General features: G+C 74.7%; 57 protein-coding genes and 2 pseudogenes (1 of these 59 only partly in view). 18 read left to right on the top strand and 41 right to left on the bottom strand.

The genetic code is table 11. The annotated features are described in order from the left end of the window. Positions 1–944, bottom strand: partial view of an ROK family protein gene (locus ACIA8O_RS35450; RefSeq protein ID WP_396298265.1) — the 5' portion only. Its footprint begins 295 nt before the window's first position; 944 of the gene's 1239 nt are visible here — the first part of the coding sequence; the start codon lies at positions 942–944; its stop codon lies beyond the left edge, outside the window. Positions 945–1105: 161 nt separating this feature from the next. Here ACIA8O_RS35450 and ACIA8O_RS35445 point away from each other — a divergent pair, with 161 nt between their 5' ends. Next, on the top strand, positions 1106–2332 hold the full coding sequence (locus tag ACIA8O_RS35445) for an MFS transporter (RefSeq protein WP_396298152.1): 1227 nt from the start codon (positions 1106–1108) through the stop codon (positions 2330–2332). Positions 2333–2708: 376 nt separating this feature from the next. Here ACIA8O_RS35445 and ACIA8O_RS35440 read toward each other — a convergent pair whose 3' ends face one another. Both ACIA8O_RS35440 and ACIA8O_RS35435 read right to left on the bottom strand, forming a co-directional pair. Beyond that, a complete protein-coding gene (locus tag ACIA8O_RS35440) occupies positions 2709–3221 on the bottom strand; it encodes a GNAT family N-acetyltransferase (RefSeq protein WP_396298264.1) in 513 nt (170 codons plus the stop codon). Positions 3222–3263: 42 nt separating this feature from the next. After that, positions 3264–4121 carry an alpha/beta fold hydrolase gene (locus ACIA8O_RS35435; protein ID WP_396298151.1) on the bottom strand — a complete coding sequence of 286 codons (858 nt, stop codon included), beginning with the start codon at positions 4119–4121 and terminating at the stop codon, positions 3264–3266. Positions 4122–4282: 161 nt separating this feature from the next. On the opposite strand from ACIA8O_RS35435, the gene ACIA8O_RS35430 reads away from it, so the two are divergent. The 4 genes from ACIA8O_RS35430 to ACIA8O_RS35415 all read left to right on the top strand — a co-directional run bounded on the left by ACIA8O_RS35430 (position 4283) and on the right by ACIA8O_RS35415 (position 7728). Further along, a complete protein-coding gene (locus ACIA8O_RS35430) occupies positions 4283–4852 on the top strand; it encodes a HutD family protein (RefSeq protein ID WP_396298150.1) in 570 nt (189 codons plus the stop codon). A gap of 62 nt (positions 4853–4914) precedes the next feature. After that, entirely contained in the window at positions 4915–5847 is a 933-nt protein-coding gene (locus ACIA8O_RS35425) for an AraC family transcriptional regulator (RefSeq protein WP_396298149.1), read from the top strand. 79 nt (positions 5848–5926) lie between these two features. Further along, positions 5927–6811 carry a carbohydrate-binding protein gene (locus ACIA8O_RS35420; RefSeq protein WP_396298148.1) on the top strand — a complete coding sequence of 295 codons (885 nt, stop codon included), beginning with the start codon at positions 5927–5929 and terminating at the stop codon, positions 6809–6811. Positions 6812–6960: 149 nt separating this feature from the next. After that, complete coding sequence (locus ACIA8O_RS35415) at positions 6961–7728, top strand: class I SAM-dependent methyltransferase (protein WP_396298147.1); 768 nt, start codon at positions 6961–6963, stop codon at positions 7726–7728. A 24-nt stretch (positions 7729–7752) separates the two neighbouring features. On the opposite strand, the gene ACIA8O_RS35410 is transcribed toward ACIA8O_RS35415, so the two are convergent. After that, a complete protein-coding gene (locus ACIA8O_RS35410; protein WP_396298146.1) occupies positions 7753–8514 on the bottom strand; it encodes an acyltransferase in 762 nt (253 codons plus the stop codon). Positions 8515–8567: 53 nt separating this feature from the next. Further along, the gene (locus ACIA8O_RS35405; protein ID WP_396298145.1) at positions 8568–8765 is read right to left on the bottom strand and encodes a hypothetical protein; all 198 of its coding nucleotides are present in this window, start codon (positions 8763–8765) and stop codon (positions 8568–8570) included. Positions 8766–8845: 80 nt separating this feature from the next. Here ACIA8O_RS35405 and ACIA8O_RS35400 point away from each other — a divergent pair, with 80 nt between their 5' ends. The 3 genes from ACIA8O_RS35400 (at position 8846) to ACIA8O_RS35390 (ending at position 10889) form a co-directional block, all read left to right on the top strand. Next, positions 8846–9229: a hypothetical protein gene (locus ACIA8O_RS35400; protein WP_396298144.1), complete on the top strand. Its 384-nt coding sequence runs from the start codon at positions 8846–8848 to the stop codon at positions 9227–9229. 284 nt (positions 9230–9513) lie between these two features. Then, positions 9514–10416 carry a SigB/SigF/SigG family RNA polymerase sigma factor gene (locus tag ACIA8O_RS35395; protein WP_396298143.1) on the top strand — a complete coding sequence of 301 codons (903 nt, stop codon included), beginning with the start codon at positions 9514–9516 and terminating at the stop codon, positions 10414–10416. Further along, complete coding sequence (locus tag ACIA8O_RS35390; RefSeq protein ID WP_396298142.1) at positions 10413–10889, top strand: DUF6328 family protein; 477 nt, start codon at positions 10413–10415, stop codon at positions 10887–10889. The genes ACIA8O_RS35395 and ACIA8O_RS35390 overlap by 4 nt, the downstream gene beginning before the upstream one ends. Positions 10890–11005: 116 nt before the next feature. On the opposite strand, the gene ACIA8O_RS35385 is transcribed toward ACIA8O_RS35390, so the two are convergent. Together ACIA8O_RS35385 and ACIA8O_RS35380 are read right to left on the bottom strand one after the other, a co-directional pair. After that, entirely contained in the window at positions 11006–11770 is a 765-nt protein-coding gene (locus ACIA8O_RS35385; protein ID WP_396298141.1) for an enoyl-CoA hydratase family protein, read from the bottom strand. Positions 11771–11924: 154 nt separating this feature from the next. After that, entirely contained in the window at positions 11925–13178 is a 1254-nt protein-coding gene (locus tag ACIA8O_RS35380) for an MFS transporter (RefSeq protein ID WP_396298140.1), read from the bottom strand. Between the two features lie 103 nt (positions 13179–13281). Here ACIA8O_RS35380 and ACIA8O_RS35375 point away from each other — a divergent pair, with 103 nt between their 5' ends. Beyond that, a complete protein-coding gene (locus ACIA8O_RS35375; protein ID WP_396298139.1) occupies positions 13282–14268 on the top strand; it encodes a MarR family transcriptional regulator in 987 nt (328 codons plus the stop codon). A gap of 190 nt (positions 14269–14458) precedes the next feature. Here ACIA8O_RS35375 and ACIA8O_RS35370 read toward each other — a convergent pair whose 3' ends face one another. Beyond that, positions 14459–15760 carry a geranylgeranyl reductase family protein gene (locus ACIA8O_RS35370; RefSeq protein WP_396298138.1) on the bottom strand — a complete coding sequence of 434 codons (1302 nt, stop codon included), beginning with the start codon at positions 15758–15760 and terminating at the stop codon, positions 14459–14461. A gap of 125 nt (positions 15761–15885) precedes the next feature. Here ACIA8O_RS35370 and ACIA8O_RS35365 point away from each other — a divergent pair, with 125 nt between their 5' ends. After that, positions 15886–17250 carry a dipeptidase gene (locus ACIA8O_RS35365; RefSeq protein ID WP_396298137.1) on the top strand — a complete coding sequence of 455 codons (1365 nt, stop codon included), beginning with the start codon at positions 15886–15888 and terminating at the stop codon, positions 17248–17250. 31 nt (positions 17251–17281) lie between these two features. Here the strand turns inward: ACIA8O_RS35365 and ACIA8O_RS35360 are convergent, their stop codons facing one another. The 12 genes from ACIA8O_RS35360 to ACIA8O_RS35305 all read right to left on the bottom strand — a co-directional run bounded on the left by ACIA8O_RS35360 (position 17282) and on the right by ACIA8O_RS35305 (position 28638). Then, positions 17282–18007, bottom strand: a complete 726-nt coding sequence (locus ACIA8O_RS35360) for a hypothetical protein (RefSeq protein ID WP_396298136.1) — start codon at positions 18005–18007, stop codon at positions 17282–17284. A gap of 69 nt (positions 18008–18076) precedes the next feature. Further along, a complete protein-coding gene (locus tag ACIA8O_RS35355) occupies positions 18077–18712 on the bottom strand; it encodes a DUF4184 family protein (protein ID WP_396298135.1) in 636 nt (211 codons plus the stop codon). 10 nt (positions 18713–18722) lie between these two features. After that, positions 18723–19229, bottom strand: a complete 507-nt coding sequence (locus ACIA8O_RS35350; RefSeq protein WP_396298134.1) for a hypothetical protein — start codon at positions 19227–19229, stop codon at positions 18723–18725. Beyond that, positions 19226–19705, bottom strand: coding sequence for a diadenosine tetraphosphate hydrolase (locus ACIA8O_RS35345; protein ID WP_396298263.1), 480 nt, complete (start codon positions 19703–19705; stop codon positions 19226–19228). Before ACIA8O_RS35345 ends, ACIA8O_RS35350 begins: the two co-directional genes overlap by 4 nt. Positions 19706–19728: 23 nt before the next feature. Continuing rightward, on the bottom strand, positions 19729–20781 hold the full coding sequence (locus tag ACIA8O_RS35340) for an NUDIX domain-containing protein (RefSeq protein ID WP_396298133.1): 1053 nt from the start codon (positions 20779–20781) through the stop codon (positions 19729–19731). A 183-nt stretch (positions 20782–20964) separates the two neighbouring features. Further along, complete coding sequence (locus ACIA8O_RS35335; protein ID WP_396298132.1) at positions 20965–22371, bottom strand: acyl-CoA synthetase; 1407 nt, start codon at positions 22369–22371, stop codon at positions 20965–20967. Positions 22372–22617: 246 nt separating this feature from the next. Further along, entirely contained in the window at positions 22618–22812 is a 195-nt protein-coding gene (locus ACIA8O_RS35330) for a hypothetical protein (RefSeq protein ID WP_396298131.1), read from the bottom strand. 172 nt (positions 22813–22984) lie between these two features. Then, positions 22985–24148, bottom strand: coding sequence for a hypothetical protein (locus tag ACIA8O_RS35325; protein WP_396298130.1), 1164 nt, complete (start codon positions 24146–24148; stop codon positions 22985–22987). A gap of 321 nt (positions 24149–24469) precedes the next feature. After that, complete coding sequence (locus tag ACIA8O_RS35320) at positions 24470–25795, bottom strand: hypothetical protein (RefSeq protein ID WP_396298129.1); 1326 nt, start codon at positions 25793–25795, stop codon at positions 24470–24472. Positions 25796–26038: 243 nt separating this feature from the next. Then, positions 26039–27001 (bottom strand): electron transfer flavoprotein subunit alpha/FixB family protein, encoded by a 963-nt coding sequence (locus ACIA8O_RS35315; protein WP_396298128.1) that lies wholly within the window; start codon positions 26999–27001, stop codon positions 26039–26041. A 41-nt stretch (positions 27002–27042) separates the two neighbouring features. Next, positions 27043–27828 carry an electron transfer flavoprotein subunit beta/FixA family protein gene (locus ACIA8O_RS35310; protein WP_396298127.1) on the bottom strand — a complete coding sequence of 262 codons (786 nt, stop codon included), beginning with the start codon at positions 27826–27828 and terminating at the stop codon, positions 27043–27045. A 396-nt stretch (positions 27829–28224) separates the two neighbouring features. Continuing rightward, on the bottom strand, positions 28225–28638 hold the full coding sequence (locus tag ACIA8O_RS35305) for a thioredoxin family protein (RefSeq protein ID WP_396298126.1): 414 nt from the start codon (positions 28636–28638) through the stop codon (positions 28225–28227). A 221-nt stretch (positions 28639–28859) separates the two neighbouring features. Here ACIA8O_RS35305 and ACIA8O_RS35300 point away from each other — a divergent pair, with 221 nt between their 5' ends. Both ACIA8O_RS35300 and ACIA8O_RS35295 read left to right on the top strand, forming a co-directional pair. After that, a complete protein-coding gene (locus ACIA8O_RS35300) occupies positions 28860–29270 on the top strand; it encodes a DUF4395 domain-containing protein (RefSeq protein WP_396298125.1) in 411 nt (136 codons plus the stop codon). A gap of 185 nt (positions 29271–29455) precedes the next feature. Next, complete coding sequence (locus ACIA8O_RS35295) at positions 29456–30223, top strand: lysophospholipid acyltransferase family protein (protein ID WP_396298124.1); 768 nt, start codon at positions 29456–29458, stop codon at positions 30221–30223. Between the two features lie 43 nt (positions 30224–30266). On the opposite strand, the gene ACIA8O_RS35290 is transcribed toward ACIA8O_RS35295, so the two are convergent. Further along, on the bottom strand, positions 30267–30401 hold the full coding sequence (locus ACIA8O_RS35290; protein ID WP_396298123.1) for a hypothetical protein: 135 nt from the start codon (positions 30399–30401) through the stop codon (positions 30267–30269). A 196-nt stretch (positions 30402–30597) separates the two neighbouring features. Here ACIA8O_RS35290 and ACIA8O_RS35285 point away from each other — a divergent pair, with 196 nt between their 5' ends. The 3 genes from ACIA8O_RS35285 to ACIA8O_RS35275 are packed head-to-tail and all read left to right on the top strand — an operon-like array spanning position 30598 to position 33631. Then, positions 30598–30984 (top strand): hypothetical protein, encoded by a 387-nt coding sequence (locus ACIA8O_RS35285; protein WP_396298122.1) that lies wholly within the window; start codon positions 30598–30600, stop codon positions 30982–30984. Continuing rightward, entirely contained in the window at positions 30981–32825 is a 1845-nt protein-coding gene (locus ACIA8O_RS35280; RefSeq protein WP_396298121.1) for a GMC family oxidoreductase, read from the top strand. The genes ACIA8O_RS35285 and ACIA8O_RS35280 overlap by 4 nt, the downstream gene beginning before the upstream one ends. Further along, positions 32822–33631: a hypothetical protein gene (locus ACIA8O_RS35275; RefSeq protein ID WP_396298120.1), complete on the top strand. Its 810-nt coding sequence runs from the start codon at positions 32822–32824 to the stop codon at positions 33629–33631. Before ACIA8O_RS35280 ends, ACIA8O_RS35275 begins: the two co-directional genes overlap by 4 nt. A 7-nt stretch (positions 33632–33638) precedes the next feature. On the opposite strand, the gene ACIA8O_RS35270 is transcribed toward ACIA8O_RS35275, so the two are convergent. From ACIA8O_RS35270 to ACIA8O_RS35190, 17 genes and pseudogenes are all read right to left on the bottom strand, one after another. After that, on the bottom strand, positions 33639–34643 hold the full coding sequence (locus tag ACIA8O_RS35270; protein WP_396298119.1) for a DUF4190 domain-containing protein: 1005 nt from the start codon (positions 34641–34643) through the stop codon (positions 33639–33641). Between the two features lie 44 nt (positions 34644–34687). After that, the gene (locus ACIA8O_RS35265; protein ID WP_396298118.1) at positions 34688–35629 is read right to left on the bottom strand and encodes a DUF4190 domain-containing protein; all 942 of its coding nucleotides are present in this window, start codon (positions 35627–35629) and stop codon (positions 34688–34690) included. Positions 35630–35756: 127 nt separating this feature from the next. Further along, the gene (locus ACIA8O_RS35260; protein WP_396298117.1) at positions 35757–36386 is read right to left on the bottom strand and encodes a hypothetical protein; all 630 of its coding nucleotides are present in this window, start codon (positions 36384–36386) and stop codon (positions 35757–35759) included. A 9-nt stretch (positions 36387–36395) separates the two neighbouring features. After that, positions 36396–36920 (bottom strand): hypothetical protein, encoded by a 525-nt coding sequence (locus ACIA8O_RS35255; protein WP_396298116.1) that lies wholly within the window; start codon positions 36918–36920, stop codon positions 36396–36398. 56 nt (positions 36921–36976) lie between these two features. Continuing rightward, on the bottom strand, positions 36977–37447 hold the full coding sequence (locus tag ACIA8O_RS35250; protein WP_396298115.1) for a hypothetical protein: 471 nt from the start codon (positions 37445–37447) through the stop codon (positions 36977–36979). Positions 37448–37617: 170 nt separating this feature from the next. Then, on the bottom strand, positions 37618–38043 hold the full coding sequence (locus ACIA8O_RS35245) for a hypothetical protein (RefSeq protein WP_396298114.1): 426 nt from the start codon (positions 38041–38043) through the stop codon (positions 37618–37620). A 26-nt stretch (positions 38044–38069) separates the two neighbouring features. Next, a complete protein-coding gene (locus tag ACIA8O_RS35240) occupies positions 38070–39224 on the bottom strand; it encodes an MlaD family protein (RefSeq protein ID WP_396298113.1) in 1155 nt (384 codons plus the stop codon). Next, positions 39224–40435 carry an MCE family protein gene (locus tag ACIA8O_RS35235; RefSeq protein ID WP_396298112.1) on the bottom strand — a complete coding sequence of 404 codons (1212 nt, stop codon included), beginning with the start codon at positions 40433–40435 and terminating at the stop codon, positions 39224–39226. Before ACIA8O_RS35235 ends, ACIA8O_RS35240 begins: the two co-directional genes overlap by 1 nt. Beyond that, a complete protein-coding gene (locus tag ACIA8O_RS35230; protein ID WP_396298111.1) occupies positions 40432–41421 on the bottom strand; it encodes an MCE family protein in 990 nt (329 codons plus the stop codon). Before ACIA8O_RS35230 ends, ACIA8O_RS35235 begins: the two co-directional genes overlap by 4 nt. Then, positions 41418–42476, bottom strand: coding sequence for an MCE family protein (locus ACIA8O_RS35225; protein WP_396298110.1), 1059 nt, complete (start codon positions 42474–42476; stop codon positions 41418–41420). The genes ACIA8O_RS35230 and ACIA8O_RS35225 overlap by 4 nt, the downstream gene beginning before the upstream one ends. Further along, positions 42473–43504 carry an MCE family protein gene (locus ACIA8O_RS35220; protein WP_396298109.1) on the bottom strand — a complete coding sequence of 344 codons (1032 nt, stop codon included), beginning with the start codon at positions 43502–43504 and terminating at the stop codon, positions 42473–42475. The genes ACIA8O_RS35225 and ACIA8O_RS35220 overlap by 4 nt, the downstream gene beginning before the upstream one ends. Continuing rightward, positions 43501–44757 (bottom strand): annotated as a pseudogene (locus ACIA8O_RS35215) (MCE family protein). Before ACIA8O_RS35215 ends, ACIA8O_RS35220 begins: the two are co-directional and overlap by 4 nt. After that, positions 44754–45581 (bottom strand): MlaE family ABC transporter permease, encoded by an 828-nt coding sequence (locus tag ACIA8O_RS35210; RefSeq protein ID WP_396298108.1) that lies wholly within the window; start codon positions 45579–45581, stop codon positions 44754–44756. Before ACIA8O_RS35210 ends, ACIA8O_RS35215 begins: the two are co-directional and overlap by 4 nt. Before the next feature lies 1 nt (position 45582). After that, on the bottom strand, positions 45583–46362 hold the full coding sequence (locus ACIA8O_RS35205) for an MlaE family ABC transporter permease (protein WP_396298107.1): 780 nt from the start codon (positions 46360–46362) through the stop codon (positions 45583–45585). Continuing rightward, a pseudogene (locus ACIA8O_RS35200) lies at positions 46362–47237 on the bottom strand (ABC transporter ATP-binding protein); the annotation flags it as partial. The pseudogene ACIA8O_RS35200 and the gene ACIA8O_RS35205, both read right to left, overlap by 1 nt. Before the next feature lie 8 nt (positions 47238–47245). Further along, positions 47246–48235, bottom strand: coding sequence for a hypothetical protein (locus ACIA8O_RS35195; protein WP_396298106.1), 990 nt, complete (start codon positions 48233–48235; stop codon positions 47246–47248). 204 nt (positions 48236–48439) lie between these two features. Continuing rightward, on the bottom strand, positions 48440–49093 hold the full coding sequence (locus ACIA8O_RS35190; RefSeq protein ID WP_396298105.1) for a hypothetical protein: 654 nt from the start codon (positions 49091–49093) through the stop codon (positions 48440–48442). 413 nt (positions 49094–49506) lie between these two features. Between ACIA8O_RS35190 and ACIA8O_RS35185 the strand changes: the two genes are divergently transcribed. Together ACIA8O_RS35185 and ACIA8O_RS35180 are read left to right on the top strand one after the other, a co-directional pair. Continuing rightward, entirely contained in the window at positions 49507–50700 is a 1194-nt protein-coding gene (locus ACIA8O_RS35185) for a helix-turn-helix domain-containing protein (RefSeq protein WP_396298104.1), read from the top strand. 60 nt (positions 50701–50760) lie between these two features. Beyond that, the gene (locus tag ACIA8O_RS35180; protein WP_396298103.1) at positions 50761–51723 is read left to right on the top strand and encodes an alpha/beta fold hydrolase; all 963 of its coding nucleotides are present in this window, start codon (positions 50761–50763) and stop codon (positions 51721–51723) included. A 56-nt stretch (positions 51724–51779) separates the two neighbouring features. Here ACIA8O_RS35180 and ACIA8O_RS35175 read toward each other — a convergent pair whose 3' ends face one another. After that, complete coding sequence (locus tag ACIA8O_RS35175; protein WP_396298102.1) at positions 51780–52544, bottom strand: glucose 1-dehydrogenase; 765 nt, start codon at positions 52542–52544, stop codon at positions 51780–51782. 92 nt (positions 52545–52636) lie between these two features. Then, positions 52637–53302: a TetR/AcrR family transcriptional regulator gene (locus ACIA8O_RS35170; RefSeq protein ID WP_396298101.1), complete on the bottom strand. Its 666-nt coding sequence runs from the start codon at positions 53300–53302 to the stop codon at positions 52637–52639. Positions 53303–53414: 112 nt separating this feature from the next. On the opposite strand from ACIA8O_RS35170, the gene ACIA8O_RS35165 reads away from it, so the two are divergent. Further along, positions 53415–54164 carry a class I SAM-dependent DNA methyltransferase gene (locus ACIA8O_RS35165; protein ID WP_396298262.1) on the top strand — a complete coding sequence of 250 codons (750 nt, stop codon included), beginning with the start codon at positions 53415–53417 and terminating at the stop codon, positions 54162–54164. A gap of 3 nt (positions 54165–54167) precedes the next feature. Here ACIA8O_RS35165 and ACIA8O_RS35160 read toward each other — a convergent pair whose 3' ends face one another. Next, complete coding sequence (locus ACIA8O_RS35160) at positions 54168–54602, bottom strand: VOC family protein (protein ID WP_396298100.1); 435 nt, start codon at positions 54600–54602, stop codon at positions 54168–54170. Positions 54603–54750 lie beyond the last annotated feature (148 nt).

Raw genomic sequence — 54750 nt, 5'->3', positions numbered from 1 at the left:
GAGGGGTCGGCGGCCAGCCCGCGGGCCTGGGCGAGCAGCGGCCGCTCCGGGTCGGGGGTGCGGCCGGCGGCGGCGAAGAGCGCCTCGGGGTCGGTCTCGGAGTTGAGGCAGCCCCGGTTGCCGCAGATGCAGCGGCGGCCCTGCGGATCGACCGTCAGGTGGCCGACCTCCAGGGCGAGTCCGGCGCTGCCGGTGTGCAGGCGGCCGTCGATCACCAGGGCCCCGCCGACGCCCCGGTGGCCCGAGGTGACCAGCAGCACGTGCCGGGCGCCCCGCCCGGCGCCGTGCCGGTGCTCGGCCAGGGCGGCCAGGTTGGCGTCGTTGGCGACGGCGCTGGGGAAGGGGTCCAGCGCGCGCGGGCCGTGGTCGGCCTTGCGGACCTCCTCGGCGTACAGGTCGGCCACGGGGGTGCCGCTGGGCCAGGCGAACTGGAGCGCGGCGAGCGCGGTGCCGTCCGGTTCGGTGACCGGGTTGGGCAGCGCCAGGGCGGCCCCGAGGCAGCGTCGGGAGGAGGCCCGGGCCAGCGCGGCCCCGGCCTCGGCGACGGCACGCAGCAGCCGGACCGGGTCGGTGGCGGCGGGCAGCGGCAGGTGGACCGGCGGCTCCAACTGCCCACCGAGCCCGGCCAGCGCCACGCTGATGCCGTCCGCGTGCAGCTGAGCCGCCGTCACCACCGGACCGGCCGGGTCGATGGAGAGCCGGTGCGAGGGGCGGCCACGGCCGCCGCCGGCCGGGGAGGAGTCGACGGTGATCAGCCCGAGCGCCTCCAGCTCGGCGCTGACCGCACCGGCGGTCGCCCGGGTCACCTCCAGGGCCCCGGTGAGCACGGACCGGGTCGGTGCCTGCCCGGTGTGCACCAGCGCGAGCGCGGGCCCGAGCAGCGTCCGCCCCCGGTCGGGCGCGGCCCGGCGTCCCGGTGCGCCGGGGCCCTCGGCGGCCGTCAGGCGCGGGAGGGCGGCGGAGAGCGCGCCGGCGGTCTGACGCGCCGCCTGACGCGCCGTCGGGCGGCCGGGGTGGTCCGGGACGCCGGGGTGGTCCGGGCGGGCCGGGCTGCCGGGCTGGTTCGGGCTTGAAGGCGTGTGCGGCACTCGTCTATTGTGCTTTTGTGCCGCTACTGAACAAAACACGCGCCCGTTCCGCAGCCCACCTTCACCCGGCCGGCCCAGCCCGAGACTCCTCTTGGCCCGCCGCCCGCACCGCCCTCACCGCGTTCTTCGCCGTGGACGGCTTCCTGTTCGCCTCCTGGGTGGTCCGCATCCCGGACGTCCGGGCCCAGGTCAGCGCCTCGCACAGCGCCCTCGGGCTGGCCCTGCTCTGCATCTCCGCCGGAGCGGTGGCCACCATGGCGCTGGTCGGGCGGCTCTGCGTCCGCTACGGCAGCCGTCCGGTGACGGTCGGCTCGCTCGCCCTGCTCAGCCTGGCCGTGGTGCTCCCCGCCCACACCTCCTCGGTCACCGTGCTCGGCGGTGTCCTGCTGCTCTTCGGCGCCGGCTACGGCGCGGCCAACGTCGCGATGAACAGCGCCGCCGTCGAACTGGTCGAGGAGCTCCGACGACCCGTCATGCCGAGCTTCCACGCGGGCTACAGCCTCGGCGGCCTGCTCGGCGCAGCGGCCGGCGGCGTCCTCTCCGGCCCGCTCTCCACCGCCTGGGCACTGGCCCTCGGCGGCGCGCTCGGACTGCTCGTCACCGCGGCGGCCGGGGCGGTACTGCTGCGCGCTCCGTGGCGGGCCGCCGCCGCTGCCGGGCGGCAGACGTCCGCCCCCGGCAGCACGCACCCCGCCCGGCACGCCCGCGTGCTGGTGGTACTGCTCGGACTGACCGCACTCCTCACCGCCTACGGCGAGGGCGCACTCGCGGACTGGGCCACCCTGCACCTGACCGACGACGTGAAGGTGAGTGCGGGGGCGGCCGCCACCGGCTACGCGACGTACGCCTTCGCGATGACGGCCGGGCGGCTCGGCGGCACCTGGCTGGCCGTCAGACTCGGACAGACCCGGGTGATCCTGGTCGGCGGCCTGACCGCCTGCCTCGGGATGCTCGTCGCGGCCTTCGCCCCGACGCTCGGCGTGGCCCTGGCCGGCTTCGTCCTGGTCGGCCTCGGACTGGCGAACATCTTCCCCCTCGCCATCGCCCGGGCAGGCGCCGTCGGCGGCCCGCAGGGCGTGGCCACCGCCTCCACCCTCGGCTACGCGGGCATGCTCGTCGGCCCGCCGGTGATCGGCTTCCTCGCCGACGCCACCAGCCTCCCCCTCGCCCTCACCACCGTCGCCGCAGCCGCCGCCCTCACCGGAGCCCTGGCCCTCATCACCCGCCGCCGCCCCACCCCCTGACACGAGCAACCACACCCACGAAAGTGGTCACCCCGGCGGTAGTGGTCACCCCGGGGGCGCGAGGAACTGCGCGAATCGGAAGGCGGCCCACCGGCAACTGAACCACCATCAGCCAGTTGCACGTGCTGTTGTCCCCCGCGCCCCCGGTGTGACCACTACCGTCCGAACCGGAAGGCCTCCATGGCGGAAGTGGCTACCCCAGGGGCGCGAGGCTCTGCTGATGTGCGGCTCCGCCGCGCGGGCGCGAATCGGAAGGCGGCTCACCTGCAACTGAGGGCACGTCAGCCAGTTGCAGGTGCTGCCGTTCCCCAGCGCGCAGTTCCTCGCGCCCCCGGGTGACCACTTCCGCGGGTGTGACCACTTCCGCGCCCCGGTCTCACTCCCGTCCGAGCCGGAAGGCCTCCATCTCGATGCCGTACCAGCGCGTGGACACCCCCAGTGACTCCATCCCCAGTCGGCGGCAGACCGCCGCCGAGGGTGCGTTGCCCGGCCGGACCACGGCGTGGATCTCCGTCAGGCCGTCCGCGAAGCCCTTGGCGAGGGCGCCGCGGGCGGCCTCGGTGGCGTAGCCGTGGCCCCAGCTGTCCGGGTGGAGGTGCCAGCCGATCTCGACCTCGCCGTCGCCGTCCGGGAGCGGGACCAGCAGGACGGACCCGGCCACCACTCCCGTGTCCCGGCGTTCGAGGGCCCAGATCCCGTACCGGGGGTCGGCCTCGGCGCGGGCCCGGCAGCGTTCCAGGAAGGCCTGGGCGTCCGCCGGTCCCTCCCAGGCCCGCGGCGTGCTGCCGAGCCAACGGGCCACCTCCCAGCGCGAGTAGGTGTCGAGGGCCCGCTCCAGGTCACCCTCGTCCCACTGCCGCACGACCAACCGCTCGGTCTCGAAGACCATCACCGCCACCTCTCCTCACAGCCACCGGGCTCCGGACGGGCGTCATGCTGCCCCACCCGCCACCCGCTCCGCCCGCGAATTCCCGGTGCTCCCGTCCTCCTCCAGGAAGCCCTCCACCAACGCCGTGAACTCGTCCTCCCGTTCGAAGAACAGCACGTGCCCCGCGTCCACCTCGGCGTACCGCACGTACGGCGCCGACGGCAGCGCGGCCGCCAGCGCCCGGCTGTGCCCGACCGGGACGGTGGCGTCCTGCGTGCCGCCCAACACCAGCACCGGGGCGGTGATCCGGGGCAGCAGGGCGCGGACGTCGAGGGTCAGGTCGAGGTCGACGTGGCGCATGGTGCCGGGGGTGGGCGGCAGGCTGGGGATGAACTGCTCGACCTGTTCGCGGCCGATCTCGTTGAGGTAGCCGCGGCTGAAGCCGGCCAGGATGACGTGGCGGCCGAAGGCGTCGGAGTCGGGCAGTTCGCGGCCGATGGTCCGCCAGAGGGTGAACAGGTTGCGCAGGTGCTCGTCGTCGGCGGTGCGGGCCCAACCGGCCACCAGGACCAGCCGGTTGACCAGGTCGGGCCGCAGGGCGGCGACGGCGGCGGAGACCGGGGCGCCCATCGAGAAGCCGAGCAGGTCGACCGGGCCGCGGCCGGCGTGCTCGATCACGGCGATCACCTGGGCGGCCAGGCCCTCGACGGTGAGCGGGCCGCCCGCGTCGGTGGTGCGGTCGGTGCCGGAGAGGTCGGGGGTCAGGACGGTGCGGGAGGCGGCGAAGCGGGGGGCGGCCCGGCCCCAGGTGAGGGCGGATCCGGCGGAGCCGGTGCCGTGCAGCAGGAGCAGCGGGACGCCGGGGGCGGTGCCGGTGACGTCGTACCGGACCTGGGCGTCGGCGACGGGGACGACGGGCATGTGGGGGCTCCTCGGATGGGGGGGCGTTGCTGCTGACAGGACAGACTCTGCCGGGCAGTCGGTTCCGGGAGAAGAGGTGCGCATACCCTGGGACCGGCGGTTCCGACTCCGGTACGGGTGAGGGGCCGCCGCACCGGCACCAGAGGCAGTGAGGCGAGCAGATGACGACGGTTCAGGTTGAGGTACTCCCGGCCCGGCAGCGCGCTGCCTCCCCCTGGCTGAACGGCGGCGGCATCACCCGTGAGGTGGCCGGGTACCCGGCCGGGGCGGGCCTGGCGGACTTCCACTGGCGGGTCAGCCTGGCGGACGTGGCGCAGGGCGGCCCGTTCTCCCGCTTCGAGCGGGTGGACCGGGTGATCACGGTGGTCGAGGGCGCCGGGATGGCGCTCACCGTGGACGGCACCGAGCACCGGCTGGCCGAGCCGTACCGGCCGTTCGCCTTCTCCGGCGACGCCGCGACCGACTGCCGGCTGCTGGACGGCCCGGTGGTGGACTTCAATGTGATGACCCGTCGGGGCAAGGCCGCCGCCGAGGTGGAGATCACCGACTTCCAGCGGGACGTGAGTGTGCCGCCGGGCGCCTCCGTGCTGCTGGTCTGCCTCGCCGGAACCGCCCAACTGGGCTCCGCCGACGTCTCCTTGGAGCGGTACGACGCCGCCCTGCTGACCGGTGGGGGCGAGGAGCTGCTCCGGGTGGACGGTGTGGTCGCGGTGGTCACCCTGCGGGCCTGAGGCCGGGAGTCGACCTCAGCTGGTCTGGACCAATGCCGGTCCTCGGCGGCAGACTGCCGTGGATGAGCGTCGAGTTCCCCGTCCACCGGTTACAGGTGCCCGAGCCCCAGGTACTGCCGTTCGCCCTGGGCTCCTTCGACACCATCGGAGAGCTGTCCAGGGCCGACTTCCCGCACCGGCACACCTTCTACGAGATCGTCCACGTCACCGGCGGCAGCGGCACCCACGTGGTGGACCTGGCGCACTGGCCGCTGGAGCCGCCGCAGCTCTACGTGGTGGCCCCCGGCCAGCTGCACCACTGGGAGGCGGCGGACGGCCTGACCGGCCAAGTGCTGCTGTTCAACGAGGACTTCCTGCTCTCCCATCCGGAGGACGTCACCGCACTGCGCACGCTGTCCACCCACCCCTGGCGGGGCCTGGGCCCGGCCGCGGCGGAAGTCGCCTCCCTGTTCGGCGAGTTGGAACGCGAGTACCACGACCTGGCGGAGGGCTACGCCGGGATGCTCCGTTCGTACCTGCACATCCTGGTGGTCCGGGCGCTGCGCGCGGTCTCCGCCGCCGCTCCGGACGGGAGCACCGCCGCACCCGGCCGGGCGGCCGAACTGGCCGCCGCCTTCGGCCGGTTGATCGCCGAACCGGGGCGCTCGGTGGCGGACTGCGCCCGTGAGCTGGGCGTCTCCCCCGGGCACCTGCACGAGTTGGTGAAGCAGGCCACCGGCCGCACGCCCGGCCGGCTGATCCGCCAGCGGCAGACCATGAAGGCCAAACTGCTGCTGGCCCGGACCTCCCTGACGGTCCGTCAAGTGGCCCGGGAGAGCGGCTTCGAGGACCCGGCGTACTTCTGCCGCTTCTTCCGGCGGGAGACCGGAATGAGCCCCGGCGAGTTCCGCGGCCGGGCCGCCGAGCCGGGTGGCTGGGCCGCCGAGCGGGGCGGAGGAGAAATTCACCACGATCCCCGGATCACGTCCATCGCCCGCCTCCCCGACGGCCCGTAGGTTCACTGCTGCCCGCCCGTCGGCTGTCATGACCGCGCCCCCACAGTGGTCATGCCCCCACACCGGAGGTACCACCGCCATGTCCGCACAGCACGACCCCGAGCAGCCGGAGACCGGAGCCGAGTCCGGTGAGCGCCGCTTCAGCCGCAAGACCATGCTCAAGGGCCTGGCCGTGGCCGGCGCAGCACCGCTGCTGATCGGCACCGGCCGCGCCCTGGCCCGCGACAGCCGCGGCACCGGCGCCGCCCTGGAGGCCACGCCGTTCTGCGACGACCACGACGACCCGACCATCCCGCAGACCGAGGGCCCGTACTTCAAGCCCAACTCCCCGCTGCGCAGCTCGCTGATCACCAACAGCACCCCGGGCACCCGGCTCACCGTCAGCGGCTACGTCTTCGGCTCGGCCTGCCTGCCGATCGCCGGCGCCCTGCTGGACTTCTGGCAGGCCGACGTGAACGGCGCCTACGACAACACCGGCTTCACCTTCCGCGGCCACCAGTTCACCAACGCCCAGGGCGCGTTCAGCCTGACCACGATCGTGCCCGGCCTCTACCCGGGGCGCACCCGCCACATCCACGTCAAGGTGCAGGCCCCGAACCGGCCGATCCTCACCACCCAGCTGTACTTCCCGAACGAGCCCCGCAACAGCACGGACACCATCTTCGACGCCCGGCTGCTGATGAACGTCCGTCAGATCGGCTCGGCGAAGGAGGGCACGTACGACTTCGTGCTCAACGTGCCGCAGACCCCGTCCCCCTCGCCGTCGCCGTCCTCCCCCGGCACGCCGACCCCCACCCCGACCCCCACCCCGACCGGTGGCACCACCACCTGGAAGGCCGGCACCAGCTACAAGGCCGGCGACCTGGTGACCTACAACGGGGTGACCTACCGCTGCCTGCAGGGCCACCTGGCCTACGCGGGCTGGGAGCCGCCGAACGTCCCCGCGCTCTGGCAGCGCGTCTGACCGGGCTCGACCGGGGCCCCGGCAGTGGCCCCGAGCGAGTCCCAGAACGCGCACCTCCCCCGGAACCCGGGGCCGAACAGGGGGGACCCCGGGCGGACCGGCGGCGAATTCGTTTGCCGCCGGTCCGTTTCGCACGTGATGATCCTGATATGTCACGCACCTTCGAGGACCTCGTCACCGAGGCCGAGTCCGTCCCCGTCGACGGCTGGGACTTCTCCTGGCTGGACGGCCGCGCCACCGAGCAGCGTCCGTCCTGGGGGTACCAGCGCACGCTCCGGGCCCGACTGGCCCGGCCCGGGGTGCGGGCCGCGCTGGACCTCCAGACCGGCGGCGGCGAGGTCCTCACCGCCGCCGGTCCGTTCCCCCCGCTGACGGTGGCCACCGAGTCCTGGCCGCCGAACGTCGCCAAGGCCACCGCCCTGCTGCACCCGCTGGGCGTCGCGGTGGTGGCCGACCGGGACGAGCCGCCGCTGCCCTTCGCGGACGCCGCCTTCGACCTGGTGACCAGCCGTCACCCGGTGCGCCCCTGGTGGGAGGAGATCCACCGGGTGCTCCGCCCGGGCGGCAGCTACCTGGCCCAGCACGTCGGCCCGGCCAGCGTCTTCGAGCTGGTCGAGTACTTCCTCGGGCCGCTCCCGGAGGAGGTGCACCGGGCCCGTCACCCCGAGGACGAGGCCGCGGAGGCCGAGGCCGCCGGGCTGGAGGTGGTGGACCTGCGGCCGGAGCGGCTGCGCACCGAGTTCCTGGACGTCGGCGCGGTGGTCTACTTCCTGCGCAAGGTGGTCTGGATGGTGCCGGGCTTCACCGTGGAGGAGTACCGCGACCGGCTGCGCGAACTGCACGGGCGGATCGAGGCCGAGGGCCCGTTCGTGGCCCACTCCTCGCGCTTCCTGATCGAGGCCCGCCGCCCGTCCTGACGCCGGGTCAGCCGACCAGGGCGGTCAGGAGGCCTGGCCCTCCCCCGGCAGCCGCAGGTCCCAGCCGATCAGTGCCCGCAGCTGCTCGGCGGTGACCCCCTCCGGGATCGCCGCCGGCGGCTCGTGCCGCAGCGGCGGCTGCCAGCCGTCCAGCTCCGACCAGCTGCGCACCACCTTGGCCGGCGCCCCGGCCACCACCGCGTGGTCGGGCACCTCGCCGTTGACCACCGACCCGGCCGCCACCACCACGTTGCGCCCCAGCCGGGCGCCCGGCAGGATCACCGCCCCGGTGCCGATCCACGAGCCGGAGCCGATCTCCACCGGCGCGTTGCGCGGCCACTGCTTGCCGATCGGCAGCCCGGTGTCGTGGTACGAGTGCGCGGTGTCGGTGATGTAGACGTACGGGCCGGTCCACACGTCGTCCCCGAGGGTGATCGACTCGTGCCCGACCACGTGGCTGCCCCGGCCGATCACGCAGCCCCCGCCGATCCGCACGATCGGCTCCGGCCCGAGGTCCAGCCCGGGCAGGAAGCCCGCCGAGATGGTGACCCGCTCGCCGATGATCGAGAACGGGCCGATGGTGATCCACTGCTCGTTGAAGACCGCCCCGAGCGGGAAGGCCAGCTTGGTCCCGTCCCCCAACTCCCGGAAGCGGTACGGCCCCGGGTTCCGGTTGGAGACCGCACCGACCTTCTGCACCAGCCCCCAGCCCCGGTGCACCAGCCGCCCGGCGGCACGACGGCCTCGGTCGCGGACGGCGGCGAGCAACGAGCTGGAGTTCGACATGGACCCCACGCTATCGGTCCGCCCCACCCCCGGGCAGGGCGGAGGGATCAAGGTCACACCAGGTGGGAGCGGGTGGCGCCCCCGGCGATCACGGCGGAGCGCAGCAGGTCACCGGTCCGGCCGCCCCGAGGCGGCACGGCCGGGGCGAGGGCGCCCCCGTCGGGGTGCGCCCACCGGGCGCGGCCCGGGACGGCGGGCGTACGTCCGGCGCTCCGCGCCTCGGGTTCGCCCCGAGGTGGGGTTTGGCTCAACTCCCCACTGCGGTACGGCCGATGCCCCTGATGGTGCGGGCCCGAACGGATCGGCCCGCCGCTCGGAAGGGGATTCGGACATGCTGTGGAACAAGCGAGCGCTGGGGGCGGCCCTGGCGACGGTGGCGGTGGCGCTGGCCGTGGGGACGGGCGTGGCCGCGCAGGCCGGGGCCGAGGAGCGGGCCGGGGCGGAGCAGCAGGCCGGGCCGGCCGCGGTCCGGGCCGTGGACGGCATCCAGCTGGTGACGCTGCCGAACGCCAACGTGCCCAACTTCCAGCGCCGCACGGTCCTCTGCCCGTCCGGCAAGCGGGCCCTCGGCGGCGGGGCCGAGGCGCGCGGCAACGACGCCACCCTGGTCGGCAGCTTCCCGACCGACGACGGCCGGGGCTGGATCGGCCTCGGCCGGCAGGGTGCCTCGAGCTCGGTCGGCATCAGCGTCTTCGTGATCTGCGCGAACGCCTGACGCCCCGGCACCCGGCTGCGGCGCCGGGCGGGCCGGCCCCGAGGGGGCCGTCCCGCCCGGCGTCGGCGTTCCCGGAGCCGCGCGAGGGGTTGCGGCGCTGCTCAGCGGGTATCAGTGGAGCGCTGAGCGCGCGGCCCCGCCGCCCCGCCCGGCTCCGCTGTGCGTGGGCACGGTCACCGTGCCGGGGATCCGCCGCCCGGAGAAGCCGGGCACCGTGGTCCTCCCACCGCGCCGCTCCCCGTCGCCCGCCGCCCGGGCTGGGGAAGACCCAGGGAGATGACCTCGTGTCCTCCTCCGTCACCATCCGCATCCGCACACGCCGAGCGCCCGCCGTACCCGCCACCCCCGCCGCGCCCCCGGTCGACGACCTCCGCCGCCCCGGCCCCGCCGAGCTGCGCGCGATGGGCAGGACCGAGGCCCGCCGGCTCAGCGACGCGCTGTTCGCCCGGCTGGCCGAGCTGCCCCGGGAGTCCGAGCACTACAGCTACGTCCGCGGCACCGTCATCGAGCTGAACATGCCCCTGGTCCGGTACGTCGCGGCCGGCTTCCGCCACCGCGCGGCCGAGCTGGACGACATCCTCCAGGTGGGCACCGTCGGCCTGATCAAGGCGGTGGACGGCTACGACCGCGAGCGCGGGACCGAGTTCGTCACGTACGCCATCCCCACCATCGTCGGCGAGGTCAAGCGCTTCTTCCGGGACACCTCCTGGGCGGTGCGGGTGCCGCGCGGCCTCCAGGAGGACTACCTGCGGGTGGCCCGCTGCTGCGACGTGCTGGAGCAGGCCCTCGGGCACCTGCCCTCCGCCGGGGAGATCGCCGAGGAGCTCGGGATGGCCCCCGGGCCGGTCGCCGCGGCACTCGCCGTCGGCCGGGCCTACCGGGCCGACTCGCTGGACGCGCTGCGCGACGACCGCGACGACGAGTCCGGCAGCGCGCTGCTGGACCGGCTCGGCGAGCCGGACCCGGAGCTCGGGCTGGTCGACCGGCGGGAGGCCGTCCGACCGCTGCTCGAGGGCCTGACCGACCGTCAGCGGGCGATCCTGCGGATGCGGTTCTGGGAGGACTGCACCCAGGCCCAGATCGCCGAACGGATCGGCGTCTCCCAGATGCACGTCTCCCGGCTGCTCACCGCGACCCTCGGCGGCCTGCGCGAGCGGCTGGACGATCCGGCCGCCGAGGCACCGTGAACCCGGCCGAGGGCAGGGAGCGCCGGGAGACCTCCTTCGAACGGGCCGACCGCCAGTGGAACGACCTGCTCCAGGAGGTCCGGGTGGCCCAGACCGGGGCCCAGATCCTGTTCGGCTTCCTGCTGAGCGTGGCCTTCATGCCCCGGTTCGGCACCGTGAGCCCGTTCGACCGCGGCCTCTACGTCGTCACCGTGGTGCTCGGCGCCCTGGCCACCGGGACACTGATCGCCCCGGTGGCCTACCACCGGCGGCTGGCCGGTCGCCGGCTCAAGCCCGAACTGGTGCGGGCCACCGCCCGCCTGGTCGTCCTCGGCGTGGTGCTGCTGGCCCTGACCGTCGGCGCCTCGCTGCTCCTGCTGCTGCACGTGGTGATCGGCGGCGGCCTCGCCTGGGGCATCGCCGGCGGGGTGATGGCCTGGTTCGCCCTGACCTGGCTGCTGCTCCCCTGGCTCCTCCTCCGCCACCACCGCTGACCCCGACGCGCAGGTGGTCACCTGCGGGGCTCGGACCGGAAGGCGGCCCACCCGCACCTGAGCCTCCGTCAGCCGGTTGCCCGTGCTGCCGTTCCCCGCGCCCCCGGGGGATCACCTCACTGCACCCAGGGGGCCGGGCGGCGCTCCAGGAAGGCGCGCATGCCCTCCTGGGCCTCCGGGGAGCCGAAGAGCCGGGCCGACTGCGTGACGCGCTCCTCCGCGTCCTGCTCGAACGACGCCACCACCCCCGCGTTGGCGAGCTTCTTGGTCTCGGCCAGCCCCTGCGGCGAGCAGAGGCGGAAGGCGTCGAGGAAGACCTTGAGCGCCGCCGCGACGTCCTCCGCCGCCTCGGTGACCAGCCCGATCCGGGCCGCCTCCGCCGCGTCGAAGGTCTCGCCGGTCAGGTAGTAGCGCGAAGCGGCCCGCGGGTCGAGCTTCGGCCGCAGCGGCAGCGAGATGACGGCGGGGGCCAGCCCGAGGCGGACCTCGGTGAAGGCGAAGGTGGACTGCGGGCCGGCCACCACCAGGTCGGCCGCGCCGAGGAGGCCGAGGCCTCCCGCCCGGACGTGGCCGTCGACGGCCGCGACCACGGGCTTGGGGCAGTCCACGATGGCCCGCTGGAGGTCGACCAGGCCGCGCGGCCCGACCGTCGGGTCGTCGCCGGTGGCCTCCGAGAGGTCGGCCCCGGCGCAGAACACCTTGCCGGTGTGGCCGAGCACCACCGCCCGCACGCCGGGGTCGGCCGCGGCGTCGGCCAGACCCTGCGTCAGTTCCGCCATCAGCCGGGTGGAGAGGGCGTTGCGGTTGTGCGGGGAGTCCAGCTCCAGGGTGGTGACGGCATCGGCGGTGGTGACGCGGACGAACGGTACCTCGCGGGTCATCGCGGCTGTCCTGCTTTCCGACTGAGGGTGTTTCGGACGGTGGACCGGGGACGCGGGCCGGTGGGCCCGGCCCGGTGACAGGACTCTGACACGCCCACCCCACCCCCGGCCAGAGCACCACGGCGATCACGTCACCGTGGCCCCCGTCACACCGTCACGCCGTCACCCCGGGGCCGCCGCCCGCGGCCCGCCGCACCACCACCGGCATGGCCAGCGCCGCCGCCCCGAAGACGGCCGCGGCCAGCAGCCAGCCCAGCAGCCCGAGCGGCAGCACCACCGTGGTGACCAGCACCGGCCCGAGCATCAGCGCCGCCGCCTGGCCGGAGTTGAAGACGCCCTGGTAGACGCCGTGCCGCCCCTCCTCCGCGAGCTCGTAGCTGAGCGCCCACGCGGCGGCCTGGGTGGTCACCTCGCCCAGCCCCTGGAGCAGCACCGCGCCGACCAGCAGCAGGGCGGCGGCCCAGCCGGGCAGCCCGTGGGTCAGGCCGAGCACCACCCAGCCGAGGGCGACCATCAGGCCCCCGTACCGGAAGACCCGGCCCGCCCCCGCGACGGTCCCGGTGCCCCGGGCGGCCCGTACCTGGAGCAGCACCACCATCAGGGTGTTGACGACCAGTGAGCCGGCCACCAGCACCCGGGGCGCCTCGGTGTGGTCGACGATCCAGAGCGGCACGCCCACCCCCAGCAGCGGGAACTGCAGGCAGACCACCGCGTTGAGCAGGGTGACGGCCAGGTAGGTCCGGTCCCGCAGCGCGGGGCCGCGTCCCCCGGGGCCCGCCTGCACCGGGGCGGTCCCGGCCGGGCGCTCCACCGCCGGGACGACCAGCGCGTAGAGCACCGCGACCACCGCGAAGCTCACGGCGTCCACCACGATCGCGGCCACGTACGCGCCCGGGGTGTCGGCGTGCAGCACCAGCGCGGCGGCGGCGATGCCGAGGCCGTACCCGACGTTGGTGACCACCCGCAGGTAGGCCCGGTCGACCACCCGCCGGTCGGGCTGCAGCACCTCGGCGTAGAGCGCGCTGCGGACGGCGGCCGAGCCCCGGTCGGCGGCGGCCACCACGCAGGCCAGCGGCAGGAAGAGCACGTAGTCGCGGACCACCGCGTAGCCCGCCGTGCCGACCGCCTCCACCGCGACCAGGCCGATCAGCACCGGCCTGGAGCCCCACCGGTCGGCGGCCCGCCCCGCCGGGACGCCGGCCAGCACCCCGCAGACCCCGGCCAGGGTGAGCGCGAGGCCGACCCGGGCCGGGCCGAAGCCGAGCACCCGGGTGAAGTAGAGGACCGCCACGGTCGTGGCCAGACCGTTGCCGAGGCAGTTGACCAGGGTGATCCCGGCGAGCCGGCGGACCAGCGGGTCCGGGTGGAGCAGGCGGTCGCGCGGCCGTTTCCGGGCAGGGGAGGACAAGGGCTCAAGGGTGGTGGAGGTCATGCACCGATCCCACCGCCTGCGGGCGGGGCGCGTAACTGATTTAGGGTATGGCTGATTCGTCGGCCCGTTGGTGGGGGAAATGCACCGGTTCCGGCTCAGCACCGAGGCGCTGGCCAACGCCTCCTTCGCCCTCTCCCCGCTCCAGGAGACCGCGCTCGGCCTGCGGATGTGGACCCACCCCGGCCGCTACCCGATGCAGGCCCCCTGGGCGGAGGTGCTCCGCCCGGCCTTCGAGCGGCTGCCGGGGGCACCGCTGCTGCTCTCCCTGGTGGGCCGCAACCGGTACGTGCCGGACTTCCTGACGCCCCGTCCGACCACCCCCCAGCCCGACTTCCACGCCGAGCTGGCGGTGGTCCGGGCGCTGCCGCCGGAGCGGCTGGCGGCGGAACTGGGCGCCGCCCACCTGCCGCACGACCGGCGGCTGCCACCGCTGCTGGCCGAGGGACTGGAGCGCGACCCGGCGGAACTGCTGGCCCGGATCGCGGACGCGCTGGAGGAGTACTGGGAGCGCTGCCTGACCCCGCTCTGGTGGCCCCGGGCCCGGCCGGTGCTCCAGGCGGACCTGGTGCACCGCTCCCGGATCTTCGCCGAACGCGGCGCGGCGGCGCTCTTCGCCGACCTGGACCGGCGGCTGGAGTGGGCTGACGGGGTCCTGACGATCCGTCGGGACTGGGGCGAGGAGGACACCGACATCACGGTGGCCGCGCGCGGGCTGGTCTTCACCCCGACCTGCTTCGCCCGCGGCGCGATCACCTCGATCAGCCACGACTACCCGCCGTCGATCGTCTACCCGGCCCGCGGCCAGGGCGCGATGTCCCCCACCCCGCGGACCCCTCCGGCCCCGGCCGCCCTGGAACTCCTGCTCGGCGCCCCCAAGGCCCGCCTCCTCGCCCTCCTCGCCGAACCGGCCTCCACCACCGAACTGGCCGCCCGCCTCGGCGTCACCCCGGGCGCGGTCAGCCAGCACCTCGCCGTCCTGCACGCCACCCGCCTGGTCACCCGCACCCGCAGCGGCCGCCTGGTCCTGTACGCCCGCAGCGCCCTGGCCGACGAACTCCTCGCGTGAGTGGTCACACCGGGGGCGCGAGGCTCTGCTGACATGCGGCTCCGCCGCGCGGGCGCGAATCGGAAGGCGGCCCACCTGCAACCGACCCACCGTCAGCCAGTTGCACGTGCTGCCGTTCCCCAGCGCGCCCCGCGGCGGAGCCGCAGATCAGCAGAGCCCCGCGCCCCTGCGGGGCGCACCCGCCTGTGCCTCAGCGCGCGGCGATCGCGGCCAGGCGGCGGGCCGCCCGGTAGTCCCGCATGATCTGCGCGAAGGTGGTGTGCCCCTGCGTGGTGCGGGCGAAGGCCCGCCAGGCCGGGCCGACCAGGCAGACGGCGGCGTGGAAGAGGTGCGGGCGCTTCTCGAAGGCGCCGAGCATCACCTTGCCGGCCCGCATCTCCACGCCCAGCCCGGCCTTGACGGCGAAGGCGTAGTTGAGCGCCTGCCGCCGGACGTCCGTGGTGCCCTGTGCCTCGGCCACCTTGACCGCCCACTCGCCGGCCAGCCGGCCCGAGCGCAGCGCGTACGAGATGCCCTCGCGGGTCCACGGCTCCAGCAGCCCGGCGGCGTCGCCGGCCACCAGCACCCGGCCCTTGGAGAGCGGCGAGTCCTCGGCCCGGCAGCGGGTCAGGTGGCCGGACTCCACGCTCGGGGTGAAGCCGTTCAGGCCCAACTGCCGGATGTAGTCCGCCAGGTACTTCTTGGTCGCCTCGCCGTCGCCGCGGGCCGAGATGACACCGACGGTGAGCGAGCCGGAGTCGGTCTTGGGGAAGACCCAGCCGTAACTGCCGGGCAGCGGGCCCCAGTCCAGGTGGATGCGGCCCTGCCAGGCCCGGGAGACCTCCTCGGGGACGGGGATCTCCGCCTCCAGGCCGAGGTCGATCTGGTCGAAGGAGACCCCGACGTGGCGGCCGATCCGGCTGGCGCTGCCGTCGGCGCCGACCACCGCGCGGGCCTCGATCCGACGGCCGTCCGCCGTGGTGACGGTGACGGTCCGTCCGTCGCCCGCGCCCTCCGGCTGCTCGACCCCGCTGACCGTGACGCCGGTGACCAGCACCGCCCCGGCCTGCTCGGCGGACTGCACCAGGCGCAGGTCGAACTCGTCCCGGTTCACCAGGCCGAAGAGCATCCGCTTGGAACGGCGGGTACGGGTGAAGCGGCCGCCGAGCGCGAAGGTGACCGCGTGCACCCGGTCCTGCAGCGGGAGCTTGAAGTCCTCCGGCAGGCTGTCCCGGGACGGGCCGATGATGCCGCCGCCGCAGGTCTTGTACCGGGGGTGCTCGGCCTTGTCGAGCAGCAGTACCCGGCGCCCCTGCCCGGCCGCCGCGTACGCGGCCGAGGAACCGGCCGGGCCCGCGCCGACCACCACCACGTCCCACACCCCGCCCAGCGGGTCCGGCTCCTGCGCGGCGGCGTCCGACGCGGGTGCGTCCGACGCGGCGTCAGGATCGGGCCCGGGCACGGCGGGCTGGTCGGGAAGGTCCTGGCCGAGGGTGCTACCGGTGTCAGTCACAGGCAGCAATCCTAGTGCGCCCGAACTGCGGCGGAACCAGCCCTCCGGGAGTGGCGGCCTATGATCGAAACCACCCGAACACCTGGTTTCCCACCGGTTCCCTCCACACACCCGGAGCACTCCCGATGACCCAGCAGCCCCTGGCGGCAGCCGTCCGCGAGCTGATGCCGCGGGCCAAGGCCGACCTCACCGACCTGGTCGCCTTCGCCTCCGTCGCCGACCCCCGGCAGTTCCCCGTCGAGGAGTGCCACAAGGCCGCCCGGTGGGTCGCCGACGCCTTCGCCGCCGAGGGCCTGACGGGCGTTCGGCTGCTGGACACCCCCGACGGCACCCAGTCCGTCTACGCCGAGCTCCCCGGCCCGGCCGGTGCCCCGACCGTGCTGCTCTACTCGCACTACGACGTGCAGCCCCCGCTGGACGAGTCCGGCTGGCACTCCCCCGCCTTCGAGCTGACCGAGCGCGACGGCCGCTGGTACGGGCGCGGCGCGGCCGACTGCAAGGGCAACATCCTGATGCACCTCACCGCCCTGCGCGCGTTGCGCCAGGTGGACGGCGGCTACCCCGTCGGCCTCAAGGTGATCGTCGAGGGCTCCGAGGAGCAGGGCACCGGCGGCCTGGAGCGCTACGCCGAGGCCCACCCCGAGCTGCTCACCGCCGACGTGATCGTGATCGGCGACACCGGCAACTTCGCCCCCGGCCTGCCCACCGTCACCGCCTCCCTGCGCGGCATCGCCGAGGCCTCCATCAGCATCACCACCCTCGCCGGGAACCTGCACTCCGGCGCCTTCGGCGGCGCCGCCCCCGACGCGCTCCAGTCCCTGGTCAAGGTGCTCGCCTCGCTCCACGACGAGAACGGCGACTGCGCGGTGGCCGGCCTGACCACCGATCAGACCTGGCAGGGCGTCGAGTACTCCGAGGAGCAGTTCCGCGCCGACGCCAAGGTGCTGGACGGCGTCGCCCTGACCGGCACCGGCACCGTGGCCGACCGCCTCTGGGCCCGCCCGGCCGTCACCGTCCTCGGCATCGACTGCCCGCCGGTGGTCGGCGGCGCCTCCTCCGTCCAGTCCGCCGCCAAGGCCCGGGTCAGCCTGCGCGTCCCGCCGGGCACCGAGGTGAAGGCCGCCCAGGACGCCCTGGTGGCCCACCTGGAGGCGGCCGTCCCGCTCGGCGCCCACGCCGTGGTCGAGCGCCTCGGCAGCGGCTCGCCGTTCAGCGCCAACACCACCGGCCCCGCCTACGCCGCGATGGCCGAGGCCATGCAGGAGTCCTTCGGCACCCCCATGGTCGCCTCCGGCGAGGGCGGCTCCATCCCCCTCTGCAACACCCTGCGCACCCTCTACCCCGAGGCCGAGATCATCCTGATCGGCGTCGAGGACCCCACCACCCAGATCCACGCCGTCAACGAGAGCGTCGACCCGCAGGAGCTGGAGAAGATGTCCCTCACCGAGGCCCTCTTCCTCCGCAACTACGCGGCGGCCAAGGCCCTCTGACGCTCCCTCCCGCCCTGCCCGGACGCCGGTCTCACTCCTCGTCCGGGTAGGGCGGGTACGGGGTGTCCTCGCCGGTCGCGCACTTGCGCAGGAAGACCTCCGGGTCCAGGGCGCCGTCGAACGACCACTCGGCCAGCACCGCCTCGCAGATCCGCCGGTTCTCGGCCCGGGCGTCCTCGACACCGAGCAGCCAACGGGCCTCGGCGCCCTGCCAGTGCGAGTCGATGATCACCAGGCGCTGCCGGTAGACCTCGTCGATCCGGGCGTCGTACCTGACGCTCCACCAGTTCACCGCCGCCACCGCCGAGACCACCGCGAGCGCGAGCCCGCCGAACGCCCACCCCGCCCGGCGCCGGCCGAGCGCAGCGAAGCCGAACCAACGGCCGGGCCCCTCCTCCTCGGTGGTCAGTGCACGGAACACCCACTGCACGACGATCAGGGACAGCCACACCCCCAGGACCGTCCCGACCAGTTCGTACGGGCCGCTCCCGAGCCGAAAGGCCTGCACCCCCTGCAGGACCGCGACGAAGACGGCCGCCCCGGTGAGCCCAGCGAGCACGCCCGCCGGGCGCCGCTGCCCGCCCTCCCAGGAGAACGGCAGACCCGCGAAGAGCGCCACGACCAGCGGGTACCACGACTGGTCGTAGTCACCCGTGATCCACACCCCGAGCGCCACCGCCGCTGCCCCCGGTACCAGCAGCACCAGCGCGAACAGCCCTTCAGCGCCGAGCCGGCGCACCACCGACCGCTCCCCCATGCCGCGAGGCTAGGTCCTCCCCCGGTGCTCCGCCAGTCTCCGTACAGGAAACGGGAGTTGACGCCCCGGTTACCGCCCGGCGGCCCGCCGGGCGAGGCCGCACGCGGTCGCCCCGAGGGCGGCGCCGGTGCCGGCGCCGAAGCAGAGTTCGTCGATCCGGCCGCGCTCGCGGCGGGCGAGGCGGTGCAGGGCGCCCGCTGCGGCAGCAGCCGTCAGCACCGCCGCAGCCGCCGGGGTCACCCGCCCCACCGCCGCCCGGTGCGGGGCCAGGGCGGCCAGGCCGAGCAGCGAAGTGCCGTACTGGAGCGCGGTGTAGAGGGGCACACCAGCCACCCGGGTGTTCAGCACCGGCAACGCCCGGACCCCGCACCGGCCCTGATGGGTGAACGAGTCCCACAGCACGTGACTGCCCGCCCCGACCGCTGCCGAGAGCGCGAACCACCCCAACCGCGGCACCTCCCGCCGCTCCGGCCGCACCACCCCGTACCACCAGGCCGCCGCCACCCCCGCGATCGCCACGTCCACCGTCGGCACGGCCCACCAACGGTGCGTCAGCCCGCCGTACCGGTAACTCCCCCGCACCACCGACTCGGCGAAGAACGGCACGTCCGGCGCCATCGCCCCGGCCACCAGCCCGGCGGCCACCCACCGCCCGCGCCCGAGTAGCGGCAGCACGGCGGCGGGGTGGCTGAAGGTGAACGGCATGCCTCAGATGCTAGGAGCCGCAGGTCGGACATGCCGTCAGGTGGCCGGTGTACAGCGCGTGGAGTCGCGAAAGCCGGGCCGCCTGCGCGGCCTCGTCCCGCGGGGACGGGGCGGTGGCGGCGAGGTGGGTGTCCCGGCCCTGCCGGTCCGTCAGGACCAGGCCGGCGGCTCCGGCCGGTCCCCAGATGTGGTGCGGGCGGTATCCGATGGTGGCCACCTCGCACCACGGCGTCGTCCGGGTCTCGACCAGGGACCGGTTGACCAGTCCGTGCGCGTCGGCACGGAGGCCGAGCAGGCCGACCCGGCAGAGCAGCGCCAGGCCCACCGCCGCGGGGCCCCCGAACACCAGCCAGAACATCCACTGCGGGAAGTGGATCAGCTGGTCCTCGGGGGTTCCCCAGGCCCGGACCAGTTCCGGCAGTTGGGGCAGTCCGAAGGCCAGCAGCAGGATGGCGAGCAGGCCCAGCCCGATCCGCTCGTTCCGGGGCACGAACTCGACGGTGCGGCCGTCGTTCACCGTGCGCCCCCGAGGTGGTCCAGTTCCTCGGTGATCGCCGCGCGCAGCGTGTCGTGGTGCGGGCCGAGGGCGTGGTCCGGGGCGGTCCAGTGCTCGCGGGGGTAGAGCCAGACGGGGTGGCCGACCTTGTCGGCGGGCTCCCAGTCGTAGCGGGGCCAGACGTGGGCGTGGAGGAAGGGGTCGGTGTTGCCGAGGATCTCCAGGTTGACGCGGCGGAAGGCGGGGTCGAGGCGGGTGCAGGCGCGTTCGACGGCCTCGCCGAGCAGGGCCATGGAGTCCAGGAAGGCGGTGCGCTGAGGGCGGGTCAGGTCGGAGAGGCGCCCGGCGGCGGGGTCGTCGCCGAGCAGGACGGTGTAGCCGGGGAGGAACTGGATGTCGCCGATCACGGCGAAGCCGCCGGGGAGGCGGCGCAGCACGGTGGGGTTCTCGCCGCGCAGGGCCGCGCCGATCCGGTCCTTCTTCCAGCCGTCGTCCATGGTTCCGTTCCGTTCGTCGTCGGTCATGCGCCCGCTCCCACGGCGGCCGGCAGCCCGGCCTCCAGGTAGCGGAGCTCGCCGCGTTCGCGCGCGTCGAGTGCGGCGGCCAGGCGCCGCAGCCGGTTGGGCGGGAGCAGCGTGGCGGCCTCGTCCAGGGTGACGAACCGCCAGCCGCGCAGTTCCTCGGCGGGCAGCCGCAGCGCGGCCCGGGCGGTGGCGTCCAGGTGGCCGCCGTCGTACATCAGGCGCAGGCCGCCGCGGCGCGGGCCGGTGCGCGGTTCCCAGTCGACGGCGAGCAGCCGCAGCGCGGAGGACTCCAGCCGCAGGCCGAGCTCCTCGACGGTCTCCCGCAGGGCGGCGTCGGTGGGGGCCTCGCCGCGCTCGACCACGCCGCCGGGGAACTCCCAGTCGGGTTTGTAGACCGGGTCGACCAGCAGTACCCGGTCCTGGTCGTCGAAGAGCAGGACGGCGGCGGCCACGGTGTCGCCGGTGGCGTCGGCGCTCTGCACGATGGGGCAGCGGGCGCTGCCCTGCTCGACCAGTTCGGCGAGCCGTTCGGCGGTCTGGCGGGGTGTCAGGCCGCCGGTGTCCACCAGCTGGGCGTCCCGGCTGAGCCAGCGGCGGGCGGCGCGGTACTGGGGCAGGTGTTCCTCGCACCAGCTGCGCACCCTGGCGCTGGCCGCCGGGTCCTCGGGGCACTCCTCGCGGGCGGCGATCCGCTCGCGGAGGATCGTTTCGTCCGCGTCCAGCACCAGGTGGTGGACGGCCAGGCCGCGGGCGGCCAGACCGCCGAAGATCTCGTCCCGGTAGTCCTCGCGCAGCAGCGTCATCGGCACCACCAGCGGGCCGGGCACCTCGGCCAGCAGGGCGGCCGCCACCTCGGGCACCAGCCGCCGCCAGGCGGCCAGGTCCTGGAAGTCCGAGACGGTGGCCATCCGGTCCGGCGGCAGGATGTGCCGCAGGCCGTAGCCGACCAGCTCGGGGTCGTAGAGCACGCTGCCCGGCAGCAGGCCGACCAGTTCCCGGCAGGCGCTGGTCTTGCCCGCGCCGAACGTCCCGTTGACCCAGACGATCACGTGTTCCCCCGCCCTTCGCCGGTCGTGCACCGGCTTCCACTTCCCGGTCGTCCCCCGCCCGGACCCGGCCCATGCCTGCCCGGTCGGGCGACCGTCGCTTCCCGGCCGTACGGCATGTGTCAGCCGCACGCGCCAGATCCCCGTCCTGTTCAGGGCGGGCGGCCCCGCCCTCCTGACCGCTGCTCAGCCCAGTTCGGGGAGCCGCTTCTTGAGTACCTTGCCCATCGCGTTCCTCGGGAGGTCCGGCACCAGCACCACCCGCCGGGGCCGCTTGTGCACGGAGAGCCGTTGCGCCACGAAGGCGGTGAGCTGATCGCCCGTCACCGAACCGTCCGCGACGACGTAGGCGACCACCGCCTGCCCGAGGTCCGGGTCGGGCGCGCCGACCACGGCCGCGTCGGCCACCGCCGGGTGGTCCCGCAGCGCGGCCTCCACCTCACCGGCGCCGATCTTGTAGCCACCGCTCTTGATCAGGTCCACCGAGGCCCGGCCGACGATCCGGTGGAAGCCGTCCGGCCCGATCACCGCGACGTCCCCGGTACGGAACCAGCCGTCGGCGGTCCACGCCTCGGCGTCCGCGTCCGGCCGGTTCAGGTACCCGGCGAACAGCGTCGGCCCGGCCACCTGGAGCTCGCCGACGCTCTCGCCGTCCAGCGGCACCGGGCCGCCGTCCTCGCCGACCAGGCGGGTGCGCACCCCCTCCAGCGGCAGGCCCACGCTGCCGGGGCGGCGCTCGCCGTCGGCCCGGGTGGAGACGGTGATCAGCGACTCGGTCATCCCGTACCGCTCGATCGGCGGGTGGCCGGTGAGCGCGTGCAGCCGCTCGAAGACCGGCGTGGGCAGCGGGGCACTGCCGGAGACCAGCAGCCGGGCCCCGGCCAGCGCCCGCGCCGACGGTGCGTCGGCCGTCACCCGGGACCAGACGGTCGGCACCCCGAAGTAGAGCGAGCCGCCCGCCGCGGCGTACGCCTGCGGCGTGGGGCGGCCGGTGTGCACCAGCCGGCTGCCGGTGCGCAACGCCCCCAGCACGCCGAGCACCAGGCCGTGCACGTGGAACAGCGGCAACCCGTGCACCAGGGTGTCCTCGGCGCTCCACTGCCAGGCGTCGGCCAGCGCGTCCAACCCCGCCCCGACGGCGGAGCGCGGGATGACCGCGCCCTTGGGGGCGCCGGTGGTACCGGAGGTGTAGAGCACGAAGGCCGGCCGATCCGCGGCCGGCTCCGCGTAGGTGGAGTCCGAACGGACCGTCAGATCGACCGGCAGCGCCTCGATCCCGTCCACCGGCGGGGCGTCCGCGGCCCGCGCCAGCAGGGCGGCGCCGGAGTCCCGCAGGATGTGCTCGCGCTCCTTCGGCCCGGAGTCCGGCGGCAGCGGCACCACCGGCACCCCGGCCAGCAGCCCGCCCACCACGGCGGCCACCGTGTGCGCGCTCGGCGTGGCCAGCACCGCCAGCGCGGGCGCCCCGGCCACCCGGTCGGCCACCGCCGCGGCGGCGCCGAGCAGTTGCTCCCGCGAGAGCGGCAGGCCGTCGATCACCAGGGCGTCGGCGGCATCGCCGTACGCACCGTCCAGTGCCGTCAGGAGTCCCATGGCCCGGACTCTACCGGCGCCACGTTACCGGCCGGTGCCGGGGCTCTCCGAGGGTGCAAGGCCGCACGTGGTCACACCAGGGGCACAAGGACGTACATGGCTGCCCGGGGCGCGAGGACGTACGTGGCTACCTCGGGGGCGCGAGGAACTGCGCGGGTCGGGAGGCGGCTCACCGGCAACTGGACCGCCGTCAGCCGGTTGCACGTGCTGCCGTACCCCTCCGCGCAGTTCCTCGCGCCCCCGGGTTCACCTGGTCTCGCCGGAAGCCCAGCGGCCGGCTTCGGAGCACTGCGGGTTCCGGCAGGCCCCGGCCCTCCAGGTGTGCAGCCGGCGGCCGCCGGGGCCCTCGGTCTCCCCCGCGTGCTCCGCCTCGACGGCGGAGTTGCAGCGGGCACAGGTGAGGTTCCTCGGCTTGGTCGTGCCGGTCCGGAGCTCTTCCATCGGGGTGCCACCCATTCTGCGTGTGCCGGCCCGGGGTCCGGCCCGGGTACCGCCATGGTCGGGCGGGCGGCGGTGGGAGGTCCACGGGCCGCCACCCGCCGGGGGCATCCGTCGGATGAACGCCGGTCGTCCCCTGACGGCCCCTCACCCCCGCCGACCTGCCGGTCCGGCCTCAGCGGGCGGTTGACGGCGCCGCGTTCTGGACGCCGCCGCACAGCCCGGCCGCAGGCCCGCCGCGGACCTCGCTGGCCGCCCGGCGGTCCACCGTGCTGAGCGGGCCCAGGCCGGAGAGCACCGTCAGCAGCCCGCTCGTGGTCAGCGAGCCCGCCGGGCCCGGGACGGGTTCGAGGACCGTCAGGGTGGCGGCCTCGGCGAGCAGTTCGGGCCGCAGTCCGGCCAGGCCGCCGGGCCGGACGGTGCGGCCGGCCGGGAGCCAGTCCGGGAGCACCGGGCCGAAGGCGCCGAGCAGCAGCACCAGATCGCTCTGCCGGGCCGCCGACTCGGCCGCGTCCCGCAGGTCCGAGGCCCGGTAGCACCACTGGTCGGGGTGTTGGCCGCGCAGGGTCGGGAACCTGCGGCGCAGCACCGTGACGATCTCCCGGACCTCCTGCAGCGGGGTGCAGGGCACGGTGACGAAGGCCAGCCGCGCGGGGTCCGCGGGGGCGATCCGCTCGGCCTGCTCCACCGTACCGACCGTCAACTCCTCGGGGTGGCCGGGCAGTACCGCCCGGGGCAGCCCGGTGCCGTACGCGCCGGTGCCGGCGCCGACCAGCAGCAGCGTCTCGCCCTCGGCCAGCCGTCCGTCGGCGGTCCGCCGGGCCTGCCCGGCGGCGGAGCAGGCGCCGGCCCGCCCGGCGGCGAGCGGACCGACGGCGGCCGGCGGGGGCGCGGGCGGGGAGGCCGGCGGGGCGGCGGGGCGCGGCCTCGGGGTGGCTGCGGGCGGCCAGGCCGTGCACGGGGCGGGCGGGGCGGGCAGCAGCACCCGACGGGTCTTCAGCACCGCCGTGTAGCCGAGCACCGCCCGGCGGGCCGCCCCCGCGAGGCGGGCGGGCGCGGCGGCGGCCAGGCCGACGGGGCGGCCCGAGGGGTCGAGGTAGCTGGTGGCGAGCAGGCCCGGGCGGCCCTGGTGCCGCTCGGCCGGTTCGGCCGCGCCGCGGAGCGCGACCGGGCCGGTCCGGTGCGGGATGCCGAGCGCTTCCAGCCAGGCGGCCAGCAGCGGAGCGGCCGGGCAGTGAACGGTGCCCCGCGCCGGGTGGTCGAACGCGGTCACCACGGTGACCTGGTCCGTCGGGGCGCCCTCCGTGCGGAAGAACTCCGTCCTTGTCGACCGGTGCACGTGCCGTCTCCTCCTTCGTCCGATGGCCGGGCACCCTGCCCGGCACACCCCCGTGATCTTCGGAACCGGACCGCCCCCGGATCTCCCCCGTCCGGGGGCGCACGGAGGTGTGCCCCGGGAGCATCGGAGCTCACGCCGTCACGGGCCGTGCGCCGTACCGAGGTGATGCCGGTGGGGGCGCGGGGAACTGCGCAGGACGGGAGGACGGAACCCGGGTGCCGGGTACGGACCCTCACGTGCACGTGGCCCTCCGTACCCGGCACACGGGTCCGCCTCTTCCGTCCCGCGCAGTTCCCCGCGCCCCCGGCCTCACCGACCGCGTCACGCCGACGGCGAACCGAGCAGGTGCGCGGCGTGCGGGCTGTACCGGTGCGGCAGCAGGGCCGTCCGCATCGCGGCCTGGGCCTCGTCGATCCGGCGGGAGTGCAGCCCGCCGCGCAGGGTGAGGAAGCGTTCCCAGGCCAGGCAGGCCGCGTCCAACTCACCTGCCGCCAGGTGGAGTTCGCCGAGCCTCGCGAGCACCAGGGCCTGCGCCCGGGCCTCGTGGAGCGGCCGCAGGCGGGTGGAGAGCCGCAGGTCGGCGAGGGCTCCGTCGTGGTCGCCGAGGCACTGGCGGACCTCGGCCCGCTGGTGGGCCAGGGCGGCGGGGTTGTAGCCGCCGAGGCTGGGTGGTGGGCCGGCGGCGCGGTCGAGTTCCCGTTCGGCCTGCCGGATCGCGCCGACGGCCTCCTGCCGCCGCCCCACCGAGGCGCGGGCGAGGGCGAGTTGGCCCTGGAGGAAAGCCAGGGTGCGCGGGTCGGAGCGGCCCGCCACGGCCAGGGCCCGTTCGGCCAGCCGGAGTGCGGCGGCGTGGTGGCCGAGCCGGTGCGCCTGCACGCTGAGGGCCCGCAGCACCAAGGCGAGGGTCTTCGGTTCGCCGCTCTCCTCGGCGAGTTCGGCCGCCGTGCGGTACCAGCGCTGGGCCGTCCCGTGCCGGCCGTGGTCGAGGTGCAGGAAGCCGCCGAGGGTGACCAGCCGGGCGCAACTGCCGAGCAGCGAGCGGCGGGTGACGGGGGTGCCGCTCAGCCGCAGCCAGGGCAGCGCGACGCTGGTGGTGAAGCCGGTGAGCGCCCGGAGCACGGTGCCGGAGCCGGTCAGGTGGTCGCTGTGCGAGAACTGCGCGGTGAGCTCCTCGACGCAGGCCACGTGCCGGGCACCGAGCCGCTCGGCGCCGCCGTCCGCGGGCCGCCGGGGGCGGACCACCCCGGGCCGGGGCGGCAGCAGCTCCAGGTCGGCGGCCCGGTAGACGGCGGCCCCGGCGCGCAGCAGCCCCAGGTCGTACGGATCGTCCGTCGCGGCGCCCGACGCTCCGTCAGCGGTCGCGTCCCGGGCGAGCCCGCCATCGGCGCGCCCGCCGTGGAGCCCCGCCTCGGCCGGCTCCACCGGCCGCCCCAGCCGCCGGGAGAGGGCCTCGGCGATCAGCAGCGGCACCGGCGGCCTGGGCCGGGTGCCGCTGAGCCACTGGCTGACCGAGGCGCGCTGGTAGTGCAGCCGCAGCCCGGCCTCCCGCCCGACCGCGTTGACGGCCCGGGCGAACTCCTCCCCGGTCCAGCCGGCCTGCGCCAGCAGCAGGCGCAGGCCCGCGTTGTCCTGGGGGGTGCGGGGCATGGTGGCCTCCACTGGTCGACCGGCCGGGCGGCGGGGGTGCCGTTCCCGTCATGCCCGGTGGAACGAGCCGTCAGCGCACACCGAACGGTGGTTCCTCGGCGCAGGGGAGCACACGCCGGTGGCACGGAGCTCCGGCGCACCCCCGCCCGCCCCACGGGCCGACGACGACCACGGGCCGACGACGACGGAGCCCCCGCCGGAGCGTGACGCTCCGACGGGGGCCCGTGGTCACCCGGGGAAGGCTCAGCCCTTGCGGGCCTTCACCTCGGCGGTGAGCTGCGGCAGGACGGCGAACAGGTCGCCGACCACGCCGTAGTCGACCAGCTCGAAGATCGGGGCCTCGGGGTCCTTGTTGATCGCCACGATGGTCTTCGAGGTCTGCATGCCGGCCCGGTGCTGGATGGCGCCGGAGATGCCCGCCGCGACGTACAGCTGCGGGGAGACCTGCTTGCCGGTCTGGCCGACCTGGTTGGTGTGCGGGTACCAGCCGGCGTCGACGGCGGCGCGCGAGGCACCGACGGCCGCGCCGAGCGCGTCGGCCAGCTCCTCGACCACGCCGAAGCCCTCGGCGGCACCGACGCCGCGGCCGCCGGAGACCACGATCGCGGCCTCGGTCAGCTCCGGGCGGCCGGAGGAGACGCGGGCGGTGCGGGCGGTGACGGTGGCGGCCTTGCCGGTGAACTCGACCGTGACGTTCTCGACGGCGCCGGCGGCCGGGGCGGCCTCGGGGCTGGTCGAGTTCGGCTTCACGGTGATGACCGGGGTGCCCTTGGAGACCTTCGACTTGACCTGGAAGGAGGCCGCGAAGACCGACTGGGTGGCGACCGGACCGCCGTCGCCGGCCTCCAGGTCCACCGCGTCGGTGATGATGCCGGACTCGAGGCGCAGCGCCACGCGGGCCGCGACCTCCTTGCCCTCGCCGGAGGAGGTGACCAGGACGGCCGCGGCACCGGAGGCCTTGGCGATCTGGGTCAGCGCGTCGACCTTGGGGACGACCAGCTGGGTGGAGAACTCGTCGGCGTCGGCGACGTACACCTTGGCCGCACCGAACTCGCCCGCCTTGGCGGCGATGTCGGCGGCGGCGGCACCGGCGCCCAGGACGACCGCCGAGGGCTCGCCGATGCGGCGGGCCAGGGTCAGCAGTTCGAGGGCCGGCTTGCGGACCACACCGTCGGCGTGGTCCACGAGAACCAGGATCTCAGCCATGATTTCTTGCTCCTGATGGTTCGTGGGGCACTAACGGGTGGTCAGATGAACTTCTGCTCGGCCAGGTAGGAGGCCAGCGCCTTGCCGCCCTCGCCCTCGTCCTTGACGATGGTGCCGGCGGTGCGGGCCGGGCGGGCCGCGATGGCCTCGACGGCGGTCCAGGAGCCGGCCAGGCCGACCTCGTCCGCCTCGATGCCCAGGTCGTCCAGGTCCAGCGACTCGACCGGCTTCTTCTTGGCGGCCATGATCCCCTTGAAGGAGGGGTAACGGGCCTCGCCGGACTGGTCGGTGACCGAGATCACGGCCGGCAGCTCGGCCTCGAGCTGCTCGGTGGCGGCGTCGCCGTCGCGGCGGCCCTTGACCGTGGTGCCCTCCAGGGAGACCTCGGAGAGCAGGGTGGCCTGCGGGACGCCCAGGCGCTCGGCGAGCAGGGCCGGCAGGACGCCCATGGTGCCGTCGGTGGAGGCCATGCCGCAGACGACCAGGTCGTAGCCGGTCTTCTCCAGGGCCTTGGCGACGATCGCCGAGGTGCCGATCACGTCGGTGCCGTGGATGTCGTCGTCGTTCACGTGGACGGCCTTGTCGGCGCCCATCGACAGCGCCTTGCGCAGCGCGTCCTTGGCGTCGTCCGGGCCGACGGTGAGGACGGTCACCTCGGCGTCGCCGTGAGCCTCGGCGATGCGGAGCGCCTGCTCCACGCCGTACTCGTCCAGCTCCGACAGGAGGCCGTCGACGGCGTCCCGGTCGGTGGTGGTGTCGTCCGCGAAGCGACGGTCACCGGTCGCGTCGGGCACGTACTTCACACAGACAACGATCCTCAAGCTCACGGCCTGTCTCCTGTACTGGTCTCGTCCGGCGGCAGCGGCCGCGCGAGTGGATGCGAACACGCCACGCACCCACTCCGGGCAGCGGATTCCTGTGCCCGTCCGGAACTTGCTGGCAGCATACTCGCGAGTAGCTTAGCCGTCACTACTGGCCAGTAGCTTAGCTCTGCCGCAGTCCGGCCGGGCGCTCCGCACCCCGTGCCGCCCACGGCCCGGAGGGGCCCCGGACGGCCGCACTGCCGTCTGCGCCCCATCCTGCCCCAGGCGGCGCCGAGTACCCCCTGACGGGGCGGCTGATCCGCTGTGAGATTGAACGGTCTTGACAAGATCCACCCGAGCGGACGGGGGGTCGGACCGACCGTCAATCGGGCGGCGCCGCCCTCCGGTTGACGGCCGGTCTCAGACCGCCTCGCCGAGCGCGGCGATGACGTCCGCCCGGCGGGGCTGGCCGGAGGCGCGGCGGACCACCCGGCCGGCCGCGTCCAGGACCAGGACGGTCGGCGTGCGGAGGATGTCCAGGCGGCGCACCAGGTCCAGGTTGAGCTCGGCGTCCACCTCCACGTGCGCCACGCCGGGCACCATCCCGGCCACCTCGCCGAGCACCCGCTTGGTGGCCCGGCAGGGCTGGCAGAAGGCGGTGGAGAACTGCACCAGCGTCGCCCGCTCGCCCAGCTCGGCACCCAGCTCCTCCGCCGCGAGCACCTGCGCCGCGTCCCTGCTCCGCACCCTGACCCTCCCGTCCCACCGTTTCCTCGCCAGCCCGAAGCCGCCCGCGAGCACCAGGACCCCGACGCACACCCACAACCCGGTCACCGCCCCAGTGTGCGGCATCCCACCCGTGCGGCGGTCCGGACCCCCGCCCCGGGGACCGGGCGCAGCCCCCTGCCGGACGCCGCCCGCCCGGCGTACGATCTGCCGCATGGACTCCGCCCGTCTGACCCGCCGTCGGGTGATCGACCTGTGCCGGGTCACGACGAGCCACTGTCGCTGAGACTCCGTCAGCTCGCAGTCCGTTCCGTCACCTCGGAGTCCGCATGCAGATCGACCCGCGCGGGCCGCGTTCCGCCGCCGCGCTCACCTCCCTCGTCCTGGCCGCCGTCCTGGTCACCGGCAGCTGGTGGCTGCTGGCCGCCCAGGCCGCCGTCTTCGCCCTCTCCCTCGCGGACCGCTCCCCCTACGGGTGGCTCTACCGCGTCGCCGTCCGCCCCCGCCTCGGCCCGCCGGCCGAGCTGGAGGACGCCCGCCCGCCCCGGTTCGCCCAGGGGGTCGGCCTGGCGTTCGCCCTGGTCGGGACGGTCGGGTACCTGACCGGCGCGGCCTGGCTGGGCCTGGCCGCCACCGCCGCGGCGCTCGGCGCGGCCTTCCTGAACGCGGCCTTCGGCTACTGCCTCGGCTGTGAGATGTACCTCCTGCTGCGCAGGAACCAACTCCGCCCCGGCGGCTGAGCACGCGCGATCCCGCCCCGTCCCGGTGGCCGCGGTGCGGACCGGCGTGACAGCGACCCCCCCTTCGGGGGATCATGCGCCTGTACCACCCCGTGGCCACCGCGGCGTGCCCGCCTCCGGTCGGCCCCACCCCGCACCCCGGGACCATCCGACCGGGCCGAGGCCCGCTGGAAGTAGGGCTGACCGTGGCAGAGTTCGTCTACCCGCCGGTGATCGCGGCGGCGCTGACCGCCTTCCGTGCGCTGGACTGCCGGATCGAGATCGTCGGTGCCGAGCACATCCCGGCCAAGGGCGGCGCGGTGCTGGTGAGCAATCACATCAGCTACCTGGACTTCCTCTTCGCCGGCCTGGGCGCCTTCAAGGGCGGCCGGCGCAAGACCCGCTTCATGGCCAAGGACGACGTCTTCAAGCACGCCGTCTCCGGCCCGCTGATGCGCGGCATGAAGCACATCCCGGTGGACCGGGCCGACGGCCAGCCCGCCTACGAGGCGGCGGTGAAGGCGCTGCGCGAGGGCGAGGTGGTCGGGGTGTTCCCCGAGGCCACCATCAGCCGCTCGTTCACCCTGAAGAAGTTCAAGACCGGCGCGGCCCGGATGGCGGCCGACTCCGGGACCCCGCTGCTGCCGGTGGTGCTCTGGGGCACCCAGCAGCTGTGGACCAAGGGGCGGCCGAAGACCCTGACCAAGCGTCACGTCCCGGTCACCATCATGATCGGCGAGCCGATCGTGCTGACCCCCGAGGACAAGCCGGTGATGGTCACCCGGCGCCTGCGCGCCGCGATGACCGAGATGCTCGACCGCGCCCAGCGCGAGTACCCGGGCCGGCCGACCGGCCCGGACGACACCTGGTGGCTGCCCGCCCACCTCGGCGGCACCGCCCCCACCCTGGAGCAGGCCGAGGCCGAGGACGAGGCGGAGGCCGCCGCCAAGGCCGAGCGCCGCGCCCAGCGCTGAACCACCGGGGCGGGACACCACCGAGCTGTCCCGCCCCTTCGGCTCAGAACGGCCACCACCACGCCTTGTTGCGGTACTCGTCCGCCTCCGGCGAGTGCGGCCGGTCCCACCCGCCGACCGGCCGCAGCAGCCACCGCAGGAACGTCCGGAACCTCGCGCCCCGTCCCTGACCCTTCATCACGCCACCCCCGTGGTCGGTCCGTCCGTACTCCGACGGTAATCCCGGAACGTCTCCGACTTGACACGGCCGGGTACCGGTCGTGCTCCAGGGGGGGTGGAATCCCGCCATCCTCCTGCCCCCGTGCATGAGCTCCGCCCGCCGGGGCAGCGATGCCGACAGTGTCCTGACGAACTGTCGACGGAGGTGACGGCCCGTGTCAGCGTGGTACGAACAAGAGGGGACGGCCCGGTTCCTGGCCGTCTCGGCGGAGTTGACGGGCTGGAGCGCGGACGAGCTGCTGGCCACCGGCCGGGCCGCCGAGTACCGGGCGGTGGCCCTGCGCGAGCTCGGCCCGGAGGGGCTGGAACAGGTGCTGCGGGACGGCGCCCGCCCGGGGGCGCCGCTGGACGGTGCCCGGGCGCTGGCCCTGCTCTGGTACACCGGCAGCTGGGCGCTGGGCGACGCGCTGCCCGTCCCGGTCTCGGCCCGGGCGTACCAGGAGGGCCTGGTCTGGCGGGCCGTCGGCACCCACGCCCCGGGCGCCGGGGCGGACGGCTTCGGCGGCTGGTCGCAGCCGCCCGTACCGGGGGGCCTCGGGTGAGCGCCGGGGCCGAGGAGCGGCACTACGACGCGATCGTGGTCGGCGCCGGGGTGGCCGGCACCCTGGTGGCCGCCCGGCTGGGGGCGCTCGGCCGGCGGGTGCTGGTGCTGGAGGCCGGGGCCCGGCCGCCCGGCACCGCGGAGCTGCTGGCGGCGCAGTCCGCCTCCCCGCTGAAACTGCCGACCGTCGCCTTCCCGCAGACCGCGGGCGCCCCCTGGCCGGAGGTCACCGACCCGCCCGCGCCCGGCGGTTACCTGGTCCAGCGGGGGGAGCTCCCCTACGGCAGCGGCTACCTGCGCGCCACCGGCGGCACCGGGAACGTCTGGACGGGGCTGGCCCCGCGGATGCTGCCGGAGGACTTCCGCCCCTCGCGCTTCGGCCGGGGCCGGGACTGGCCGCTGGACTACACCGCCCTGGAGCCCTGGTACCGGGAGGCGGAGCGGGAGTTGGGCGTCTGCGCGGACGTCACCGAGCAGCGCGAGCAGGTCGGCCTGGAGTTCCCGCCCGGGTACGTGTACCCGATGCGGGCCCTGGCGCCCAGTCACCTGGACCGGACGATGGCCTGCAAGCTGGACACCCGGAAGGTGACCGACCCGGTCACCGGGGAACTGGTCGAGCTGAGGGTCACCGGCACCCCGCAGGCCCGCAACGGGCTGCCGCACCCCGGCTACGACGACGGCCGGGGCTACCTGCCGCGCGACGCGGACGGCCGCCCCGACCCGGGCAGCCGCTGCCGGGGGCACGCCAGTTGCATCCCGCACTGCCCCTCCGGTGCCAAGTACACGCCGCGGCGCACCCGGGGCACCTGGGGCCCCTCGGTGACCCTGGTCGAGCACGCGGTGGTGAGCCGGGTACTGGTGGACGGCACCGGCCGGGCCACCGGCGTGCAGTGGCTGGACCACCGCGGCGAGGTCCGGCGGCACACCGCCCGGGCCGACGTGGTGGTGCTCACCGCGCACGCGGTCGAGAACGCCAAGCTGCTGCTGCTCTCCGGCCTGGCGAACCGCAGCGGCCAGCTGGGGCGCAACCTGATGGACCATCCGGTGCTGCTCACCTGGGGCCTGATGCCCGATCAGACCGGGCCCTACCGGGGGCCGGGCTCCACCTCCGGGCTGGAGGGCTTCCGGGCCGGCGCGAGCCGGGCCCGGCGCGCGGCGTTCCGGGTGGAGATCGGGAACTGGGGGTGGGCCTGGGCCGCCGGGGCGCCCTCCGGCGAGATCGCCCGGCTGCTGCGGGAGGGCGGTCCGGACGGGCGCGGACGGTTCGGCCCGGAGCTGCGGGCCGCCGTGACGGACCGGATCGGCCGTCAGTTCGCCCTGCAGTTCGAGGTGGACCAGCCGCCGGACCCGGCCAACCGGATCACCCTGCACCCCACCCTGCGGGACCCGCTCGGCCTGCCCCGCCCGGTGGTCAGCTACGGCCTCTCCGCGTACGTCCGGGACGGCATGGCCGCCGCCGCGGCCGTCTCCGACCAGCTGTTCGCCCTGCTCGGCGCCGAGGACCACACCGACTACACGCCGGCCGCCCTCTGGCCCGGCCGCTTCGAGCAGGACGGCCGGACGTACGCCTACCGGGGCGCGGGCCACGGCGCGGGCACCCACCTGATGGGCCACTCCCCCGCCGACTCGGTGGTGGACCAGTGGCAGCGCTGCTGGGACCACCCCGGCCTGTACGCGGTCGGCTGCGGCTCGATGCCCTCGGTGGCCACCTCCAACCCGACCCTCACCATGGCCGCGCTGGCCCTGCGCTCCGCCGGGCGGATCGAGGCCGAACTCGCCGGGCGCGACCGCCCCGTCACCCTCTCCCCGAGCCGACCCCCGCACCCCGGAGCCGACCGATGAGCCCGCTGCCCCTGCCGCCCGTCCCCGAGCCGTACCGGGTGCCGTTCCACTACGGCGCGCTGCACATGGCCGGCCTGGACTTCCTGGTCGAGCCGGGCCCGGTGCGCGCCCTGCTGGGCAAGCACCACCCGGCGCTGGCCGCCGCCGAGTTCGAGGGCAGGGCGGTGGTCTCCGTCAACTACCAGCTGTACTTCGCGCAGTACCCGGGCGGTGGCGGCATCACCCAGGAGATCGAGGTCAACCTGCTGGCGCACCCCGCCGACGCGGCCGGCCGGCTCCCGGAGCTGACGTACCGCCAGTACGCCCACGGCTGGGAGCGGACCGGACTGACCGGCATCGCCCGGATCCACGTGCTCTGCGACAACCCGCTGGCGATCGACGCCGGGCGCCGCCTGTACGCCGAGCCCAAGTACCCGGGCACCTTCGACGCCCTGATGCCCTCGCCGAACGGCCCGGAGGACGGCCGCACCTGGCGGGTGGACTGCCGGGACGGGAGCGGCCCGCTGCTCTCCTTCGAGGTCGACCTGACGGACCGTCCGTCCGCCACCGTCAACCACACCCCGGTCACCGGCTACGGCACCACCGAGGACGGCCGGGCGCTGGCCGGCCCGATGACCGTCCACCACCCCGGCACCTGGTACGACCTGGAGGGCACCGCCACCCGCCTGACCCTGCACGCGCCCGGCTCCCCCGTCTGCCAGGACCTCGCCGGGCTGCTCGGCGACACCCCCGCCACCGCGGCCTGGTCCTACCAGTCGCCCCCGGTCGCCGCCCACCAGCGTCCGTACTACCTGCCCACCCGCTGACGGACGGTCAGAGCGAGCCGGTCCAGTAGATGGTCCTGCGGCTCGTCAGGTCGTAGTCGAAGGAGACCTCGACCTTGTCCGCCGCGCCGGGCGGGACGGCGAAGGCCTCCCGGCCGGTCATCGTCTGCCCGGCCGGGACGGAGCGGCCCAGCGGCTTGTGCCGCCCGCTGCCGTCGACCACCGTCTCGGCGCGGCCGCCCACGCCGTCCGTGAGCTTGAGGTAGGAGAACTGCATGGTGCGCTGCTCACCGGTGGTGTTGGTCACCGTGATGACCACCTCCACCACCTTGTCGCCCTTGGCGATCCCGTGGGCGAACTCGTCCGGGGAGAACGGCCCCGGCTTCTCCACGGTGAACCTCAGGCCGTCCGGGGTGGTGTAGCTCTGGCCGAAGGACAGGTGCCGGGACCGCTCCTCGGCGGCCTTCCGCTCCTGCTCGGCCTCGGTCCGCCTGCGCTGCTCCTCGATCTCGGCCTGCCGCTTGTCCAGCTCGGCCTGCCGCTGCTTCTCCTCGGCTTCGAAGCGCTCCCGGGCGGCGTTCGCCACCGCCTTCTGCTCCTGCTTCACCTCGTGCACCTGCCAGGCGAAGAACCCGCCACCGGCCACCGAGAGCAGCAGCCCGGAGACGCCGAGGACCACCCCGGCCAGCGCCGTGCCCCGGTTCGTCGCGACGCCCTTGCGGACCTGGCCCATCGCGACCACGCCGAGGACCAGGCCGACCAGCGCGGGCAGCCAGGCCGCCCAGAACAGCACGTAGGTCAGCGCCATCACGGTGCCCACGATGCCGAGCACCATGGCCGAGATGCCCAGCCCGTTCCGGGGCGCCGGCGGCATCGGGTAGGGGTACGGCCAGTACGGGCCCGCTCCCGGGTGCGGGGGCGCCTGGCCGGGCACCTCGTTCCCGGGCGGCGCGTCGGGCGCGGCGAAGGGACCGGCGTCGGGGGCGGCGTGGGGCGCAGCGGCGGGGGCCTCGGGTACGTCGGGGGCGTCGGGCAGCGGGGCGGGAGTGGTCATGCGGGATCCTTCTGGCGGTTCGTGTGCGGGAACGTGGCGGAGCGTCAGACCGAGCCGGAGCGGTCGGTGGTGCTCCACCGGGCGGTCTTGTGGCCGACGAGGTCGGGGGTGTACTCGACCGTGAGCTGCTCGGGGCCGACCAGGACGGCGTAGGCGTACTTGCCGACGCTCTGCTGTCCGGGCTGGAGCGGGTCGGAGGTGAGGAACTTCGCCCGTCCGCTGCCGTCGATCAACAGCTGGTACCAGTTGCCGCTCGGTTCCCGCACGGTGGGCAGGCCGGCGATCTTGGCCGGCTGCGAGCCGGTGTTGACGACGGTGATGGTCACCTGGAAGGCCTTGGCCCCGTCGAGCAGCCTGGTGTACTTGTCCACCGCGTAGGGCTCCGGGCTCGACACGGTGATCTTCAGGCCGTCGGGGTAGGTGTAGCTCTGGCCGAAGAGCAGCTGCCGGGCCCGCTCGTCGGCGGCCTCCTTGGCGGCCTTCTCCTCGGCCTCCTTGCGGCGGCGCTCGCGCTCCTCGTCCAGCCGCTTGATCTCGGCCTCGGCCCGCTGGCGCGCGGCGTTCTCCTCGGCCTTGCGCTCCTGGACGGCCTGGTGCGCGGCCCAGGCGAAGAGTCCGCCCTCGACCACCGCGCCGAGCAGGCCGACGATCCCGAGGACCACCCCGGCCACGGCCACCCCGCGGTTGGCCGCCACACCCCGGCGGACGTTGCGCAGCCCGATGACGCCGAGCACCACCGCGATCAGCGCGGGCAGCCAGGCGACCCAGAACAGGACGACCGCCAGCACCATCACCACCGCGACGATGCCGAGCACCAGCGCGGCCACACCCGGCCCGTTGCGCGGCTGCGGCGGCGCCATCGGGTACGGCGGCCAGTACGGAGGGGCGGCCGTGGGGCCGGCGGCGGCGGGCTCGGCCGGCACCGCGTCCGCGGCCGGGGGCGACCACGGGTCGGTGGCGTCCGGCGGCGGGGCTTGCGTCGTCATGCAGGGGTCCTTCTCGGCGTTCGGTGGTTCGGCACATGAACGTACCAGTCACCGCACGCACACTTCTCCGCCATTTCCGCACGCCACGGCCCCGCCTCCTTGACGTCCCGTCAGGGCCGCCCCCGGTTCACCGCCCGAAGGTGTCGATCGCCTCGATCCGCCAGCTCCCGCCGGCGCGCACCGCGTCCAGGGCGAACATCGCCGCCGAGAAGTCGGGCCCGCCCTTGGCATCGGCGGCGGTGCTGGTGTTGCGCTGGTCGGCGAAGACCAGCAGCCGGGCCCGGTCGCCGTCCAGGGCGGAGACCGCGGCATCGGTGACGGTGGTGGTGAGCACCAGCTTCTTCGCCCCGGCCTGCGCCCGGACCTCGGCGAGCAGCGCCCGGTGCCGCTCCACCGCGCCACCGGTCAGGTAACGGGCGGCGGCCCGGTCGGTGCGGGCCGGATCGGCGTGGTCGTAGGAGAAGAGCGCGTTCACCGCCTCGGTGAGCTGCCCCTTGGCCTCGCTGGTGCGGGCCGGGTCGGTGAGCGCGGTGTTGTGCCGCCCGGAGTCGGCGCGCAGCCCGGCGGCGGTGAAGGAGGAGTAGGCGGCGAAGGCCGCGAGCAGCAGCGCGAGGACGAGCAGCGCGGCCGGCAGACGACGGCGGCCGGTGCGCGCCGGGGTGCGGGCCGGGGGCCGCGCCGGGGCGGGGACCGGAGCCGGGGGCCGGGCTGCGGCCAGACGGCGCTGACGGTTGATCAGGTGACGGGTGGTGGACATCGGTGCTCCTTACCGGCTGGTGGTGCCCATCGGGGCCTGGCCGAGGGCGCTGAGCTTCCAGCCCTCGGCGGTCCTGCTCAGACGGGCCAGCATCCGGCTGTCCTTGCTGGTGGGCGGGGTCTCCTTGGCGGTGCGGACGGTGATCCGGACCGCGACCATGACGGCCGCCTGACCGGTCCGCTCGTCCAGCTCGGTGACGGCGGCGTCCAGCACCCGGGCCGAGGTGGTGGACTGGGCCTGCCGCACCTGCTTCTCGAACTCGCCGCGCCCCTGGACCAGTTGGGCGTGCAGCTCCCCGGTGGTGGAGCGTTCCCAGAGGTCCAGGCCCGGGGCGAGCGAGGCGTGGTCGAGGGTGTTGAGGTTCTGCACCGCCTGCTGCCCCGCGGCCAGCACCTGGTCCCTGGCCCGGGCCAGCTCGCCGGTGCGGTCGTGGGCGGCGGCGTACCAGGACCAGCCGCCCCAGGCCGCGAGCAGGGTGGTGACCGCCAGCAGGGCGACGGCCAGCAGCTGGAGGCGTTCGCGGATCGGGCGCACGAGGCGGGAACTCCGTCGCACTGGTCTTCCTCCGGTGGGGGTGGTCGGGATGGCGGCTAGAGGGAGGTCAGGTCGCTGATCACCCAGCGGCCGTCCACGGGCCGTGCGGTGACGCGCAGTTGGGCGCCGGTGAGGACGGGCGGGTCCCCACCGCGACGGGCGCTCTGGTCGAGCAGCACCAGCAGCTCGGCCCGGTCGCCGGTCAGCCGGATCACCCCGGTGGCCACCGCGCGGGTGGTGAGGGTCAGCCGCTGCTCGGCCGTCCAGCCGCGCAACTGCTCGCTCAGGCGGCGGTACTGCTCCTCGGCGGCGCCGGTGAACGCGGCGCGGGCCTCCGCCCGCCCGGCCTCGTCCTGGTCGGCCGAGTAGGAGAAGGCCCGCCCGAGCGCGGCCTCCACCTGCCCGACCACCAGGCCCCGGGCCGCCGGGTCCGTCCCGGCCAGGTCCTCGCGGGCTGCCCCGGCGCGCACGCTCCACCCGGCGGCGGCCATCGCCAGACCGAGCAGCAGCGCCAGCGACGGCAGCACCCACCGGAGGAACTGCCGCGTGCGGGAGGGCCGTTGGACCTCCGCGACACCCGGTTCCCGGACGCCCGGCTCCGCGACGCCCGGCTCCGGGACGGTGCACGTGGCCGTCCCGGGGGCGTGTGCCGGAAGGCGGCCCCGCGTCGGCCGGCCGCCCGTACCGTCGGTGTCCGTCACGGCGCCCCCACCGGCACGGTGGTCAGCGCGGTCGCCCGCCACCCGCCGTCCCGGCGGGCCAGCTCCACCGACACCCGCCGGCGGTCGGTGGTCACCGTGCCGTCGGCGAGGGTCTGCCGCAGCCGCAGCACCGCGATCAGCCCGGCCGTCCCGGCCGTCCGGTCCAGCCGGGTGAGCGCGGCCTCGGCGACGGCGGCCGAGGTGGTCGACTCCGGTTCCACACCGGCCAGTTCGGCGGCCAGGGGGCCGTCCGCGACCGCCCGCCAGCGCGCCCGGGTACCCTCCCGGTCCCGCCCGTCGGCGCTGCCGAGCACCTCGGCCGCGCTCCGCCCGGCGGCCAGCGCGGCGTCCCGGTCCCGCACCGCCTCGCCCGCCTGCCCGGCCTGCCACCAGCTCGCGGCCCCCGCCAACAGGACCGCCACGGACAGGGCTTGGAAGAACCCCGGCCTCACCGGCCCGCCCCCGGGGTGGCCGGGGCGACGGGGGTCGGCACCCCACCCTTGGGGGCGTTGGCCGAGCCCCGCACGGCGCTGCCGGAGGAGGCCGGGGCCTCGCACCGCGCAGCGGTGTTCAGCGGCGGGGCCGCGCCGGTGTCGAGCCCGTTGCGGTGGAGCGTGCCCTGGTACCCGTCGGTGCAGGGCAGCGGGGAGAAGAAGGTGACGGCCATGCCCATCCTCGCGCCCTGCTCGGTGATCGCGGTGGAGCCGGCCGCCGCCACCGCCGGGAGCCGCACCAGCAGTTCCTCGATGCCGTGCTGGCGGGTCACCCCGAGTTCGGCGGTGGTCAGCAGGTTGGCCAGCAGCACGCTGGTGGACGGGTCGAGCTGCTTCATCAGCGCGCTCACCTGCCCGGCGGCCTGCGGGCCGCTCGCGATCACCCGCTGCAGGTCGCCGTCGGAGCGGGCCAGTTGGGCGGCCAGCTGGGCGGCGCCGGTGGCGAAGGAGCGGATCGCGTCGGCCTCCTCGGCCTGGGTGCGCAGCACCGTCTCGCCGTCCACGATCAGCCGGGTGGTGGCGGGCAGCGCGGCGTCGGCCGCCTTGAGGAAGGTGCGGCTGCCGTCCAGCAGGGCCTGGAGGTTGTCGGCCTGGCCGTTGAAGGCGGTGCCGAGTTCGTCCACCACGGTGCGCAGCGAGCCGAGCGGTACCGAGCCGACCAGCGCGTCGGTGCGGGTGAGCAGGTCGGTGACGGGCGCGGGCACGCTGGTGTCGGCGCGCGGGATCTGCGCGCCGTCGGCCAGGTAGGGGCCCTGGTCGGTGCTGGGCCGCAGGTCGAGGTACTGCTCCCCGACGGCCGACAGCCCGGCCACCGCGGCGGTCAGCTTCGCCGGGATGCGCGGTGCGTCGGAGGAGATCCGCAGCTCGGCCCGGACCCCGTCGGGGGTGAGCCGGATCGCCCCGACCCGGCCCACCGAGACGCCCCGGTAGGTGACGTCGGCGTGCTCGAACAGGCCGCCGGTGCGCTCCAGTTGGACGTCGACCCGGTAGTAGTCGCGCAGGCCGACCCAGCGGCCGAGATCGGCGTGCTGGACGGCGATGTAGCCGAGCACCAGCACGGCGATCAGCAGGAAGGCGAGGTTCTTCGCCCGGATGGCCAGGGTCAGCATCAGCGCGCCTTTCCGGCCGGGCGGCCCACCGACGGCAGCGGCAGCGGGAGGCGCCGGGCCTCGGGGGAGGCCGGATCGGTCGGCTGGTCGGTGGGCGGGTCGGCCGGGTCCGTGGGGGGATCGGTGGGCGGGTCGGTCGGCGGGTCCGTGGGCTCCTCGGTGGGCTCCGGGGTCGGCCGGGGCGTCGGTGCGGCGGTGTCGTCCGGGTCCAGTTCCGGGAAGATCCGCGTGCCGGGCGCGGCGGCCAGGTCGAGGTAGACGTTCAGGTAGTCGCCCTTGACCCCGCGCAGCACCTCGTCGGTGAACGGGTAGGTGAGCAGCACCTGGAGCGAGTCCGGCAGCGCCTTGCCCGCGTCGGCCAGGCTCCGCAGCACCGGGGCGAGCGCCTTGAGGTCGGCCACCACGTCCTCCTTGCTGCGGTTGACGGTGTCCACCGCGACGCCCGAGAGGGTGTCCAACGCCCGGAGCAGGGTGACCAGTTCGCCGCGCTGCTGCTCCAGCACCTGCAGGCCGGGGCTGAGCTCGGTGAGCACCGCGCCGATCTGCCGGTCCCGGGTGGCCAGGGTGGCGGCCAGCCGGTCCACCCCGTCCAGGGCGGCGGTCAGGTCGGCCCGGTGGGCGTCGAGCTCGCCGGTGAAGGTCTTCAACCGGTCGAGCACGGAGCGCAGTTGGGCCTCGTTGCCGGTCATCGCCCGGCCGAGTTCGGTGGTGATGGTGCGCAGCTGGTCGATGCCGCCCCCGTTGAGCAGCATGGAGAGCGCCCCGAAGACCTCCTCCACCTCGGTGGAGCGGCCGGTCAGCTGGGCCGGGATCACCGCGCCGTCGCCCAGCCGTCCGCCGCCCTGCGCCGGTCCGTCCGCCGGGGTGGTGAGCCGGACGTACTTCTCGCCGAGCAGCCCGGCCTGGGCCACCTCGGCCCGGCTCCCGGCGGGCAGCCGGACGTCGCCGTTGACCCGCAGGGTGACCACCGCGCTCCAGTCCTCGGCCAGCGTGATCGCGGTGACCCGGCCGACCGCGACCCCGTTCACCTTGACCGCCGACTGCGGCACCAGGCTGAGCACGTCGGTGAACCGGGCCTCCAGGCGGTAGGAGTGGTCGCCCAGTTCGGCCCCGCCGGGCAGCGGGGCGTCCTGCAGGCCGCCGAATCCGGCGCACCCCGCCGCGAGGGTGGCGGTCAGCGCCAGGGACAGGTAGCGCAGTCGACGTGTCATCGGTCCACCCCGGGCAGTGGCAGCGGCAGGGTCAGTTCGGTCAGGTTGGCCCGGCCGGTGATCGTGCCGGTCCGCGGGTCGTAGGCGCGCAGCAGGTTGCCGGCCGCCAGCGGGGCGGTGTCCAGCAGTTCGGCGAGCGAGGCCCGCTGGTCCACCAGGCTCTGGGTGATCGGCACCAGCTGGTCGACGCCGTTGGCCAGGCGGGTGCGGTTGTTCTCCACGAAGGTCTTCACCTCGCCCAGGGCGACGGCCAGTTGGTGCAGGGCCTGGCCCAGCTCCTCCTTGTCCTCGGCCAGGTAGGAGCTGACGGCGGCCAGCCGGTCGGTGACGGTGCGGACCCGCCCGTCGTTCTCCTTGAGCATCGCGGCGAAGGACTCCAGCTGGGTCAGCGTGGCGAACAGGTCCTCGCTGGAGCCGGAGAGGGTCTTGGCGGCCCGGCCCAGCTGCTCGATCGAGTCGCCGATCGCCTTGCCGTTGCCGCCCAGGTTCCGCGCCCCGGTGTCCAGCAGCCGGGAGAGCGCGCCCTGGGAGTTGGCCCCGTCCGGGCCGAGCGCGGTGGCCAGCTCGGTGAGGCTCTCGTAGAGCTGGTCGATCTCCACCGGCTGGGCGGTGCGTTCCACCGGGATCACCGCCCGGTCGGCCAGCAGCGGCCCCTCGGTCCAGGCCGGGGTGAGCTGCACGTACCGGTCGGCGACCACGCTGGGGGCGACCACCACGGCGGAGGCGGTGGCCGGCACCTTCACGCCGTGGTCCAGGCCGAGTTCGACCCGCACCCGGGCCCCCTCGGGGCGGACCGAGCGCACGGTGCCGACCTTGACGCCGAGCACCCGCAGGTCCGAGCCGGCGTAGACGCCGACGGCGTGGTCGAAGTACACCGTCACCCGGCTTCCCTCCGGGCCGGGGACGGCGATCAGGGTGGCCGCCACGGCGGCCGCGGCGGCGGCGAGGGCGATGACCACCCGGCCGCGGCCGGACAGCGCGCTCATCCCCGGCCCCCCGTCGGCCTGACGGGGCGGCAGCCGGTGGCGGGCGCCGTTCCCTCGGGCAGGTAGGAGGGCGGCACCACGCCGCACAGGTAGGCGTCGAACCAGCGGCCGTTGCCCAGCGTGTTGCCCATCAGCCGGTAGTACGGGCCGAGCAGCGCCAGGGTCTGGTCCAGGCTCTGCTGGTTGGCCCGCAGCACGCCGGTGACGCGCTCCAGGGCGTCCAGGGTGGGCGCCAGCTGGCGTTCGTTGTCCTTCACCAGGCCGGTCAGCTGGGTGGCCAGCGCACCGGTGCCGGTGAGCAGTCGGTGCACCGCCTCGCGGCGGCGCTGGAGCTCGGCCAGCAGCGAGTCGCCGTCGTTCAGCAGGGCGGTGAAGCGGTCGTTCTGGTCCGCCACGGTCTTGGTCAACTTGCGGCTCCCGGCGAGGAGTTCGGCCAGCCGGGCGTCCCGGTCGGCGATGGTGCGGGAGAGCCCGGCCAGGCCCTCGGCGGCGCTGCGCACCGAGTCGGGGGTGGTGGCGAAGGTGTCCGAGATGGTCCGGAAGGACTCGGCCAGCTTGGCGGTGTCGATGGCGCCCACCGTCCGGCCCAGGCCCTCCAGCGCCTGGGTGACGTCGTAGGGCGAGGTGGTCCGGCTCACCGGGATGGCCACCGCCGGGTCCTGCTCGCGGGCGCCCAGCGGGTCCAGCGCCAGGTACTTGGCGCCGAGCACGGTGCGGATGCCGATCGCGGCGGTGGAGGAGTCGCCCACCCACACGTCACGGACCCGGAAGCCCACCCGCACCTTGGCCCCGGCCAGCGCGACCTCGGTCACCTTGCCGACCTTGGCCCCGGCCACCCGGACCTCGTCGCCCGGTCGCAGCCCGCCGGCCTCGCTGAACTCGGCCGTGTAGGAGGTGCCCCGGCCCAGCAGCGGCAGCCGGTCGCCCTGGTAGGCCAGCGCGCAGACCAGCAGGATCAGCAGCAGCCCGACCGCGCCGACCGCCACCGGGCTGCGCTCGCGCAGCGGGCGGAAGAGCGGCCCGCGCACGGCGGTGCCCCTGTCGGAGCGGCTCATCCCCGGCACCTCGCCTCGTCCACGGTGACCCCGGTCGGCGGCGCGGAGCCGTCACCGGTGGTCACGCCCGTCACGGTGGCCTGGCACAGGTAGAGGTTGAACCAGGAGCCGTAGGAGGCCAGCCGGCCGAGGGTGGTCAGCTTCTCCGGGCTGCGCTTCAGGAAGTCCTCCAGCTGGGTGCTGTGGTCGGCCAGTCCGGCGGAGAGCCGGCCCAGCTGGCCGACGGTGTCCTTGAGCGGTGCCCGGCCGTCGGCGAGCAGCCCGGCGGTGGAGGCGGTGAGCGCGCCGACGGCCTGCACCGCCTCGCCGATCGGCTGCCGGTCCCGGTTGAACCCGGCCACCAACTGCTGGAGGGTGGCGACCAGTTCGGTGAAGCCCTGGTCGTGGGTGTTGACGGTGGCGACCACCGTGTTGAGGTTCTCGATCACCCGGCCGATCACCTCGTCCTTGGCGGCCAGCGTGCCGGTCAGCGAGCCGACGCTGCGCAGCAGCCCCTCGACCGTGCCGCCCTGGCCCTGGAGCACCTGGACGATCTCCTCGGCCAGCTTGTTCACCTCGTCCGGGGCCAGGCCCTGGAAGAGCGGCTGGAAGCCGCTGAACAGCTGGGTCAGGTCCAGCGCCGGGTGGGTGCGCTCCACCGGGATGGTGGCCCCGGGCGCCAGGCGCTCGTCCAACGGGCCCGTCCCGCGGGCCAGTTCGAGGTAGCGGCGGCCGACCAGGTCGAGGTACTTGACCGAGGCGGTGACGGTGCCCGGCAGCGGGGTGCCCTTGCGGACCTTGAACCGCACCAGCGCGTAGCGGCGGTCGGTGACGCCGACCGACTCCACCTCGCCGACCCGCACGCCCGCGATCCGCACGCCGTCCCCGGCGGTCAGGCCGGTGACGTCGGTGAAGCGGGCCCGGTAGCCGACGGTCTCGCCCACCCCGGTGTCGGCGATGCCGAAGGCCAGGGCGGTGGTGGCGAGTGCGGTGACCAGGACGAAGACCAGTGACTTGACGACCGGTCCGATCAGGCTGCGGCGTCTCACTTCAGCCTCACCTCCGCTCCGCGCAGCAGCGGCCCGGCCAGCACGCTGCTCCAGTCGGGCAGGTCACCGGCCGGTGCGAGCAGTTCGTTCACCAGGGCGTTCTCCTGCGGTGAGTTGGGCAGGCCGAGGCCGGCCTCGCCGGGGGCCGGGAAGCCCTGGCCGTCCGGCACGGCGCCCGGGGTGGTGCCGCGCCCGGTGTAGGGGGTGTCGTAGCACTTGGGGCCGCCGGTGGCGGTGTACGCCGGGGTGTCCCTGCCCGGCCGGTAGCGGCCGGGGTCGGGCACGGTGGCGACGGTGACGTGCAGGCCCGGCCGGTCGGTGCCCTTGCCGAGCGCCTTGTCCATCACCGGCACGAAGTCGGCCAGGGTGCGCAGCGTGCACGGGTAGGCGGGGGCGTACTCGGCCAGCAGCTCCAGGGTGGCCCGGCTGTCGGCGGAGAGCCGGATGAGCGTGGACCGGTTGCGCGTCAGGAAGTCGGTGACGTCCCCGGCGGCGGCCGTGGAGGAGGCGTAGAGCGCGCGCAGCCCGGCCCGCTCGCGGGCGATCGTTCAGCTGGTGGTGGTGAAGTCGGTGAAGGCCTGGAGCAGCTCGGGCGCGGCGTCCCCGTAGGCCCGGCTGACCGTCACCAGCTGCCTGATGTCCCGGTTCAGGGCCGGGAGTTCGGGGTTGAGCCGGGCCAGGTGGGCGTCCAGCTCGGTGAGCGTGGCGCCGAGCTGGGCGCCGCGTCCGCGCAGGGCGGTGGCCACCGCGCTCAGGGTGGCGGCCAGCTTGTCCGGCTGGACGGCGTTGAGCAGCGGCAGCAGGTGGTCCAGCACCTTCTCCAGCTCGGCGGCCTCGGCGGTGCGGTCCTGGGCGATCACCGTCCCGGCCCGCAGCGTCCCGCCGGTGGTGCCGGACGGCACCAGGGCGACGTAGCGCTCGCCGAAGAGCGTGGTGGGCAGCAGACGGGCCGTCACCCCGGCCGGGATCTCGGCCAGCCGGTCCGGGTCCAGGGCCAGCGTGAGCCGGGCCCGCTCGCCGTCGGCGCCGATCCCGCTGACCCGGCCGACCACCACGCCGCGCAGCTTGACGTCGGCGTTGACCCGCAGCTCGTTCCCGGTGGCGTTGGTCTCCAGCAGCACCGTGGACTCGTCGCTGAAGGCCTTGCGGTAGACCGCGACGCAGAGCCCGGCCAGCAGCGCGGGCACCAGCAGGAAGACCAGGCCCAGCACGGCCCGGGTGGGGCGGTGCCGGTCGGTGCGGAAGGCGTTCATCCGGTCACCCGCACGGTGGTGGTGGCGCCCCAGATGGCCAGCGAAAGGAAGAAGTCGGTGATGCTGATGATCACGATGGCGTTGCGCACCGAGCGGCCGACCGCGATGCCGACCCCGGCCGGCCCGCCGGTGGCGTGGAAGCCGTAGTAGCAGTGCGCCAGGATCACGATCACGCTGAACAGCAGCACCTTGAGCCCGGAGAGCAGCACGTCCTCCGGCGCCAGGAAGAGTCCGAAGTAGTGGTCGTAGGTGCCGGGTGACTGTCCGTTGACGAAGACCGTGACGGCCCGGGAGGCGGCGTAGGAGGAGAGCAGCCCGACCCCGTACAGCGGCACCACGGCCACCACCCCGGCGATGATCCGGGTGGTCACCAGGTACGGCAGGCTGCGGATGCCCATGCCCTCCAGGGCGTCCACCTCCTCGTTGATCCGCATCGCGCCGAGCTGCGCGGTGAAGCCCGCGCCGACGGTGGCCGAGAGCGCGAGGCCGGCCACCAGCGGGGCGATCTCGCGGGTGTTGAAGTAGGCCGAGATGAAGCCGGTGAAGGCGGTGGTGCCCAGCTGGTTCATCGCGGCGTGGCCCTGCAGGCCGACCACCGTGCCGGTGGCCGCGGTCATCCCGACCATCACCCCGACGGTGCCGCCGATCACCCCCAATCCCCCGCTGCCGAAGGCGACTTCGGCCAGCAGCCGCTGCACCTCGCGGAAGTAGCGGCGCAGCGCGCGGGGTATCCAGAGCAGCGCGGCCAGGTGGAAGACCAGGTGGTCCCCGACCGTCTCCAGCCACCCGAGCGGACCCCGGGCGGCGCGGCTCGGCAGCGCCATCTCAGGCTCCCTTCTGCGGGATCACCCGCAGGTACACGGCGGTGATCACCACGTTGATCAGGAACAGCAGCAGGAAAGTGACCACCACGGTCTGGTTCACCGCGTCGCCCACGCCCTTCGGCCCGCCGCGCGGGTTGAGCCCCCGGTAGGCGGCCACGATCCCGGCCACGAAGCCGAAGACCAGCGCCTTGAGCTCGCTGACGTACAGGTCCGGCAGCTGGGCCAGGGCGGAGAAGCTGGCCAGGTAGGCGCCGGGGGTGCCGTCCTGGAGCAGCACGTTGAAGAAGTAGCCGCCGAGCGTGCCGACCACCGAGACCAGGCCGTTGAGCAGCACCGAGACCGCCATCGCGGCCAGCACCCGGGGCACCACCAGGCGCTGCACGGGCGAGACGCCCATCACCGCCATCGCGTCCAGCTCCTCGCGGATCTTGCGCGAGCCGAGGTCCGCGCAGATCGCCGAACCGCCCGCGCCGGCGATCAGCAGCGCCACGATCAGCGGGCTGGCCTGCTGGATCACCGCGAGCACGCTGGCCCCGCCGGTGAACGACTGGGCTCCCAACTGCCCGGCCAGCGATCCCACTTGGAGCGCGATCACGGCACCGAACGGGATCGACACCAGTGCCGCGGGCAGGATCGTCACACTCGCCAGGAACCAGAACTGCTCGATCAGCTCCCGGACCTGGAACGGCCGCCGGAAGGTGTCCCGGACGGTGGTGGCGGCCAGCGAGAGCAGGTGGCCGGTCTGCCGCAGCCCACCGGCCACCGGGTTGCCCGCGCTCACCGCGGCACCGCCCGGCGGCGCGGCGGCAGGCCCGGCGAGGGCTGCAACTGCTGGGGCAGCGGCGGCGGTTCGGCCTCCCGGTACGGCTCCTCCAGCGCGAGCTGGGCCTCGTCCTTCTCCTCCGACATCCCGATCGGCCCCTCCCGCCGCCCGCCCAGGAACTGCCGCACCACCGGCTGACGGCTGGTCAGCAGCTCCTCCCGGGAGCCGAAGGCCACCAGCCGGCGGCGGAACAGCATCCCGATGTGGTCCGGCACGGTGGCCGCGATGTCCAGGTTGTGGGTGACGATCAGCATGGTGGCGCCGATCTGCGCGTTCAGGTCCACCAGCAGCTGGGACAGGTAGGAGGTGCGCACCGGGTCCAGGCCCGAGTCCGGCTCGTCGCAGAGCACGATCTCCGGGTCCAGCACCAGCGCCCGGGCCAGGCCCGCACGCTTGCGCATCCCGCCGGAGATCTCCCCCGGCAGCTTGGCCTCGGCCCCGTTCAGGCCGACCATCTCCATCCGCTCCAGCACGATCCGGCGGATCTCGGCCTCGGTCCTGCGGGTGTGCTCGCGCAGCGGGAAGGCCACGTTGTCGTAGAGGTTCAACGAGCCGAACAGCGCGCCGTCCTGGAACATCAGGCCGAAGCGCCGGCGGGCCCGGTACACCTCCCGCTCCGGGCCGCGCACCATGTCGACGCCGTCCACCAGCACCCGGCCGCGCTCCGGCCGCAGCAGGCCGATCACCGACTTCAGGAAGACGGTCTTGCCGGTGCCCGAGGGCCCCAGCAGCACCGTCACCTCCCCGGGCGGCAGCGTCAGCGTGACGTCCTCCCAGACGGTCTGGCGGCCGAAGGACTTGGTCAGCCCCTCGACGGTCACCTCGATCCCCATCCCGGCTCCTAGCCCTGGTCCGTGGTGCGGCGGTGCGGCAGGGCCGGGAGCTCGATCTCCGGCTCGCAGCCGTTCGGCTGGTCACTGGTGGGGGTGCAGATCGCGCCCTGTACCAGGTTGAGCGTGTTGCCCGGCCCCGAGACGGCCGCGGTGAAGAGCGCGTCCAGGTTCTCGGTGCTCGTCCCGCAGCCCTTGAACTCCGGTATCACCAGGTCCCGTTGGGAGAGCGGCCCGCCGCCCTGCAGGGTGTAGTCCGGCTTGCCGTCGCCGCCGCCCGGCAGGTAGTCGTCCTGACGGCCCTTCAGCTCCAGGTTCACCGGCCGGGCCGTCCGGCAGTCCGGGCCCACGTCCAGCGGGGTGCCGTTCACCTTCACGTCCCGCAGCCTGATCCACTGGTAGCCGCCGATGGTGAACTCGGCGGGCTGGTCCCAGTCGGAGTTGCCGGTCGCCACGATGGTCAGCGGGCCCTGCGGCTCCAGCTCCATCACGGCGGTGGTCGGCATGAAGCCGTAGGTGAGGAACGTGGTCCCGGTGGGCGGGAGCCGGAGGTAGCCGAGCGAGTCGGCCTCGAAGTACGGCTGCTGCCCCTCCGGCGGGTCCCAGAGCGTCACGAACCGCCGGGTCATGTTCAGCGCCGCCAGCGCCGGCTGCCCGGCCGGGTCGTTGACCACCGCGGCCTGGTGCTGCTTGCGCACGTTGGCGAACCCCACCGCGTACGCGCAGGCCGGCACCGCCGGGAAGGGCTCCATGTCGGGCAGCGGCAGCACCATCGCGCCCTCGGGCACCGGCGGCAGCCGGGCCTGGTCCAACTCGCCCTCCGGCGGCGGCGGGCAGGCGTTCACCCCGGAGTGCGGCCGCTCCCCGGCGGCCACCGCGGCCGGGGCGCCCCCGGGCACCGCCCCGGAGGGGGCACCCGGCACCGTACCGGCCAGCACCGCGGCCACCAGGACGGCGGCCGGCTTCACGGGCACGGCAAGGCGACGCACCGCGTCCCTCATCTCTGGACTCCTCTTGGCTCGGGACGCAGGACAGTACGGCCGGGTAACAAGCCCTCACAAGCGATCGCACGCGGATCGTCGGGAGCGCTCTCCCCGGCCCGGATTTCCTGTCACCGGATGACAAAGCGGCCCTGACGGCCTGTCATCCGGTGCGTGTGTTCGTACCCGGACCCGGGCGGTGGCCGGGGTCCGGGTACGGGTGGCTCACGGGGAGGTGATGACCTGCGGAGCGCTCAGCACGTACGCGGCGTTGTAGACCGCCGGGTCGTTGTTGTTCAGCAGACCGAGGCAGGACCCGGAGACGTTGTACGCCCGCAGGTCACCGCCGCTGATGGTGAGGGTGTTGGTGGAGTTGCTGTAGCTGCCGGTCAGGGTCGCGGTGGAACCGGCGGTCGGCCCCTGGAAGTCCGCCGTGCAGCCGGCACCGCTGATGTGGGCCTTCACCCCGGTCAGGGTGCCGGTGGTGACACCGGTGGTGGAGTTGTAGCTCACCGCGTTCAGGGACCACGGCAGGCCCTGCGGGGTGACGCTGAAGGTGATGCCCAGCGGGCCGGAGCAGCTGCTCCAACTCACCGAGGTGATCGAGGAGATGCCCGCGCCGGTGGCCGAGCTGGTGGCCAGCGTGCCGGCCGCGGAGGAGGAGGTGCAGGTCAGCTTGGTGCCGGTCTTGGTGTCGGTCAGCTTCGGCGAGGTCGCCTTGGCCGTCCAGGGGCCGCCCGGGCTGGCGGTCCAGCCGGCCAGCAGACCGGAGGAGGCGGACTGGGTGCCGGCCGTCGCGGTGGTCGGGGCGAGCGTCATGCCGGCCACGGCGGCGAGAGCCGCAGCAGCCACCAGGGCGCCCTTGACAGGCTTGCGCACGATGGGTCCTCTCTGTGGGGGCGGACCCGCCGGGCGTGCCCAACTCTCCTGACGAAGACATGAGTTGGCGCCTGGGCGAATCCGGGGAAGCGAGGCGCACGGGTGGGGCCGTCCTCGCTGCTCACGGACATTACGTGCCGGTAATCAGCCCCCGCAACGGACCCGGGCCAGTTCCGGGAATCCCGCCCGTGCGCTGCGGATTTCTTGTCCCGGCGCTACCAGAAAAGCCCCGCCCGCTTGTCCCGAAGTGAGCCCCTGGTCTCACCCCGCGGCGCCGAGTGCCAATCCCTTAGCGGAACGCCGACCGGCAATTCGCCGTCACGACTGGTGCGCTGACGACCACTCGTGCCCTATCGTCAGCGAACCACCACACGTCGTATGCGTCCGGCCGCCCCCGGACGCCAGGGGGACTCATGGCCACGCCACGCCGGGTGCCCGGCTCCAGCTCGCCGCTCGACCAGGTGCCGCGCGAACTCGCCGCCGTGATGCGACCCGAACTCCCGGGCCTGCTCAAGGAGATGGCCGCCGAGATCGTCGCCACCATCCCCGAGTACCGCGAACTGCTGGAAGGCCCCGCCGCCCGCGTCATCCGGGTCGGCATCGAACAGAACATCGCGACCTTCGTCGACCAGGTCGCCGCCCCGACCGCCACCACCTCCCTGCGCGACGAGATCTGCCGCCGCTTCGGCCGCCACGAGGCCCTGGAGGGCCGCAGCCTCGACATGCTCCAGGACGCCTACCGGATCGGCTGCCAGGTCGCCCTGCGCCGGGTCCGCGCCGTCGGCCGCCGCCACAACCTCTCCGCCACCGTCCTGATGGCCTTCGCCGACGCCCTCTTCGCCTACATGGGCGAGATCGCCGAACTCTCCCGCGAGGGCTACCTCCAGGCCATGGCCGAACTCGGCGAGGAGCCCGACAACCGCCGCCGCCGGCTGCTGCGCCGCATCCTCAGCGGCACCGGCGCCGCCCGCACCGCCCTCACCGAACTCGCCGACCACGCCGCCTGGCCGCTCCCCGACCAGGTCACCCTGGTCGCCCTCGCCCCCGGCGCCCGCCCGCACCGCGGCGTCCTGGACCGCGACGTCCTGCTCGACCTCTCCGACCGCGAACCCCACCTGCTGTTACCCGGCCCCCTCACCCCCGCCCGCCGCGAGGGCCTCACCGCCGCCCTGGCCGGCTGCCGCGCCGCCGTCGGCCTCACCACCCCGCTCGACGGGGCCGCCGACTCCCTGCGCTGGGCCCGCCGCCTCCTCCCGTACACCACCGGCCCCCTGACGTACTGCCAGGACCACCTCGTCCACCTCTGGCTGCTCAGCGACCCGGCCCTGCTCCACCAGCTCGACCGGCACTACCTCGCACCGCTCGCCGCCCTCACCCCCACCCGGCGCTCACGGCTGCTCGACACCCTGCGCGCCTGGCTCACCACCCGCGCCAACGCCCCCGAACTCGCCGACCAACTCGGCGTCCACCCGCAGACCGTGCGCTACCGGCTGCGCGTCCTGGACCGCGCCTTCGGCGACCGGCTGGCCGACCCCGAGTCCCGCTTCGCCATCGAGATCGTGCTGCGCGCCGCCGCCCTCACCGGCCCGCCGCCGCCCACCCGTTGACCCCGGGTCAGATGACGGGGCGCCCTTCCCCTCCGTGCGCGGAGCACCCAGGATGACCCCATGACGACCGCGATAACGCACCGCTACGTCGAGTCCGCCAGTGGCCTGCGCATGCACGTCGCCGAGGCCGGCACCGGACCGCTGGTCCTGCTGCTGCACGGCTTCCCCGAGGGCTGGTACTCCTGGCGCCACCAGCTCACCGCCCTCGCCGAGGCCGGCTACCACGCCGTCGCCCCCGACCAGCGCGGCTACGGCCGCACCGGCGGCCCGGACGCCGTGGACCAGTACACCATCCTCCAACTCGCCGGTGACGCCCTCGGGTTGATCCCCGCACTGGGCGCCCGCCAGGCCGTGGTGGTCGGCCACGACTGGGGCGCCCCGGTCGCCTGGCACACCGCCCTGTTCCGCCCCGACCTGGTCCGCGGCGTCGCCGGCCTCTCCGTCCCGCCCTACCCGCGGATGCCGGTGCCGCCCACCGAGCTGTTCCGCAAGGTCTTCGGCGACACCTACTACATGCTCCACTTCCAGCAGCCCGGCGTCGCCGACGCGGAACTCGCCCGCGACCCCGGCACCACCTTCCGCCGCCTGCTGGCCGGCCGCGCCGCCGACCCGGCCCGCCTCACCCCGCTGGTCCCCGAGGGCAAGGGCTTCCTCGACGCCTTCCGCTCCCCCGAGACCCTCCCGGCCTGGCTCACCGAGGCCGACCTCGCCCACTTCGCCGCCGAGTACGCGGAGGCCGGCTTCACCCGCCCGCTCAACTGGTACCGCAACCTCGACCGCAACTGGGAGCTCACCGCCCCCTGGCAGAACGCCCGCATCCGCACCCCCGCCCTGCTGGTCGTCGGCGACCGCGACCTGGTGGTCGCCAACGACGCCGCCAAGGCGCTCATCGCCACCCTCGACCAGCACGTCCCCGAACTCGCCGCCCCCGTCTGGCTCGCCGACTGCGGCCACTGGACCCAGCAGGAGAAGCCCGCAGAGGTCAACGCGGCCCTGCTCCGCTTCCTCGCCGACCTCTCCTGACGGAACGCCGACGGGCCCGGGCGACCCCTCGGTCACCCGGGCCCGTCCCTCCGCTCCTACTGCCCCATCACGTAACGGACCGTCGGCCCGGTGGTCCAGCCACCGTCCACCGCCAGCTCCGCACCCGTGATGTACGAGGCCTCGTCCGAGAGCAGGAACACGGTGGCCGCCGCGATCTCCGGCGCCTCACCGACCCGCCCCATCGGCGTGTTCGGGTAGTTGCCCTCCCCGCGCTCGATGCCCACCTGCGCCGTCATCGGCGTGTACGTCATGCCCGGGTGCACCGAGTTGACCCGGATCCGGTCCACGCCGAGCTCCACCGCACCGATCTTGCTCAGCCCGCGCACCGCCCACTTCGAGGCACCGTAACCGGCCGTCAGCGCCAGGCCCATCAGACCGGCCGCCGAGGAGATGTTGACGATCGAACCGCCGCCGGCCTCCCGCAGCGCCGGGACCACGGTCTTCATTCCGATGAACACCCCGGTCAGGTTGATGTCCACCACCTTGCGGAAGTGCTCCACCGACTCGTCCACCAGGAAGCTCCCGGTGGAGATCCCCGCGTTGTTCACCAGCCCGTGCACCCCGCCGAACTCCGCCACCGCGAAGGCGACGACGGCCTCCCACTCCTCCTCCGAGGTCACGTCGTGGTGATGGTAGCGGGCCCGCTCCCCCAACTCGGCGGCGGTGGCCCGGCCCTCCTCGTCCAGCACGTCGGTGATCACCACGTTGGCACCGGCCGCCACCGCCTGGCGGGCCGCCTCGGCGCCCAGGCCGCGGGCTCCGCCGGTGATCAGGACGGTCTTGCCGTTGAGCTCGGTCATGACTTCTTGCTCCCTTGCGATGGTGGTGCTCGGTGCTCGGTGCTCCCGGGCGGCCGGGCGGCCGGGGTGGTGCCGCCCGGGGTGGGTGGGGATCAGTCCTCGGCGGCCGGCGTCGGGGGCTGCGTCGGCAGTGGTACCGGCAGCGGTGCCGTGAGCATCGCCCCGGCCATCGCCACCAGATCCGCCCGGAACAGCGGCTCGTCGGTCAACAGCCGCTCCCCCGCCTCCAGTTGGCGGGCCCGCTCGGCCAGCGCCGCACCGACCAGGGTCAGCGCCAGATCGATCCGCTCCAGCCGTACCGGCTCGGGCAGTTCGAGCAGCGGGACCTCCAGCTCCCCGATCAGGCGCCAGTACCCGCCCCCCGCGAGGTGCGGATGCGGCTCCCGCGTCCGGATGCCGCTCCGGTGGCTGATCTGCGCCGCGATCCGCAACCCGTCCCGGCCGGTCTCGCTCCCCAGCCCGACCGCCTCGGAGGCCACCAGCGCCGCCAGCAGCACCGCCAGCGGCTGCCCCTCGGGCACCGGCAGCAGCGCGTGCAGGGACAGCTCGGCCCGCTCCTGCCGCTCGCGCATCACGGCGTCCAGCAGCCCCTCGCGCGAGCCGAAGTGGTACTGGACGGCAGAGGGGTTGGACTGCCCCGCCAGCCGCACCACGTCGCGCAACTGGGCGCCGTGCACGCCCTGTTCGGCGAAGAGACGGGCACCGGCCCGGATCAGACGGTCACGGGTGGGCGTGCCACCCGCCGGAGTTCTCGGCATGCTCCCACTCTAATGCTCACCATTATTAAAGTCGAACGCCGGACCCGCCCCGGTGGACCCGAAAACCGGTGGACGCCACCACCACGCCCCACGGACCGTGGAGCCCATGACCATGGATCAGGAACGGATCTGGGACACCGAGACCGCCCAGCGCTACGACACCCCCGGCACCGGCATGTTCGCCCCCGAGGTGCTCGACCCGGCCGTCACCCGACTCGCCCGGCTGGCCGCCGGAGGCCGCGCCCTGGAGTTCGCCGTCGGCACCGGCCGGATCGCCGTCCCCCTGGCCGCCCGCGGCGTCCCGGTCACCGGCATCGAACTCTCCCGCCCCATGCTGGAGCAACTCCGCACCAAGGCCGACGAGTCCACCGTCCCGGTGCACCTCGGCGACATGGCGACGACCCGCGCCCCGGGCGAGTACAGCCTCGTCTACCTGGTCTACAACACCATCTCGAACCTGCTCACCCAGGCCGAACAGGTCGCCTGCTTCCGCAACGCCGCCCGCCACCTCACCCCCGGCGGCCGCTTCGTGATCGAGCTCTGGGTCCCCGAACTCCGCAGCCTGCCGCCCGGCTCCGGCGCCGCGGTCTTCCACTCCGACCCCAGCGGCGGCTACATCGGCCTGGACACCTTCGACACCGTCAACCAGCACGTGGTCTCCCACCACTTCACCTTCGACGACACCCGCCAGGCCCGGCTGAGCAGGTCCCCGCACCGCTACATCTGGCCCTCCGAACTCGACCTGATGGCCCAGCTCGCCGGCTTCGACCTGGAGACCCGTCATGCCGACTGGCAGGACTCGGAGTTCACCTCCGAGTCCACCAGCCACGTCTCCGTCTACCGCCTGCCCGCCCGATCCTGACGATCAGTCGAGACAGAACTCGTTGCCCTCGATGTCCCGCATCACGATGCAGGACTCGTTCTCCTCGTCCGCGTACAGCACCACGTCGCAGACGGCGCCGAGCGCCACCAGCCGGTCGCGCTCGGCCTCCAGCACCGCCAGCCGCTCCGCCCCCACCAGCCCGGTGCCGGCCCGCACGTCGACGTGCACCCGGTTCTTCGCGACCTTCCCCTCCGGAACGGACTGGAAGTAGAACCGCGGCCCCTCTCCCGTGGGGTCGACCGCCGCCGACCAGGACCCGGGTCCCGAAGCCGGCAGCGTACTCACGTACGCCTCCCAGTCGGCGAACCCCTCCGGCGCCGCCGGAGCGACGTACCCGAGCACCTCACGCCAGAAGCGGGCGACCCGCTCCGGCTCGGCACAGTCGAACGTGATCTGGATCTTCCTCAGTACGGCCATCCGGCCACCGTAGCAAGGAAGATCATCCCGGTCACCGGAGTTTTCCGACCCAGAACGCAGAGAAGCCCCCTGACGAATCGTCAGGGGGCTTCTCTTGAATGATTGTTCGGCGGCGTCCTACTCTCCCACAGGGTCCCCCCTGCAGTAC

The sequence above is a fragment of the Kitasatospora sp. NPDC051853 genome (assembly GCF_044452665.1).
Lineage (GTDB): Bacteria > Actinomycetota > Actinomycetes > Streptomycetales > Streptomycetaceae > Kitasatospora.
The sequence above is the reverse complement of the archived record's forward strand: the minus strand, read 5'-3'. Positions and strand labels throughout refer to the sequence as shown.

Bases quoted from the DNA above. Each gene is read 5' to 3' on its own strand.
- ACIA8O_RS35440 (WP_396298264.1), bottom strand. From the start codon at position 3,221: ATGGTCTTCGAGACCGAGCGGTTGGTCGTGCGGCAGTGGGACGAGGGT.
- ACIA8O_RS35435 (WP_396298151.1), bottom strand. From the start codon at position 4,121: ATGCCCGTCGTCCCCGTCGCCGACGCCCAGGTCCGGTACGACGTCACC.
- ACIA8O_RS35430 (WP_396298150.1), top strand. From the start codon at position 4,283: ATGACGACGGTTCAGGTTGAGGTACTCCCGGCCCGGCAGCGCGCTGCC.
- ACIA8O_RS35425 (WP_396298149.1), top strand. From the start codon at position 4,915: ATGAGCGTCGAGTTCCCCGTCCACCGGTTACAGGTGCCCGAGCCCCAG.
- ACIA8O_RS35420 (WP_396298148.1), top strand. From the start codon at position 5,927: ATGTCCGCACAGCACGACCCCGAGCAGCCGGAGACCGGAGCCGAGTCC.
- ACIA8O_RS35415 (WP_396298147.1), top strand. From the start codon at position 6,961: ATGTCACGCACCTTCGAGGACCTCGTCACCGAGGCCGAGTCCGTCCCC.
- ACIA8O_RS35410 (WP_396298146.1), bottom strand. From the start codon at position 8,514: ATGTCGAACTCCAGCTCGTTGCTCGCCGCCGTCCGCGACCGAGGCCGT.
- ACIA8O_RS35400 (WP_396298144.1), top strand. From the start codon at position 8,846: ATGCTGTGGAACAAGCGAGCGCTGGGGGCGGCCCTGGCGACGGTGGCG.
- ACIA8O_RS35385 (WP_396298141.1), bottom strand. From the start codon at position 11,770: ATGACCCGCGAGGTACCGTTCGTCCGCGTCACCACCGCCGATGCCGTC.
- ACIA8O_RS35375 (WP_396298139.1), top strand. From the start codon at position 13,282: ATGCACCGGTTCCGGCTCAGCACCGAGGCGCTGGCCAACGCCTCCTTC.
- ACIA8O_RS35365 (WP_396298137.1), top strand. From the start codon at position 15,886: ATGACCCAGCAGCCCCTGGCGGCAGCCGTCCGCGAGCTGATGCCGCGG.
- ACIA8O_RS35360 (WP_396298136.1), bottom strand. From the start codon at position 18,007: ATGGGGGAGCGGTCGGTGGTGCGCCGGCTCGGCGCTGAAGGGCTGTTC.
- ACIA8O_RS35355 (WP_396298135.1), bottom strand. From the start codon at position 18,712: ATGCCGTTCACCTTCAGCCACCCCGCCGCCGTGCTGCCGCTACTCGGG.
- ACIA8O_RS35345 (WP_396298263.1), bottom strand. From the start codon at position 19,705: ATGGACGACGGCTGGAAGAAGGACCGGATCGGCGCGGCCCTGCGCGGC.
- ACIA8O_RS35335 (WP_396298132.1), bottom strand. From the start codon at position 22,371: ATGGGACTCCTGACGGCACTGGACGGTGCGTACGGCGATGCCGCCGAC.
- ACIA8O_RS35330 (WP_396298131.1), bottom strand. From the start codon at position 22,812: ATGGAAGAGCTCCGGACCGGCACGACCAAGCCGAGGAACCTCACCTGT.
- ACIA8O_RS35320 (WP_396298129.1), bottom strand. From the start codon at position 25,795: ATGCCCCGCACCCCCCAGGACAACGCGGGCCTGCGCCTGCTGCTGGCG.
- ACIA8O_RS35315 (WP_396298128.1), bottom strand. From the start codon at position 27,001: ATGGCTGAGATCCTGGTTCTCGTGGACCACGCCGACGGTGTGGTCCGC.
- ACIA8O_RS35300 (WP_396298125.1), top strand. From the start codon at position 28,860: ATGCAGATCGACCCGCGCGGGCCGCGTTCCGCCGCCGCGCTCACCTCC.
- ACIA8O_RS35290 (WP_396298123.1), bottom strand. From the start codon at position 30,401: ATGAAGGGTCAGGGACGGGGCGCGAGGTTCCGGACGTTCCTGCGGTGG.
- ACIA8O_RS35275 (WP_396298120.1), top strand. From the start codon at position 32,822: ATGAGCCCGCTGCCCCTGCCGCCCGTCCCCGAGCCGTACCGGGTGCCG.
- ACIA8O_RS35270 (WP_396298119.1), bottom strand. From the start codon at position 34,643: ATGACCACTCCCGCCCCGCTGCCCGACGCCCCCGACGTACCCGAGGCC.
- ACIA8O_RS35265 (WP_396298118.1), bottom strand. From the start codon at position 35,629: ATGACGACGCAAGCCCCGCCGCCGGACGCCACCGACCCGTGGTCGCCC.
- ACIA8O_RS35260 (WP_396298117.1), bottom strand. From the start codon at position 36,386: ATGTCCACCACCCGTCACCTGATCAACCGTCAGCGCCGTCTGGCCGCA.
- ACIA8O_RS35240 (WP_396298113.1), bottom strand. From the start codon at position 39,224: ATGCTGACCCTGGCCATCCGGGCGAAGAACCTCGCCTTCCTGCTGATC.
- ACIA8O_RS35235 (WP_396298112.1), bottom strand. From the start codon at position 40,435: ATGACACGTCGACTGCGCTACCTGTCCCTGGCGCTGACCGCCACCCTC.
- ACIA8O_RS35230 (WP_396298111.1), bottom strand. From the start codon at position 41,421: ATGAGCGCGCTGTCCGGCCGCGGCCGGGTGGTCATCGCCCTCGCCGCC.
- ACIA8O_RS35225 (WP_396298110.1), bottom strand. From the start codon at position 42,476: ATGAGCCGCTCCGACAGGGGCACCGCCGTGCGCGGGCCGCTCTTCCGC.
- ACIA8O_RS35210 (WP_396298108.1), bottom strand. From the start codon at position 45,581: ATGGCGCTGCCGAGCCGCGCCGCCCGGGGTCCGCTCGGGTGGCTGGAG.
- ACIA8O_RS35195 (WP_396298106.1), bottom strand. From the start codon at position 48,235: ATGAGGGACGCGGTGCGTCGCCTTGCCGTGCCCGTGAAGCCGGCCGCC.
- ACIA8O_RS35185 (WP_396298104.1), top strand. From the start codon at position 49,507: ATGGCCACGCCACGCCGGGTGCCCGGCTCCAGCTCGCCGCTCGACCAG.
- ACIA8O_RS35180 (WP_396298103.1), top strand. From the start codon at position 50,761: ATGACGACCGCGATAACGCACCGCTACGTCGAGTCCGCCAGTGGCCTG.
- ACIA8O_RS35175 (WP_396298102.1), bottom strand. From the start codon at position 52,544: ATGACCGAGCTCAACGGCAAGACCGTCCTGATCACCGGCGGAGCCCGC.
- ACIA8O_RS35170 (WP_396298101.1), bottom strand. From the start codon at position 53,302: ATGCCGAGAACTCCGGCGGGTGGCACGCCCACCCGTGACCGTCTGATC.
- ACIA8O_RS35165 (WP_396298262.1), top strand. From the start codon at position 53,415: ATGGATCAGGAACGGATCTGGGACACCGAGACCGCCCAGCGCTACGAC.
- ACIA8O_RS35160 (WP_396298100.1), bottom strand. From the start codon at position 54,602: ATGGCCGTACTGAGGAAGATCCAGATCACGTTCGACTGTGCCGAGCCG.